Here is a 57,671-nt window from a genome sequence, read left to right as displayed (position 1 = left end):
TCGACGCTAGAAGCCGCAGCCCCGGCGTGGATCGCCGCATCCGATGCATTGGAAAAATTGTCTGAGCAATCGGAGCGCGAGCTGTACGATAGTCAGGCGGTGATGGATGCCATGCAGCTGACGCTGGACAAAGAGCGCGCAGCCTCTGCGACTCGCGATAAGCTGGCAGTACGAAAACAACAAATCGAACTGGATATCGAGCGCCTAGCACAGCCGGGTGGTAGTGATGATTCCCGTTTGCGTGCACTGGCAGATACCTTGGGCGGCAGCCTGCTGTCGGAAATCTACGACGATATTACCTTGGCCGATGCTCCCTATTTCAGTGCCATGTATGGTCCTTCGCGTCACGCTATCGTGGTGCCGGATCTCAAAGGTATCAAAGAAAAATTGGTTGCGCTGGATGACTGCCCGGACGACCTGTACATCATTGAGGGGGATGCAGACTCTTTCGACGACAGCGGTTTTGATGTCGACGAGATGGAAGGGGCGGTATGTGTTCACCTTAACGATCGCCAGCTACGTTATTCTCGCTTCCCGAAAGTACCGCTATTTGGCCGTGCCGCACGTGAGCAGCGCCTTGAGCACTTGCGTGAAGAGCGTGAACAGTTGGTGGAAGACCATGCTAAGGTTGCATTCGATTCACAGAAACTGCAACGCTTGTACCAGAGCTTCAACAGCTTTGTGGCAACCCATATGGGCGTGGCGTTTGATGATGATCCGGAAGCCGGCCTGAAAGTTGCGCGTGACAAGCGTAATCAGGTAAGCCGCCAGCTGACCGATTCGCAAGCACAGGAGCAGCAGCAACGCAGCCAGCTATCGGCTGCCCGTGAAGCGTTGGGCCTGTTGGGGAAAATCAACCCACTGGTTAGCCTGCTGGAAGATGATACTTTGCAGGCTCGCTTTGATGAAGTGCAGCAGCAGCTGTCACAGCTTGATGAGGCCCGCCACTACCTAGACCGTCACGGTAAAGCAATTGCCGAGCTGGAATCCTTGGTGACCGCCCTGGATGCAGACCCGCAGCAGTTTGGCGCATTGCAGATCAGCTATGATGACGCTGACAAGCAGCTGCAAGCGTTAAAAGCCAAGATCTTCGCTGTGGCTGATTTGGCTGAACGACGTCACCACTTTGGGTACGCCGATTCAATCGATATGCTCAATAAGAGCTCCGAGCTTAACGAGCAACTGAAAGCCAAACTGGCATCGGCTGAGCGTGAGCGTAACCGTTGCCGTGACGCCCTGAAGCAGGCTCGCTCGCAGGCTAACCAGTATAACCAGCTAATGGCTTCGCTGAAGAGTTCTCATCAGGCAAAACTGGAAACAGTGCAGGAATTTGAGCGCGAGCTTCAGGAGCTAGGTGTTCGTGCCGATGTTGAAGCCGAAGAGCGTGCACGCCTTCGCCGAGATGAACTGAACGAGCGTCTGCATACTTCTCGTACCCGTCGTAGTCAGCTGGAAAAAGGCATTACGTCTGTTGAGCTGGAGATGAAAGGATTGGTGAAGCGCCTGCGTAAAGTAGGCAAAGAATACCAAGAGATCCGTAAACTGGTAGTGACTGCAAAAGCGGGCTGGTGTGCCGTATTGCGTTTGGCTCGTGAAAGCGATGTTGAACGTCGACTGCACCGTCGTGAAATGGCTTATATGTCGGCTGACGAACTGCGTTCACTATCGGATAAATCTCTGGGTGCGCTTCGTTTGGCGGTGGCTGATAACGAAAACCTACGCGATGCGCTGCGAGCATCGGAAGATGTCTCTCGTCCAGAGCGAAAGGTACTGTTTTACATTGCCGTATACCAGCATCTGCGCGAGCGTATCCGTCACGACATCATTCGCACCGACGATCCGGTTGAAGCGATTGAAGAAATGGAAGTTGAGCTGGCGCGTCTGAGTGAAGAACTAACGGCCCGTGAACAACGTCTGGCACTTAGCTCAGACTCCGTAGCAAACATTATTCGCAAGACCATCCAGCGCGAGCAGAACCGTATCCGTATGCTGAACCAAGGCCTGCAGAACATCGGCTTTGGTCAGGTCAAGGGTGTGCGCCTGAACGTGAAGGTACGCGATACTCACGAGCAGCTATTGGAAGGCCTGGCTGATCAGCAGGACCAGCACCAAGACTTGTTCGGCAATCACCGCTTGTCATTCTCTGAAGCGATTGCCAAGTTGTTCCAGCGCCTGAATCCGCATATTGATGTCGGCCAGCGCTCACCCCAGATCATGGGTGAAGAACTACTGGATTACCGTAATTACCTTGAGCTGAGCATTGAAGTTAACCGTGGCACGGATGGCTGGCTACAGGCTGAGTCGGGTGCGTTGTCAACTGGTGAAGCTATTGGTACTGGTCAGGCCATCTTGCTGATGGTTGTACAAAGCTGGGAAGAAGAGTCTCGTCGCTTGCGTGGTAAAGATATCATTCCATGTCGCTTGCTGTTCCTCGATGAGGCCGCACGACTGGATGGCAAGTCGATTGCGACTCTGTTCGAACTGTGTGATCGCCTGGATATGCAGTTATTGATCGCTGCACCGGAGAATATCAGCCCAGAGAAAGGAACCACCTACAAATTGGTGCGTAAGATCTTCAAAGATCGCGAGCACGTTCATGTGGTCGGTCTACGTGGCTTTGGTCAGGAGTCGAAATCTCCCGCTAATATCCAAACCATGCTGGAGTTAGATCCGGTGTAACCGCGAGCAAGCTGTTTCCTATTTACTAAAGCCGGTCGTTAGACCGGTTTTTTTCGTCTTGAACATAAGAACTTTTTCTCATTAATTAATTACCTCAACGATAAATTTTTTGCCCTCCCATATCCGCCTAAAATTTTAACTGTCAGATTCGGCCACTTGCCAGCTTGATTAAAACAGGGCTTTGCTAGCTGCCTCGTTTTGATCAGGTATGGTGCACAAATACATAACCAAACACTAAGCGGCCAGCATATTGGTTTGGTACAGGCCAGATTTTATTTTGTCGTAGGGGTGATGACATGAAAAAAATAATACTACCAGTGCTCGCCACGCTCATTGTGGCCGGGTGTAGTGATTCAGATGGGGCAGCGTCAACGTCAGCAAACAATGACGCAGCAGCCAATCAGGATGACGGTTCTTCAGTGCCAATTTCTGTGGATGTTTCTATACCACCCACAGAAGTACCAAAGGGGGCGGATGATCTTCAGGCATGTGTTGCAATTGATGCGGTGCAGGTAACGGATTTAGCTGGGACTATCGTGGAATGGACGACCAAGAGTATGACTGATCCTTACGGGGTCAATTCAACACAATGTATCCCGGCTGATTCTGATATTCCGGTTGATAACGATGGTTATCCGAAGTTTATCGTTATCGACTTGTACGATGTAACGGGAATTGATCTGGTCAACTTAATTTCAGAGCAACTGTTACCTGTGGGTGAGTACACCAGTATGGCTCTTTCCATCTTGCAAGGTAGCTACGGTGACTTCCTTGATACACCGTACTCTTATGTCGGCAATCCAGTCGACAAGATGAAGATGGATATTGTTGATGATCTAACGTTTGATGGTTTAGATATTAACATTGATGTGCCGACTACTTTTACTATGACGTTTGACCTCAAGAGTATGATTCAGCTCATTGAGCAAGCCTATTACCTCAAGAATGAAGGTTTCAAGGTGGTAGACAATATCACAGCAGGAACCTTGTTTGGTGATATCGATGTGTCATCGTGTAGCACTTCGGTAAAAGATGCGTATGTTTATCTTTATGACGCTGACTCTCCTGAATATGGTGATTTAGGTTCGGATTATCCACCGGTAAAAACGGCTAAGGTCAGTGACGACAACGGTTATGAAATGAAGTATGTGCCGGAAGGGAACTACGATGTGGTGCTGGTGTGTGATGCGCTGTTTGATTTACCGAATCAAATCGATCTGGATCTTGACCTTGATGGCGAATCAACGAAATATGAAAACCAGTACATCAAAGCCGGTGACGAGCATTATCGTAACCTGTAATTGATGTAAGTATCTATATAAAAAGCATAATATGAATAACAGCCAGACAATGTCTGGCTGTTTCATTTATAGGGCAATAAAGCCCGAGCCCCCGCATATTATTCTGCTATCAAGCTTTTATTCAGCTTATATCCGTATCTTGTAGCCTATAGAAATCGGATCTATATCTCATTTTTGGTTTTTGACTATATTTTTTTGTCAGCGTTAAGTTGCTGACAAAAGTAATATTAACCCCGTATGTCACCCTTTCTGGTCTCAATAGTCCTCTTTTTTGTGGTTGTTTTTTGACCGCTACTTCTTTAAATTCCTTACCCATAAACCGCAAACGCTTTGAAAGAGACTGAGATATGCCAGCTACCAAGACCCTGAAAAACGTTGTATTCGGTGCCATTTTCGGCCTAGTTGCGTTCGGTGCAACGACAGCCCACGCTTCTATTACCACTTCTCCAGAGCACCACCTGCTATCAACCCTGAACTATGTTGAGCTTGAAGCTGAGCAGGGTGATAAGAATATGCAGCTATTTTTAGGGCGCGCGTACCTTGAAGGCAGCAATGGTCTAAAAGCGGACCCGCTAAAAGGCATGTATTGGTTGGAAAAAGCAGCAGTAGATATGCCAGAAGTCAAAACCTTGATTGGCGATTTGTTTAAGAAAGGTGAAGTGTTGCCTCGTGATAATGAGCAGGCTTTGCATTGGTACTCGGCAGCTGCCAATGAAGGTGATGTACCTGCGATGGTTGAGCTTGGTATGTACTATGCGTCAGGCGCAACAGGATCAACAGATTGTGCAAATGCGATTAAGTGGTTTAACGAAGCGGCAAATGGTGGTTCGTTGGAATCAAAGCGAAACTTAGTTTGGTTGTATGCAACATGTTCGGATGAGCGTATGCGTGACGGTGACCGTGCATTGAAATTGGCCAAACAAGTATTGAGCCGTAATGGTACAGGTGATGCGGGTGACTACGATAATCTTGCTGCTGCCTATGCCGCCTGCGGTGAATTCCGCCGCGCGATTGAAGCCCAGCAAACGGCAATCGGTAAACTGCAAGAGCCAGAAGGCCAGCGTTATGCAAAGTTCGAACAGCGTTTGAAGCTGTATCAACAAAATCAGACTATCTACAGCGCTTCACTGTAATAAGCTGAAAAATATAGAACAAAAATAAAAAAAAGGTGCCAAGTGGCACCTTTTTTTGTGCTTGTTTTTACCCTCATCACTAATCCTTCATTTTCATTACCAATCACGGGTCCAGTTTCAATCCTTAACTATACTTACTGAAATTAGCTCTTAAGGATTAGGTATAGCCTTACTTAAGAGACAGATAAAAAGAATGGTAGAAGGAAAAAAGCAATGAGCAACCCTGAACCCGTCAGTGACAAAGAGAAAGCCAAATATGAATGGCGCTCTTTTTTGTTTATCACCATTTTTTTGTTTCCCATATTAGCTGTTGCCATTGTTGGTGGTTACGGCTTTATCGTGTGGGCGATGCAAGTGTTTTTCGTAGGACCTCCAGGTCACGGGTAATGTCGATTGCCGAGATATGAACGCCAGGGCAATGAGCAAAGGGTGATATAGGTAAACACTATGATGAGTGCTTTGAAAAAACTGTGGGCGACATTTTGGCGTCCAGCAGTGCATATTAGTTTGGGCGTATTGACCCTTGGTGGGTTTATCGCCGGGATCATTTTTTGGGGGGGCTTTAACACCGCCCTCGAGATGACCAATACGGAGAAATTTTGTATTAGCTGCCATGAGATGCGTGACAATGTTTATGAGGAATTGCAGCAAACGGTACACTGGTCAAATCACTCCGGCGTGAGGGCAACCTGCCCAGACTGCCATGTTCCTCATAATTGGACCGACAAAATCGCCCGTAAAATGCAAGCCAGTAAAGAGGTATACGGTGCGATTTTCGGAACGATCAATACCCGTGAAAAATTTTTGGAAAAGCGTCTAGAACTTGCCAACCACGAGTGGGAGCGTTTTGCATCTAACGGGTCTCTGGAATGTAAAAACTGCCACGACTACGACAGCATGAAATGGGATGAGATGTCGGATCTTGCTCGTACCCAGATGCAGCAAGCGGCTGAGCGGGATCAAAGCTGTATTGACTGTCACAAAGGGATAGCCCATGAGCTACCTGGAAATATGAATCTTTCAGGTGGCATGGTTCAGCAGTTGGTCCAGAAAGCCAGCAATACTTCTTTTAAAGAAGGGGAAAATTACTTCAGTGTTCGCTACCTGCCTATGTACGAAGATGAAGCGCTTACCATCGATGGCGGTGAGCTTAATCCTGCTTCCGAAGTGAAGGTCGTGCAGGTCAAAGACAATGTGGTTCAGGTTGAAATTGCCGGTTGGCGTAAAACCAAGGGCTTTGGCCGGGTGATTAATGAGGATTTCGGTCTGAATATCCCGACGGCGGCATTAAGTAAAGATGCGGCACTGAGTGACACCTTGGTCGAGAAATTTGAAGAGAAAGAAGATGATTTGACTGGCTTGGGTTGGCAGCGGGTAACGGTGAAACTGTGGATGCCAAAAGAGTCATTGATGGATGATGTGGAACCGATTTGGGATGAAGCGAGACCTGCCTATAACAACAACTGTAGTACTTGCCATACTCAACCAGCAGAAAATCACTTCGATGCGAATACATGGCCGGGTATGTTCAACGGTATGTTGGCATTCGTCAATCTGGACCGTGATAGTGAAGCTCTAGTGCTGAAATACCTACAGAAACACTCATCAGATTTTTCTGATGCCGGCCATTAAAAGAAGCGAAGCGAGGTAAGAACATGTCTCTGAGTCGACGTCAATTTTTATCAGGGCTGGTAACAACGAGTGCTGTTGGTGTTATCGGTCCAAGTTTACTCACCTCTGTTGCCCGCGCTGCCGAAGAGGTGTCGTCACCGTATTCGGCGGACGGGGTATGGAAAACGACCGGGTCTCATTGGGGGGCTTTTCGCGCCAAGATCTATAACGGCAAGGTTACTGAGATCAAGCCGTTAGAGCGGGACAAGTACCCGACTGATATGATCAATGGGGTCAAAGGTATTATCTATAATCCTTCCCGAGTCCGTTATCCTATGATCCGCCTCGACTGGCTGAAGAAGCACAAGTACAGCGGTGATACCCGGGGTAATAACCGTTTTGTTCGGGTTACTTGGGATGAAGCGCTAGATATCTTCTACAACGAGTTAGAACGGATCCAAAAGGACTACGGACCTTGGGCGCTGCATGCCGGCATGACTGGCTGGCGTCAAACCGGACAGTTCCATAGCTGTGGTAACCATATGCAACGTGCCGTGGGTATGCACGGTAACTTCATGACTAAGGTGGGGGATTACTCGACCGGTGCCGGTCAGACCATTATGCCTTATGTGCTAGGTTCAACCGAGGTCTATGCCCAAGGTACTTCTTGGCCTGATATTCTGGCCAACAGTAAAACGGTCGTGTTATGGGCCAATGATCCAATCAAGAATACCCAAGTGGGCTGGCAGTGCGAGACCCACGATTCCTATATGTATTACGAGCAACTCAAAGACAAGATTGCCAAGGGGGAGATCAAAGTGATCTCGGTGGATCCGGTGAAGTCGAAAAGCCAAAACTACTTTGAGTGCGATCAGCTTTATGTCAATCCCCAAACCGATGTGCCATTCATGTTGGCTATCGCCCACACCTTGTATAAAGAAGACTTGTACGATAAAGAATTCATCGACACCTATGCCTTGGGCTTCGATGAATTTATCCCTTATGTATTGGGTGAATCGAAAGACAATGTAGAGAAAACCCCGGAATGGGCGGAGCCTATCTGTGGTGTGAAAGCCGATGATATCCGTGAGTTTGCCCGTTTGCTGGCCAGTGACCGTACCCAGTTGATCTTTGGTTGGGCGGTGCAGCGTCAGCAACACGGTGAGCAGCCATATTGGATGGGTGCGGTGATCGCTACCATGCTGGGTCAGATCGGCTTGCCGGGTGGTGGTATTTCCTATTCTCACCACTACAGTGGGGTGGGGATCCCACCTACGGGGGCTGCAGGCCCTGGTGGTTTCCCGCGTAATGTGGATGAAGGTAAAAAGCCGAAATGGGATAACAACGACTTCAAGGGCTACAGCCGGACTATTCCTGTTGCCCGTTGGATTGATGCGATTCTCGAACCTGGTAAGGAAATTAATTATAACGGTGCGAAGGTCATCCTACCCGATACCAAAATGCTGGTGGTCAGTGGTTGTAACCCTTGGCACCACCACCAAGATCGCAACCGGATGAAAACCGCGTTCCAGAAGCTGCAAACCGTTGTGACTATCGATTTTGCTTGGACGGCGACGTGCCGCTTCTCGGATATCGTGCTGCCTGCCTGTACTCAGTTTGAACGCAATGATATCGACTTGTACGGGGCGTATTCGGGCACCGGTATATTGGCGATGCACAAACTGGTGGATCCGCTTTATCAATCACGAACTGATTTCGATATCTTTACTGATTTCTGCCGACGCTTTGGCCGCAACAAGGAATACACTCGCGGTATGGATGAGATGGAGTGGGTACGCTCGCTTTACGATGAATGCCGTGAAGCCAACAAGGCCAACTTTGAAATGCCGGAGTTCGATCAGTTCTGGGAAGTCGGGCAAGCGGGTTGGGTTGATTTTGGTGAGGGTAAGAACTTCGTCCGTCATGCTGACTTTCGTGAAGATCCGGAAATCAATCCGTTGGGAACACCGTCAGGGTTTATTGAAATCTACAGCCGCAAGATTGCCAGCTATAACTACGAACACTGCCAAGGGCATCCGATGTGGTTTGAAAAAGCTGAGCGCTCGCACGGCGGGCCGGGATCTGATAAGCATCCTCTCTGGCTACAGTCCTGCCACCCTGACAAGCGGTTGCACTCACAGATGTGTGAATCAGACGAATATCGCGCAACTTATACGGTACAAGATCGCGAGCCGGTCTATATCAGTCCGGAAGACGCTAAAGCCCGGGGGATCAGCGATGGTGATTTGGTCAGGGTGTTTAACGACCGCGGCCAGCTGTTAGCTGGTGCGGTGGTATCCCCTGATTACCCACCCGGCGTGATCCGTATTCATGAAGGGGCTTGGTATGGGCCGCTTAATGAGAAGCTAGGTGCCATTGATACGTACGGTGATCCGAATACCTTGACTATGGATGTGGGCTCATCCGAACTGGCTCAGGCAACTAGCGCTAATACCGTGGTGGCGGACATCGAAAAATTCAAAGGAGAAGTACCGCCGGTTACCGCATTCGGTGGGCCGATCGTTGAGTCTTGATCGAGCATTGGCATAATAGAAGAGAAGGCCACCATTACCGGTGGCTTTTTTCTGAGATGTCATACAGCACTCATCGTTAAATATTCCGTATAATTAGTCTATTGATATGCCAGATAGCTGTAAGTTGTAGATAGACATGAAGCCATACAGACCCAATGATTACACCGTCCAAGTAAAAACAGCACCCGATTACACGGTAGCAGAGAATACTTTCAACGCGGCAGGCGGTGAAGAAGGGATAAGGACCCTGGTTGAATCATTTTATCGTCATATGGATACGTTACCGCAGGCAAAGAAAGTGCGTCAGATGCACGGTGACGACCTAGCGGAGTCCATCGACAAGCTGACGACTTTCCTTGTTGGTTGGCTCGGTGGTCCTTCGCGCTATGAAGAGAAGTTTGGGATGATGAACCTACCGGGCGCACATCGCCATTTGGCGATTGGTGTCGCAGAGAAAGAAATATGGTTGCATTGCATGCAAAAAGCACTCGACGAACAGGGGTATGACGAACTGTTCATCCGCCATATCATGGTTCAGTTGTCATTCCCTGCCGAAATGTGCCGGAATCGCAATTAAGTTTTACTGCTACAGATCATCAATGATGATATAGGTGGCATGGACTGGGCCATGGACCCCGACAACCTTGATAAGCTCAATATCGGCGGTAGAACTGGGTCCGGAGATAAAGTTCACGCATGAGGGTAGCCTTTCCCCTTGCTGGGCTTTTTTGTACAGCTCAGCGGTTGCTTGGGTCAAGCGGGCCACCAGTGCACTTTTGGGGACGACAAAGACCGAGGCTTCAGGAAGTAGACTAATCGCCCGGCCTTGTGCCGGTTGGCTATACAGCACCATGGTGCCAGATTCTGCCAGCGCTTGCTCGGCATAAACGATCCCCACTTTTGCCCGTTCGGCTATCTTGATATTTGGTCCATAACCCAGCTGGGTATTCCATACATGGACACTATGAACGTCACTATCAAGTTGTTCGGGATCAAACAGTTCGAGCAATCTCGGATCAGCGGACACCAAGGTTTCGCTAGGGGTTTTGGACGGGCTGGCTGCGGTTTCATCATTACAGTAATCGGCACACACCTGACGCAGTGATTCGCTTAAGCCGTCTTTGGTGGTGACCAGAGCATGGGCTCCCAGTGCCTTGCGGGTGTAGTCGATCAGGATGTGTTTGAGTTCATCACTGCTTTTTCCCGCCATGACCTCGTGGTGGCACGTATAGAGCAGGGACGGGCGCTTCACCGGTTTGATTTGTCGTGGACGCCCCAGTTTGGCGGCGATGTTATCGAGAAAGTGCTCGCGGTTGATGATATCGCTCATGTTCAAGACTCCGGGGTTAATTGTCTGTTTTTAAAACTAGCTGCGGAACGGTTGGCCGTCAGGTTGCGGGAGAGCCCTTGCCCAGCGAACACAGCGCAGGAATATCTTTGAACTCCGATCCCAATATATGAGAGCGACCAATATCGACGATGACTAAATGGAACTCTTCCGGGTCGTCGAGGGGTTCGTCTTCGCGCGGACCAGTTTATCCAGGTTGGTATCAGTGCTTCAGGCTGAAAAAAGAAATTTAATTACTGAATGAAAATCCGTATTCTATCGGGCCTCTGGCGTGACAGAAGGCCAAAAGGTGCTTGCCAGTTGCTGTGTTATAACTTGGGTGTTGGGAATAGTATGGAATTTTCTTGGGAAATTATTGGGGCCCTGTTTGTGGTTGCTAGCCTTGCGGGCTTTATTGATGCTATCGCTGGCGGTGGAGGTATGCTTACCGTGCCAGCATTATTAGCTGCAGGGATCCCTCCGGCTCAAGCATTGGCAACCAATAAACTGCAAAGTTCATTCGGCAGCTTCTCTGCCACCTTGTATTTTGTCCGTAACGGCTTGGTTAATCTCAACGATATGCGTTTGGCAATAGTGTGTACGTTTGTTGGCTCTGCGGCAGGGGCATTGCTTGTCCAGTATATGGATGCCGGAACGTTAACTCAGGTGATTCCGGGCCTTCTCGTGGCGATTGCACTCTACTTCCTATTTGCCCCAGACGCGGGTGACGGGGGCGGAACCCCTAAGCTAAGTCAAGCGGGGTTTGCCTTGACGGTGGGGACTGGCATCGGCTTCTACGATGGCTTTTTTGGCCCGGGAACCGGTTCATTGTTTGCTGTCTGTTTTGTCGTGATCGCTCAGTTGGGGATTGTTGAAGCGACCGCAAAAACCAAGGTACTTAACTTTACGTCTAATTTTGCAGCGCTACTGTTTTTTATTTTTGCGGGTTTACCCATTTGGGAAATCGGCTTGGTGATGGCGCTGGGTGGCTTTATTGGCGCAAGGTTGGGAGCGAAAGTGGTGGTTACCAAAGGGCGGAAGTTGATCCGCCCTTTAGTGGTAATGGTATCGATGGTCATGGCCGTTAAGCTGCTGGTCGAGCAAAACCCGAAATGGGTCGATGCTATTATTTCTTTTGTTTAGTTGTGTATATAGAGGTTATCAGGCAACGAGTTCGGCAGAGTCGGCTGTTGCCCAATCAATACATGCTTTTGCCAAGATATTGAGTGAGTCCAGACATTTTTCTGGCTGGTGAAAGCCCGTTTCTGCAAGAGCGACCGGGATTTCAGTACACCCCAAGAGCACGGCATCAGCGCCTTGTTCAAGTAGGGCATCAAAGACCGGTTTCATTAAGCGGTGACCCTGTTCGACATCACCGGCTTTTACGGCATAGATCCCTGCCATCACTGCTTGTTGCTGGTCTTGATCTGGTGCAATGGCCGCAATTTGTTTTTGCGCTAGTTTGGTTTGGTACATTCGGGTCGTCATGGTCGCCGTGGTGGCCAGAATACCGACTTTTTGGTAGCCACGCTGTTGGGCTTCAGTAACAACACTGTCAAGAATGCTGATCATGTGTACCCGGCTGGTATTACTCAGTCGGGGATACCAGTAGTGCGCGGTATTACAAGGCATGACGATGCATTCGGCCCCTGCTTGTTCGAGTTGTTCCATACCTTGTTTCAGTACTTGATAGGGATCGTCGCCGTTACTGAGCAGAAAAGCGGTACGGTCGGGGATCTGAGGATTATTACTAACCAGCATAGGGATATGTTGTTGATCACTGCTAGCGGGTGTCTGCGCGATAATTTTTTGCATGAACTCGACAGTGGCGAGTGGCCCCATTCCGCCCAATATACCTAATTTCCTGCTCATTTTATTGTTCCTACACTATTTTTCACTGAGTTCACTATAGGGGAGCGCTGTCGCGCTGAGAAATGCCGTTGCTGAGCCTGTCATGCAAAATCAGTATGGCTATGAGCCAAAACTGTGATCCCAATAGCTTGAAATATTTCTGTGTGTGTACTGGGTTTCGCTATACTGCCGTTGCTTCTGGTTAGGGAAGAGCGGGTTGAACTGTTATGAATATTGAAAGTAAGTGGTTAGAAGATTTTTTGGCGTTAGCCGAGGTGAGAAACTTCTCGCTGGCAGCAGAAAAGCGTAATGTAACCCAGCCTGCATTTAGCCGCCGGATCAAAGCGCTAGAGCAAACGGTCGGTGCAGAGTTGATTGATCGTAGTAAGACGCCGGTAGCGCTTACACCCAGTGGCCGATTGTTCCGAATGACAGCCAGAACCTTGATCAATCAGATTATGGACGGCGTGGGTCAACTTTCAGACTTGTCAAAATTGGGGGGAAACAATGTCCGTGTTGCGGCTGCCCATTCATTGGCAACCAGCCTCGTTCCGTCTATTCAATTGGAACTACTCGCAGGCAAACATAAGCCGGTGTTGAGTGTCGAAGCGATCGATGTCGATGAGGCGATAGAAGAGCTGCAAGAGGGAGGGTGTGACCTATTGCTTGCGTTCGATGATGAATTGCTGCGTTTGCCGCCATACCAGTCTTTGCAAATTGGCCAAGCAGAACTACTACCGGTATGTGCTTGCGATAGTGCGGGCAAACCGCTTTATAGAATTGCCACTAATAAGGAAGTGCCTTGGCTGGCGTACAGCCCGAGCTCTTACATGGGGCGTCAAGTCGAGGCAGTCCGGGATCAGGTCAACTTGCAACCCGTATTCCTGTCATCAATGACAGACTTGTTGAAGTCATTGGTACTGCAAGGATTAGGTATAGCATGGCTGCCGGATTACGCCATAAAGCACGAGCTTGAAAGTGGGAAGGTCGCTATTGTTGGCGATGACTCACTTCGACTTCCCATCACCTATTACGCTTACCGTTACCAAGCCCGTTTGCACCCAGCTGGGGAGCAAGTATGGCAAGCATTGCGTCAACATGCTGATTTGAAACTGAGTTAGCTGCATGAACGGGTCATAGTGAATCAGGCCAACCTATTCCAAACTGGAATGGGTTGTCGTCCGACGTTTCGCTATTCCGAAGTGGATGTGAGTGGTACTTTCCTGCACTCAAAGCTAAACGAAGAGAAGTGAGTAAATGGAATTGTCATTGGAAGTATTGGGTCTGCTGTTTCTTGTAGCAGGACTGGCGGGTTTTATTGATGCCATTGCAGGAGGGGGGGGACTGTTAACGGTACCTGCTTTGCTCGCTGCGGGAGTACCGCCAACACAAGCATTGGCAACCAATAAGTTACAGGGATCATTTGGCAGTTTCTCAGCGTCGCTGTACTTCGTTCGTAATGGGTTGGTTAGTCTGCGTGAAATGCGCAATGCGATAGTGTTCACCTTCATCGGAGCAGCTGTCGGCGCTGAGTTAGTCCAGCGCATTGATGCAGGGTTATTAACGCAACTGCTCCCTATCTTGCTGGTGTGTATTTCTTTGTATTTTTTGTTCGCACCGCAGGTCGGGCAGGGAGGCGGTACGCCGAAATTGTCGGAGAATGTTTTTGCTCTGACCGTGGGTACCAGTATTGGCTTTTACGATGGCTTTTTTGGTCCTGGGGCGGGTGCACTGTACACCATCTGTTTTGTTGCTATCGCTCAGTTTGGTCTGGTAGAAGCGACCGCGCGAACTAAAATTCTGAACTTCACCTCGAATTTTGCAGCTTTGCTGTTTTTTATTTTTGCCGGTCTGCCTGTTTGGGAAATCGGGATTATCATGGCCGTTGGTGGCTTTATCGGGGCGAGAATGGGCGCTAAAGTTGTCATATCTAAGGGACGTAAGTTGATCAGGCCGATGGTGGTGATCACCTCAATGTGTATGGCGGCTAAATTGCTAGTCGAACAGAATCCGCAATGGTTTCAATAAGTCGGCGGATCCGAGTGGATTGGAAACTCGTTTGGCGATAGCAAAGCTGGGCCGGACGGGTTAATTCATCAAGAAAAGGGAAGTGGTGGCAGTGGTGAGGCGCTATTTTAAGGGTTCTAACAATTGAAATTGGCACCAATGCGGCTGCGACACCGCCCAATGCAAGTTGGGCGGCAGCGGTATAGGAGTCCATTTCCATTAGCGGAGCAACTCCCGCTTTTTGCAATGTACTGACTTGGTTGGCATTAGCCGGATTTTTTAAGTCATTAACCAATAACTGATTGGGCTGTTGCTCAAGCGGTTGGTGACTGACAACAGAAAATGGTTCGTCAAACAAATGGGTCACAGCCAACCCGTGTTGCGGTGGTAGGTGACCGGCGCAGAAGCCGACAGCGGCATCCCCAGACTGTACTTTCTCGACAATGACCGGGGTATGGTGAGTGCTTATGGCAAGGTAAGGATCTTGTTGGATGTATTTACCCATAAAAGGGGCCAAATAACCGGCAACCAAAGTTTCCGAGCAAGCGATGTGAATAAGGGTGTGATCATCTACATCGAGTTGATCAAAAATCTGCCCTTTCAATGCCTTGAAACCCGGCTCTACAGCCGTGATCAACTGAAGGGCATCGGCCGTTAGCTTTATACGCCGCCCATCAGGTTCAATAAGCTTCTTACCGATCCGCTTTTCCAGTTTGGCAATACGTTTGCTGACGGCGCTTTGGCTTAGGTACAAACGGCTTCCTGCCTTACTCATGGTACCTTCTTGGGCCAGTACCAGTAGCGTTTCTATACCTTCAAGTAACAATTGAAAATCCTATGCCGCACAGTCGCGTTTATCGTTCTGTTTCTTGCTTAGTAATGCTACCAACTTCTAGCATGGCTGCAACATCAAGGTGTTCGGCATTCATCATTGATGAAATACGTTGTACAGAAGATAGCAGTAATGATTGTTCCCATTCTTCTAGGCGATGGAAACGGGCAACGAAATCTTCTTGCAGCGGTTGCGGTGCTTTTGCTAGCAATTCTTTTCCTTCCTCGGTGAGGTAGGCATGGACTTTACGCTTGTCCAGTTTGCTGCGCTCACGGACCACCAAGTTACGCTTTTCCAATCGGTCCAGAATAGTGGTTGCCGTTGCTTGACTCATATTGGTGTTATTGGAAAGTTGACGGATAGTCACTTCGCCGGAGTCGCGTATCGCACGCATCAACACCAGCTGTGGGCCTGTTAAACCAGCCAGTTTGTTCAATTTGCGGGAATGCAGATCGATCGCTCGGATGATTTGTCGTAGGGCAATCAAGACCTCTTCGTGCTTATCCATTTTACTCTCCTAATTAGTGCTCGGCGAAATTACATCAAACGGGCGAAAGTTGGAAGCCTTACTTTTCATAATGTTGTCTCGATCTGATTTGTGATTGGATATAGATGCAATGTATCGCTTAATAAAAACAATTTACATTCAGTTACAAACTTGGTTATTATTTCCGTAATAATAATAGTTATCACTTACATTGTTGTTTGTGGTTATAAAACAGCTTTCACATGGATGAAAAATATAATGAAGACTCAATTTCCTCGTAACTTAATTATGGCTACATTTTTGGTAACGCCAGCGATGGTTAGCGCCACGACGGTTTCCAAACAAGACGTTGTATCCCACTATGCTGATCTTGCCCACAGTGTATACAGTGACTCGCTAACGACAGCACAAGGCTTGGATAAAGCCATTGATACGTTTATTGCTTCCCCTTCACAACAAACACTCGAGAAAGCACGATTGGCTTGGAAAGCATCTCGCGTGCCTTACCAGCAATCTGAGGTGTTTCGCTTTGGTAACTCTGTCGTTGATGACTGGGAAGGCCAGCTTAACGCGTGGCCGCTTGATGAGGGCTTGATTGATTATGTGGCTGATGATTACCAGTATGAACTCGGTAACGAAGGTGCCAAGGCTAACATTGTGGCCAGCAGGTCTGTTCAAGTCGGTAATCAACAACTTGATACCGCTAAGATCACGCCAGCGTTATTGGCTGACCTCAACGAAATTGGTGGCTCGGAAGCAAACGTGGCTACTGGCTATCATGCGATCGAGTTTTTGTTGTGGGGCCAAGATCTGAATGGCACCAACCCAGGGGCCGGTCAGCGTCAGTTCACTGACTTTGCCTACGGTGATGCATGTACCAATGGTAACTGTGAGCGCCGCCGAGAATACCTCAAAGCGGCATCGGTTCTGCTGCAAAATGATTTGAGCTGGATGACCCAGCAGTGGTCTCCGGAAGTTAACGATAATTACCGTGCAGAGTTGCTGGCTGATTCAGCGGATAACGGCTTGCGCAAGATGCTATTTGGTATGGGCTCGCTTTCGCTGGGTGAATTGGCCGGTGAGCGGATGAAAGTGGCTCTGGAAGCAAACTCCACCGAAGATGAGCATGATTGCTTCTCGGACAATACCCACAACTCTCATTATTACAACGAGCAGGGTATTTACAACGTTTATACCGGCACCTACAAGCGTGTGAACGGTACCCTGGTATCAGGTCCGAGCATCCATGACCTCGTCGCTAATAAAGACAAAGCCGCGGCAGAGGCTATTCAGGCTGAGTTCGATCGTGCCCGTAGTCAGGTTTACACCTTGGTTGAATCTGCAGAGAAACAAAACCAAGCGTTTGATCAACTTATCGCTGCAGGTAACCAGGCGGGTAACGCGTTGGTGAACGAATCTATCATGGCATTGGTTAAGCAGACTGAGAGCATCGAGCAAGCAGCGTCAATTATCGGGGTAAGCAACCTTAACCCTGATACGGCTGATCACCAGTTCTAATGTGAAAACGCATATCACGATAGACAAAGGGCTCGGATGAGCCCTTTCGTCATCATAATAATTATACTTTGAGCGATGAAAATGACGTTGTCTTTTAATTTATTTGCAGCGGGAGTGCTGCTCTCAACCGTATTTTCTTTTTCTGTGTTTGCCCAAACGAAAGATAACTCTCTGTCAGCAGAAGATATTCTGGCGATGAAGTCGGGCGGTGAAACGACGGTTAGAAAAAGCGGTAGCAATGCTTTTTCCCTACCAGCGGCCAACTTGCCCCTTTCTAAGCGGTTAGATTTCAGTGTCGGCAACAGTTTTTTTCGAAACCCCTGGGTACAAGCGCCGGCAACAACCGATGCCCGTGATGGTTTAGGCCCACTATTCAATACTAATGGTTGCCAGAATTGCCATATCAAAGATGGCCGAGGTCATCCGCCTCAAGATGGCGATACCAACGCGGTGTCGATGCTGGTTCGTTTGAGTATTCCAGCTCAAACCGCCGAACAAAAGCAGGCCATTATTAAAAATGGGGTGATCCCCGATCCGATTTATGGTGGTCAGTTACAGGACTTTTCACTATCCGGCGCCAAGCCTGAAGGGCAAATTCAACTGGCCTATCAGGCTGTACCGGTAACAATGGCTGGTGGCGAGGTTATTACCTTGCGTCAGCCGCAATTATCGATTACCGATTTGCAGTATGGCCCAATGCACCCACAGGTGATGATGTCAGCACGGGTGGCACCTCCTATGATTGGTCTTGGTTTGCTTGAGCTTATCCCCGAGCAGACTTTAGAGCAGATTGCCAAAGAGCAACGAGCTGAAGCAAAAGGTATTTCGGGCAAACTCAATCGAGTATGGGATGTTGAAGCGCAGGCATTTGCTGCGGGACGCTTTGGTTGGAAAGCCGGACAGCCAAGCCTGATGCAGCAAAATGCGGCGGCGTTCAATGGCGATCTTGGCCTGACAAGCGAACTGTTTCCGGTCGAGAATTGTTCCTTGCTGCAATCGGTATGTGATGAACTGCCTAATGGTGGTAAGCCAGAAGTGAGCCGCAATGTCCTGACATTTGTTGAGTTCTACTCTCGTCATTTAGCCGTTCCTGCTCGTCGCAATGTCAATGACCCACAGGTGATCAAAGGTGAAGCGCTGTTTGCCGAGGTAGGGTGCCAAAGCTGTCATGTCACTCAAATCAAAACAGCGAAGACGACCGTTTCCCCTGCATTGTCGGAGCAGTTAATCAACCCTTATACCGATTTGTTGCTCCATGATATGGGGGAGGGGTTGGCAGACAACCGCGGCGAATACCTTGCCAATGGTCAAGAGTGGCGTACGGCACCGCTATGGGGGTTAGGTTATACCCAGGAAGTTAACGGTCATACCAACTTGCTGCATGATGGCCGCGCCCGCAATGTGATGGAAGCGATTCTTTGGCACGGTGGTGAAGCCCAGCAAAGCCGTGATCAGGTTGTCGCACTCTCCAAGCCTGACCGAGAGGCATTAGTCGCCTTTCTCCATTCATTATAAGGAGATAGAAGTATGAATAATGGTGCTTTTGCATTAGCGTTCTTGTCGACAGCACTGTTGGTTGGGTGTAACAGCGATACCAACAAGACAAGTCAAACCATTCACCAGCAACACCTCGCCGCCGCCAATCAGTTTTCAGCAGCGGCGAGTAGGCTGAACACCTCGATGGCCGCACTGTGCCAGAAAGACAGTACCGCATCGTTGGAAACAGTACAGCTGGCTTGGGCTCACACCATGCAGAGCTGGATGCCGTTTCAAGGTAGAGAGAAAGGCAGTGAAGCGGCACTGGCACTCAGTTGGCAAATTCAATTTTGGCCAGATAAGAAAAATACCACCGGACGTAAGCTTAGCCAGTTATTGAAACAGGATAACGTGTGGACTGTTGATGATCTTACCAGCCAAAGTGTTGCTGTTCAGGGGCTGGGGGCTGTCGAATGGTTTTTGTATGACAACCCGCAAGCATTACAGTCAGAGAAAGGCTGCCAGTTAGCTGAGGCGGTGACTACTCATGTCAATCAGAGCGGGAATACATTGGTTAGCGCATGGCAAGAAAACCCATGGCAAACCATGACGCCTGAGCTGGCATTAGGGGAGTACCTTGGGGCGCTGAACAATCAGCTTGATTACAGCATTAAGAAGCTGCAGCGGCCAATGGGTAAGCCCGGTACTCCTAAGCCCTATCAGGCTGAGTCATGGCGCTCTGGCACGTCGATGATGAACCTAAAGACCAATGTAACCGCTATGCAGCAACTATATCTTGCTGATGGGTACGGTCTGGATCAGCTGTTACGTCACAAAGGCTATGCAGAAACAGCTGATCGTCTCGTTGACCAATTTACCAATTTGCTGGCCACTTGGCCGAAAGAGCCGTCGATGACTAGCATGCTTAAAAGTCGTGAGGGTTACCGTCAGCTGATCGCCATTTTTAATGGACTGGAGTATATCCAGCTAACGCTGCAAGACGAGGTCGCTCCTGAGTTGGGTATCGTGGTGGGGTTCAATGCAACCGATGGTGACTGATAAAACGCGGCGCCGGCTATTACTTGGTGCATTGGGCAGTGTCGCCCTTCGGCCTTTGTCTGCCATCGTGGCTGGAGGTGCTTTGGGCGGGTGTAGTCGTACGATCTCTAATGGTATTGCAGTAAGCTCCGTCAATGATGGGAAAGCCGCAATTGTCGGCTGTAGCCGCCAAACAGATGGTCGCTACAGTGTGGTGGTTGCGAGTGATGATGGTGCGCCGCTCTATCAAGTACCGTTGCCTGATCGCGGCCATGGGGTGGCATTGCAATCTAACGGGCCCTTGGCGGCGGCATTTAGTCGTCGGCCGGGCAGCTATTTACAGATCTTCGATTATCGTCAAGGTCGGGCTTGGCCGCTTTACGTTGCCCCTGCCAATCGTCATTTTTATGGCCATGGCGTGTTTTCCCCTGATGGTCAGTACCTCTACGCCACTGAAGGGGGGCGTCAAACCAGTCAAGGTATCATTGGTGTCTATGAGGTGGGTAGTTTAGCGTCGGGGCGACTTGAAAAGGTAGAAGAGTTCAGTGGGTTCGGGATCGGGCCGCACGAAGTGGTACTGGCTGATACCCACACATTGGCCATTGGCGTCGGTGGTGTTCATACTCGTGGCCGGACACCACTGAATCTAGATACCATGCAACCCGCGCTTGTCTACCTTGATAGAACAACCGGGGAAATCGTCGATAAGGCTGTATTGGCCGATAAGCAGTTAAGTATTCGTCATTTGAGTGTGACCGATACCGGCGGGATTGCCTGCGGGCAACAATATCGAGGTCTTCCTGAAGAGGCTGCTCCGCTCGTGGCGCTCCATCGAAAAGGGGAGGGGGAAACGCTTAAACCTCTGTTGGCCGAGGAAGAGCAGTGGCTGCGTTTCAACCACTATATTGCCAGTATTGCGAGTCTGGATGGTTACCTATTGGTAACGTCTCCCCGCGGTAATTGTTATGGGATTTGGCATGAAGCCAGCCGTGAGCTGATTGAGCTGCGCCCTTTGGTTGATGCCTCTGGAGTCGGCGTCAAGGGCGGGAAATGGTTAGTTGGCTCGGGCGCAGGAAAAGTTTTATCGATTAATCCTCCTAAGGCGGTAACCATGGTGCAAAGTCCGGTGATATGGGATAACCACTGGAATATTATCTGAAATGAAAGGGGCGGTAATTTAACTGCATAAGTACAATTGGTAGATTGTTGCCCTATTAATAGCAAAATATGTCAAATATCCTGACAGTTGTCAGGATTTGAAACATTACCAACTGGTAATGACGGCTAAATTTAGTCCGTTATAGATCAAACTTGCCATAATTATGATAACGGCAATGAGGAGTCAGTTGGTAATGTTAACGCTCAGTCGTGTGGGGCTTGTCCTAATGTGTGTCTTCTCTCAGGTGAACCATGCTGAGGAAGAGGCCTGGCCGGTACAGCCATTATCTGCAAGAGATCAGCTGGAGCAACAGTTTTCAGATGATATCCTGCAGCAGAAGAAAGCCCGTCAATGGGTACATGAAGTTGCTAACGATATAGCGGCCATTCGCTATATTGATGAACTGGCAGATCTGTACCAGAGTATTGGCTTTGTTCCGCTGTGGCAGGATACCTTTACTGCCAGTGATTTCGAGCAGCAGCTACGCATGGTGGTGCTGTCGAATATCAGTAGTGATTTCAACCGCCGCTACTCACTTCTCCAGCATTACAAACAAGCAAACGACTGGCGCCAGTATGACTTGCTGGCTACCGATACTCTGTTTGCCTACATGAGTTATGTCGAGGGGATCCCATCTTATGGTAAAGGGTGGTTATTTGGTGCAGGGGTCGATCCCCAGTTACCAATGCCATCTGAAGCGACCTTATCCCGGTTGTACAACGCAATTGATACCGAGCGATTGCGCTTTTATATCAATACTCTCAAGCCAGACGATGAAAACTACACCCGTTTATTATTGGCTATTGATGCTCTCGAGCCATCAGCCAATGATAACTGGCCTGGGTTCTATCAACCGGGGATCATCCGGCTTGGCACTCGGTTGAAAAACCCGGAATCGCTTATCACAGTATTGGAGAAGTTGGGCGATTTGCGTGACTTCGAAGCTGACCAGATCCGTGCAGCAGGGGTGCGAACCTATAACGTAGACCTAGCCAATGCAGTGAAGAGTTTCCAGCGCCGCCACGGGCTGAAAGTCGATGGGGCAATTGGCCCGCAAACACGTCAATGGTTGGCGATATCACCCAAGTCCCGTATTCGTGTTCTAGCCCTTAATGCCCAGCGTACCCGGTTATGGCCTTCGGACGCTTCGTCACTGCTGGTGGTCAATATTCCTAATTACGAGTTAAGCCTGTGGCTGAATGATAGGCATGTGCTCGACAGTAAAGTCATAGTAGGTAGACCTAGTCGCCGGACTCCGTTGATGACTACCAATGTTTCGTCTGTGGTGTTCAATCCATACTGGAATGTGCCGATGTCGATCATGCGCAAGGATATCCTGCCCAAGGCACGAAGAGACAGAGGGTACCTGCACCGTAATGGCTTTGCCGTGATAAGAAGCTGGCAGAGCTCAGAGCAAATTCCTATCCATACCATTGACTGGCGTATCGTTAATGCTAAATCCTTCCCATACCGGTTACGGCAAAAGCCGGGTAATAGAAATGCACTGGGTCGGTTTAAATTCAACATGCCAAACGACCAAGCAATCTACCTGCATGATACCCCAGCCAAAAGCTTGTTCGCCAAAGAGTCCAGGGCATTCAGTTCCGGCTGTGTCAGGGTAGAGCAGGCTGGCAACTTGGCAATGATTTTACTCAATCATTCTGGCGTGACGGAGCAGCGAGTGAATCAGCTCAAGGCACGTACGAAAACCAAGACAGTTGGCTTGTCCAATAAGGTGAAAATACAGGTGATCTATCAAACTGCGTGGGTTGATAATGATGGCTTGGTAAATTATCGCAACGATGTTTACGACTATGACAAGTTTATCGCCATGTCGCAAAACCAAGAATTATTTACATCTATTTACACTGAATAAAATGCTTTCGTGTCAATAATTAGGCGGCCTTTGGGTGAGAAGTCGCCGTTTTTTTGTCATTCCAAGGTTTGACTGAACAATATCTGAACGTTATCTTGCTTCTCCATTAAGGGAGCCCGGTTGGGGTTGCGTGACAAAGCCTGAAAAAGGCAAGAAGTTAGTTGTTGTTGAGTTATGTCTGAAATTGATTACAAGCGCCGTCAGTTACTGGCTGCTGGTGGAGTAGCGCTTGGGGCATGTTTATTGCCAAGTTGGGCGATAGCAAGTCCGTATAAAGCAGGGAGTGCTCGCCAGATATCGTTGCACAATATCCATACCAGTGAAGATCTCGAAACGGAGTACTTCAATGGTAAGCTGTATGTCAAAGAAGAATTACAGAAAATTAACCATATTTGTCGAGATTTCAGGCGTAATGAAGTTGCGCATATGGATCGCCGTTTATTTGATGCGATCACCGAAATCCAAGCTGGTCTAGGCCACAAAGGGCAGGTACGGATCATTTCAGGCTACCGTTCGCCAGCGACCAATAAAGCGCTGCGGAAAAATGGCGGTGTTGCGACAAAGAGCTATCATATGAAAGGTCAGGCCATCGACTTCAATCTGGAAGGTGTCTCTCTGTCACGGATCCGTAATGCCGCACTTGAAATGCGCCTCGGTGGTGTAGGATATTATCCTCGTAGCGGATTCGTCCATATTGATACGGGTCCTGTGCGTCGCTGGAATGGGTAATTAGCCTGTCAGCATACGCTTGGAAGCAAACCGAATAATTACAAAGCCGACACTGCCTCCCTCTCTTGGTAGTTGTCGGCTTTGCTGTCTCTGTACTCCCATTTTTGCTCTACTGAATACCGCAATTTGAAGTCACTTATGTATATGCTATCCTGCGGCAAGAACTGAAACCGCTAGGGAAAATCAATGAGTCTTCAATTTGAAATTGTGCCGGTCACCCCATTTCAGCAAAACTGCTCCATCATCTGGTGTGATGAAACCAAAGAAGCAGCAATGGTTGATCCGGGGGGTGATATCCACCTTCTTAAGGAAAAAGCACAGCAATTAGGGCTGACCGTTACCAAACTGATCTTGACTCATGGTCACCTTGACCACGTTGGTGGCACAGCCCCACTGGCGAAAGAGCTGGATATTCCGGTGATTGGTCCGCATAAGGAAGACGCATTTTGGCTACAGGGCTTACCTCGTCAAAGTGAAATGTTTGGCTTTCCGCTAACCGAAGCGTTTGAACCTGATCAGTGGCTGGAAGAAGGCGACACCGTAACAGTGGGTAACCAGACGCTCTCTGTGCTGCATACGCCAGGCCACACACCTGGTCACGTGGTGCTTTTCAGCAATGATGCAAACGTGGCGTTTGTCGGTGATGTGCTGTTCAATGGGGGTATTGGCCGTACTGACTTCCCGAAAGGTGATTACCAAACTCTGATTGACTCAATTAAGGGTAAGCTGTGGCCATTGGGTAATGAGGTAACCTTTGTTCCAGGTCACGGTCCGATCTCGACCTTTGGCCGTGAGCGTGCATCAAACCCATTCGTTGCCGACGAAATGCCGCTGTACTAAAGCATTCATTCCACAGCCCAGATTTATCTGGGCTGTCCTCCTCTATCTCCTCGTGATTTTTGCGACTACCTTCATGTTTCTCTCTTTCTTCGGCTGGAACTAGGAAATGGTTATTGCCTTGAGCCTGCTTATCAAGCCACGCTCTATTTGTCTCCCTACAATGCCTGCCAATTAATTGGGCTGCTGCTATTGCCTTTCCTCAAGCACAGGCGACACGGAACGTACGACATCATAATTCAGCTTGCTGCTAGATACCGCCTCGCCAAACCAGCGAAGTCGGCCGCAGGGCGGTCTAAGAAGTCTTCGGAGATAAAGAAATCATAGCCAATGAGCTCACGGTTATAATGCATTCGGTTGGCCAGCATGGCTTGTAAGCCCTTTAGCACCTTACCCGATTGGGTGAGGTAGTGTTTATCGTCAAACAGGATGTCTTCGATCTCAAAGCGTGGGTTATCAATTCCTTTGTGGGCCATGATTAACAGGATCCGTTGATCGATGAGGAGCTTGGTGGCGACCCGAGGACAAATAGCCGCGATAAACTCTTCATAGTCTTTGAGCTTAACGCCCACCCAAGGAATAGGCTGGTGCCAGCCGTCTTTGGCAATACTGGCTTGGGAGATAGTGTCGATATTTTTCCAGCGAGCCAGCCAACCACCGCAAGGGCTGTGAAATTGGATATGCATATATGTCAGGGTGAAAGACAGCTCTGGGCCTAGTGAGTACTTGTACCCAATGAGCATCGTAATGCATGCGCCGATCAATAAAATGGCGACAACTGGTGGAGCTACGGAAGGGAATACCAGACCTATGAGCGTGGCAACAACGAACCCTGCAATGCCTGCAATAAACAGGTTCGCTTGAGAGGGAGTAATGCCTGTGGTGATATACCGTGTTTTCAAACTGTCACGCATGGACAATGCCTAATTGTTTTTATCAATTTAAGTATTGCCGAACTGGCAAAAACGATCACTTAAGTTGTGATTTTATTCAATACACCATTAATTGCATATGGTTTTTTATCCAGATTTTTGGCGAAGATGCAGAATTATCCCTGCATAGTTTGATAACATCTTTTTATTTCGGGGTTTTTCCTGTCAGATCTAAACATCAAAAATGAGAGCTTGTCGCCTGTTTTTGAGTTAAATCACCTTTTGTTGCGGATGAAATAACCGTTTGCTGGTATTTCTCTGACATCCTTGGTATAACACGCGCTTACTTTTTCCCGCTGGAAGTATCGGCCTGTTATGTTTTCAGGTTGATGAATGGTGGTGACTGAAAGTAGTGCAACGGAGTAGGAAATTTAATGAGAATCTCTCACAAACGTAAAGTTCAGCTGAAACTACAAAAACGCCTTAAAGGTCTTGTTGTTGAAGCAAAACCAGCAGCAGTTAAGTCTGTTGTGAAAAAAGCACCAACTGCAGAAACAGTAAAAGCTGCTCCAGCGGCGAAACCTGTTGTTGAAGAGCAGAAGCCAGTTGAAGCAGCAGCACCCGTTGCTGTAAAAGTGTCTTTGACTCCAAAACAGCAGCAAGTGCTAGATATTGTTGTTAAGAACGCTGAAGGTATCAATCCGAAAGGTATTGGTCTTGAAGCGGGCCAAGAAGACACCAAAGCGGCTTCTTGGGCCACTGGTGCACTGAAAAAACTGACCGAAGAAGGTTTGGTTGAGCGCATCCAACTGGCAGGCAACAAGGTGCTTTACAAAGCACTTTAATTTCATAATGACGAAGCGCGCTGCTTAAAGCTGGGCGTCTCTTGACTGTTTTGAAATTGCAGCCAGGCCCGTTCCTGATTTTGTCAGGGGCGGGTATAACCCTCTTCATTCTTTGTTATATTTCCCCGTTCAAACCGCCATCCTGCAACATTTGTAATTCTGTCTCAATAATGCGCTAATGTATCCTTCAATGATAAACATGTTGCATTATCCTGTCGTTATGTCTCATCTCTGCTATAACTTATTATAAATAGACACCTATCAGTAACGTCTTGGTTTTCAAGATGTGTTATACGGAGGCGAGTTTATGACAATGATAAGTGCTAGAGAGTTCGCCGACTGGTTACGCGTTCGTTTCGCTAGCGATGAGCAAGGCGTGAGTTTAACAAGGGGTGATATTAACCAACTGACGGGCCGCCAGAGTTTTTCGCTAGGATTTGTCAACGACATCCACTATGAACTCATGCAACATGGTATGGCATTTGTCACTGATACATCGCGAGAGACTTTTTATTTGGTTCCTGTGTCGAACAAACCATGGCGCGAACAGTTGGAGCACCAATACGAACGAGAGCTGTTCTGCAATGTGCTACCGTTAGACAAGTCTGGCTAATCGATATTGCGCAATATCAGTATCAAAAACGGGCGCAAAAGCGCCCGTTTATAGTCTTAGCATTTGAAGTAATGGCTGAGGTTAAAGAACCGCGGCAATACCTTTACATAACGGCTGCATATTGGCTTTGGTCATCCCGGCGACACTGATACGGCCAGAGCCAACGATATAAATACCGAATTCGTCTTTCAGGCGGTTCACTTGGTCTTTATTCAGACCAGAGAAAGAGAACATACCGTTCTGGCGTTCAATAAAGCTGAAGTCAGCGTCGACACCGAAATCTTTCAGAGTCTGAACAAACAGCGTGCGCATTTCTTGAATGCGATCGCGCATGTCAGCCACCTCAATTTCCCACTCAGCGCGTAGAGCTGTATCGTTCAAAATTTCGGTAACAATCGCGGCACCGTGTGCTGGCGGATTGGAGTAGATCACGCGAGCAATACTCTTAACTTGGCTAAATGCTGTCGTTGCTTCAGCACTGTTTTTCGCTACGAGAGTAAACGCACCGACACGTTCGTTGTACAGACCGAAGTTTTTCGAGAATGAGCTGGCGATAAGAAGTTCTTCACACAGGTCTGCAAAAATACGAAGCCCTTGAGCGTCTTCTTCCACTCCTTTGGCAAAGCCTTGGTAGGCAAAGTCAAACATAGGTAGTAGCTGCTTCTCTTTGCACAAATCAGCCAATTGTTGCCATTGTGGTGCTTGCGGGTCAATACCCGTTGGGTTGTGACAGCAACCATGAAGTAGCACGATATCGCCAGGTGCGGCATTGGCTAGATCAGCTAGCGCTGCGTCAAAGTCCATGTCTTTGCTTTGTGCATCGTAGTAGCTGTACTGCACAGTCTCAAGACCAGCAGCGGTGAATACACCGTTATGGTTAGCCCACGTTGGGTTACTGATCCAAACTTTTACATCGCCAAGCTGGCGTTTGATAAACTCAGCGGCTAGGCGAAGAGCACCCGTACCACCAGGGGCTTGTGCTGTCTGTGCACGCTTGGATGAAATTATTGGCGAATCGGCACCGAACAACAATTGCTGTACAGCCAGACCGTATTCCGCCGTGCCAGGAATACTGAGGTAAGACTTGGTGGTTTCTTTTTCTAGCAAAATCGCTTCCGCTTTCTTGACGGTGGCTAGAACCGGTGTGTTACCTGATTCATTTTTATAGATACCTACACCAAGGTTGATTTTTTCAGGGCGGGTGTCTTTTTTAAATTCTTCAGTTAAACCAAGAATTGGATCGGCGGGTGCAGCAGAAATTTTCTCAAACATTGTCAATCATCCATGCTGGTAATAGTAAAAGATTAATATGTTCTTTATACCTTTTATCACCGGCGGTTGACAAGAAATTGTAACATCTTGGCCAAATAAAATGTGACAGCAGTGAATTGTTACTAGTTTTCACTAACATTAGAACAAAATGGCCAAAGTCTCATCAATGTTGTTTGCAAGAAAATTACAACAAAAAACAAGAAAGTACTGGTTTTTTGTGCGTCAAGTCTCATGTAATTTGTATAAATTTTATCTAAAAACGTAATTTTATTATAAAGCCAATGCAAAAGTGTGATCCTATGTGAAACTGATCACAGTTGGTAGGGGTGGGGTTGTCATAGCATTGCTTCCCGATGGAAATCGGTCAAATGTGATGATCATGGTCTGAATTAGCGATGTAAACATAGAAAAATCCTGTTTTCAGTTTGATTAGTTCAGAAACATACTAATATACCTAAGTTATCTCTAAGTCTCTTATTTTGAGGTCACTTGGGTTTGAATATATAAACGATCATTTGTTTTGTCCGATTGTTGTAAATCTGCTGCTGTTTCAATGAGTTTTGTAGCAGGCATTATCGGGGAACACTTAATGGAAAAGCCACGCCTTACGTTTTGGCAGATATGGAATATGAGCTTCGGCTTTATGGGAATTCAATTTGGCTTCGGCTTACAAAATGCCAATGTCAGTCGAATTTTTGAAACTCTGGGAGCAAGCATTGATCAAATCCCGATCCTTTGGATTGCAGCACCGTTAACCGGATTGCTCGTCCAGCCAATTATTGGTTACTTCAGTGACCGCACCTGGACGGTACTTGGCCGCCGTCGTCCTTATTTTCTTTGCGGGGCTATCGCGTCCTCATTGGCATTGATTATCATGCCTTATTCGCCGTATTTGTGGGTGGCCGCAGGTATGCTGTGGATCTTGGATGCGTCCATTAATATCTCAATGGAGCCGTTCCGTGCCTTGGTAGCAGATAACTTGCCTTCTGAGCAGCGCACACAAGGCTTTGCTGTCCAAACGTTCTTTATTGGTGTTGGCTCGGTGGTCGCATCCGCCATGCCTTACTTGCTTAGCAATGTTTTCAACGTGGCTAATACGGCACCGGCGGGGGTAGTGCCACCCTCAGTGAAGATCTCATTCTTGTGCGGTGCCTTGGTATTTGTGGCATCGATTCTTTGGACGGTGCTCAGAACCAAGGAATACTCACCGAAAGAACTAGCGGCATTTCACGGTGAGGTCTCTGAGCCGGAAGAAGAGAAGGCCAGCCTGAAAGCGATTGCGGCTGATATCAAATCGATGCCAAAGACCATGATGCAACTGGCTGTGGTACAGTTTTTCTCTTGGTTCGCGCTGTTTGCTATGTGGATTTACACCACCTCGGCGGTGACCTCGCAAATTTTCGGGACCACTGATACTAGCTCGACCCTGTATAACGAAGGGGCTGACTGGGTCGGCTTGTGTTTTGCCACCTATAATGGGATATCAGCACTGGCTGCCTTTGCCCTGCCTTGGCTGGCACAGCGTACCAGCCGTAAGTTTGTTCACAGCCTGTCGCTGATCATTGGCGGCCTGAGCCTTGCGTCTATCTCTCTTATCGACAACCCTGCAATGTTGATGGTTAACATGGTCGGTATTGGTTTAGCTTGGGCAAGTATTCTTTGTATGCCATATGCTATTCTTGCCGGTGCATTGCCCGCGCACAAGATGGGCTTCTATATGGGGGTGTTCAACTTCTTTATTGTACTGCCACAGATCTTGGCCGCCGGTATTCTGGGCTTCTTCACCCGCTGGGCGTTTGATGGTAATACGATGATGGCGATTGTTCTGGGTGGGGTATCAATGATATTCGCTGGGCTTGTCGTCTGTATTGTGAAAGATGAAGATGAGCCCAACCAGGTTGAGCAAGGTGCATCGGAAAAAGCTGTTACTGCTTAAATTCAAACCGTGAAGTGATGGAAAGGCCAGCAGCTTGCTGGCCTTTCTATTTCGATATGATGAGTCATTTGTCAGTAGCCACTTAGCTAGCTAAATTGAGCCGGCCTTTTTTCCAAAAAGGCACTGACCGCCTCCTTGGCCTCTTCACTCCTTATCCTTTTTATTAGCTCGACGTTTTCGTTTTCTATTGTTCGCAGCAGGCGTTCTTTATCTTGTTGTCCGAGCATGCTTTTACTTATTTGCATTGCTTTGGGAGGAAGTTGAGCAATTTGCTCAGCACATTGCAGAGCGGCGTCATCTGGCGTGTTGCTGATTTGGTTGACAAAGCCCAGTGTCAACGCCTCTTCGGCGGTCATCGGTGCACCCAGCAATAGCATTTCTTTGGCTTTTCTTGGGCCGACCAGTTTGGAAAACTCGGTGCTCGAAGCCATTTCTGGACAAAGTCCCAATTGTACAAACGGTGTTTTGAATACGGCGGATGGTGAGCAATACACAACATCGACAAACTGCAACATGGTGGTTCCGATACCTATTGCAGGGCCTGAAACAGAGGCAACGATCGGTGTTTCGCACTCTACCAGTGATTTCATAAACCGCTCGCCATGAAAGTCTGCCATGCCTTGTGAAATAGCCACAAAGTCCTGCATATCATTGCCTCCACAAAAGATGTCCGATAATCCTCGCAATACAATTACACGAGTCTCTGAGGAATTGTTACCCTGTATAATGGTATCTGCCAAGGTGTGATACATGGCTTGATTAAGAGAATTTTTGGCCTCTGGGCGAGTAAGTTGAATATCCAGAATCGGCCCGTTGTGTGTAAGTTGAATATCCATTTCAGCTTTCCTTGAGTGGTAGGAGGAGTCGTATGATTCAATTAATCATGGACAAAGTTCAGCGGGATGCCAACCTACAGCGCAAAAAGTGAGATCGAACGAGGGAAGGCAGAGCTCAATCAAGAGCTATAGTTAATCGAACGGCGTGGAGTGGTTAGGAGGTGTTTATGTTTTGTCCTAGGAGGATACTGAAGCAATTAACACACTATAACCGTGTGTATGCGTGTTCTATCCATGGTCCTTGGACTCGTTGGTCAATGAGTCCGGTATAGCCATGCTGACTCGCCAAAGGAAGCGTGCCAGCAGTTACTTGCTCTGGTCGACGAAGGCAACTAGATAATAAAGGTATCGAGATACAGTTGCTCAACCTCTTTCCTTGCCCATTCAGTACGACGCAAGAACTTCAGGCTCGACTTGATACTCGGGTCGCTGTTGAAACAACGTATTTTGACGATTTTACCAAGTTCTTCCCAGCCATAATGGTCGACGAGCTCTTGCACGATGTTTTGCAGGGTTAGGCCGTGTAATGGGTTGTTTGGTTGGTGCTGGTTCATTGAGTCTGCTTCATGGTTTGATCTGGGAATGGCACTATACCAGCTTGGGTTGCACGATTGAATCTTCAGCGATTAATATCTGTTAGACTATAGAAGAACTTCGCAGCGAGCCATATTGGCAAGGCTGCATTATTTTTAGGATTTATTGTGCTCAATAACGATATCTTGCGACGTATCCGCTACACCTTTGACTTCAACGACTCAGCGATGATCAATATTTTTGCTGCAGCGGAACACGAGGTGACACGTGAGCAAGTTAGTGATTGGTTGAAAAAAGAAGACGATCCTGCATTTAAAAAATGCACAGATCGTGAGTTAGCTATCTTTCTAAATGGTTTGATCAATGAAAAACGTGGCAAAAAAGAAGGCCCACAGGCTGAGCCAGAGTCGCGTCTGACCAATAACATGATCTTCATGAAACTGCGTATTGCGCTGAACTACAAAGCGGAAGATATTCTTGAAATCATGGAGAGTACTGATTTCAATCTGAGCAAGCATGAACTTAGCGCTTTCTTCAGAAAGCCGGACAATAAGCATTACCGTGAGTGTAAAGATCAAATCCTGCGCAACTTTTTGCTTGGTGTGCAGAATAAATTCCGCCCGGAAGCGGCAGAGTAATTCTGATATTAAATCTATCGACGAGTTTGATTAAACCTGATTTGGTTAAGCTTTGAACGATGAAAGAAAGGCTGCCAGTGAGCAGCCTTTTTTATGTTTGTTAGCTGGTTTGCTCATCTAGGCTAATATCACCGTCATGCTGATTTAGCAGCATTTTCTGAACATTGAAGCCGCACAGCATCAAGATCAGGCACCAGTTCAAGAAAGGCAGTGTCCCTTTTTCTAAACTTTCAGAAAGCTGTGCTGGTTTCCATTGAAAAGTGTCGCAAAGGCTTTCAATTGTGATCCCTGTAAAGGTGTTGTCGCCGATTACACGCTTGAACTCTTTTTCCGATGGCATTTCAAAAGCGCTCTTGCTTTTAAATGCGGTTGGTTTGAACGCACGCATCACTTTTCTGGCATCGACTTCAAGAGGCTGACCATTGTTTTGAATATTTGGTCGGCCAACCAGAGCGGCGAGGAAACACCAGCAAGGGTAAGGGATATCCGACAGATTCTCAGGTTCACGCTTGTAGCGAGACATCCAAGCAGAGAGCTTTTTCTCTGGTAGACCCGTTAATTGCGCAAGGGTTGCGCCATCGTAACCATACTCTTTAAGCAGGTTGATAATTTCAGCCACCTCGGAAACGAAGGGTTTTTTCCATTGGTTGGCAGGGGCTAGGGTGACATCTCTGATCATAGTAGGCTCATTGGGTATCTGGCTGTAGCTTGATAGGTTCAAGCGGATTGGCATAAGCTTATGCGAAGCCAATAACTAAGTCTATTGGCTCGTGCCTCCTTGGTATCATTAACCCCATATTTGCTGTTTTCACCAGCAGGTATACCAACCTACATAAATAGTTGATCAGTCTTGCAGGTTAAAATCGCTGTTCTCTGCGTTAGATATTTTGTAATTAGAGCCACTAGTTACTGCAATCTCTGCCTTGATAACAACGATTTTTCCAGTGCAAATACTTGATCAACGACTTATCCAGATTGGTATTAGGTATGTGAAGAAGCTGGGTGAGGGGCTTTGTTCCGGCGACGTTGAAATAACATCAAGGGTAAATACAGCACAGCGTTGAGCCCAAAAGCAATGACCACACAGATAGCAATACTTTCTATATCAACCGGAATACCTGGCTTGAAATGGATTAATACCCGCTGAAGTTCGTTGCCCCTTAATGGGTTAAACATATAAAGCGCTTTTTCGATTAAGTGGCCTTTTGAAAGGGTGGCCATCGCCTGTTCAAGTAACTGGTGCTGTTGGAGAACGTTACGCTTTTGTTCTGCATCGACCCGGACAATAGAGCTCTTTTCCTGTAACAGTGCATTGATCAGACTCTCGGCACTGTCAAAGCCGTGTTGGCGAGCATTGTCTTCATAGCGACTAACTTGCTGCTTGTTAGCATCATAAAAGCCGGAAAGGTACTGCAGGTAATGATCGGCCAGCATGGGGATTTGCAATGTTGCTACCAAGAGCCCACCGAAAATGAGCCTATCAAATATCCGTTTAAACATGTGTACTCCTTGCTGCAAATTGCTCTGAAATTATACCAATCGGCTGTAGTGAGAAAAGCAGCCAAGCCATTGAATATTATTTATAGCGTATTACGACGTATCGATGTTCGGTGGTTGTTAAAAGTGCAGGGGAGAGTATGTGGGATTTTACGAGGCGGAAAACAAACAGGACGAGCATAAAGCTCGCCCTGTGGGGTATGTTTACCTATATCGAAATAGGCTTAGCTTCTCTTCTAACGCTAAGTTAGAAGTTAGCAGAGCGTGGTGCACGTGGGAATGGGATCACATCACGGATGTTAGCCATACCTGTCACGTAAGTGACTAGACGCTCGAAGCCCAGACCGAAACCAGCGTGTGGCACAGTGCCGTAACGGCGCAGATCGCGGTACCAGTTCATGTGCTCAGGGTCGATGTTCATTTCAACCATGCGCTTGTCTAGAAGCTCTAGGCGCTCTTCACGCTGGGAACCACCGATGATCTCACCGATACCCGGTGCAAGAACGTCCATTGCAGCAACTGTTTTGCCATCTTCGTTCATACGCATGTAGAACGCTTTGATGTCTTTCGGGTAGTTCTTAACAACAACCGGTGCCTTGAAGTGTTCTTCAGCTAGGTAGCGTTCGTGCTCAGAAGACATGTCGATGCCCCACTCAACGTCGAACTCGAAGTCACGGCCAGAATCTTTTAGGATCTGGATAGCGTCGGTGTAGTCAACTTGTGCGAAGTCAGACTCAACGAAGTTTTCTAGGCGAGAGATTGCTTCTTTGTTGATGCGTTGAGCGAAGAACTCAAGGTCATCACGGCGCTCTTCAAGAACAGCTTTGAATACATACTTCAGCATGTCTTCTGCAAGCTTTGCTGCATCATCAAGATCTGCGAATGCAACTTCCGGCTCAACCATCCAGAACTCAGCCAGGTGACGGCTTGTGTTCGAGTTTTCAGCACGGAACGTTGGGCCGAATGTGTAAACCTTGCTTAGGGCACAAGCGTATGCTTCAGCGTTCAACTGGCCAGAAACCGTCAGGAAGGTTTCTTTACCAAAGAAGTCTTTGTCGAAGTCTACTTCACCAGCGTCTGTCATTGGTGTGTTCACCAAATCCAGCGTTGAAACGCGGAACATTTCACCAGCACCTTCTGCATCAGATGCAGTGATCAGTGGTGCAGACATCCAGAAGAAGCCTTGCTCGTGGTAAAAACGGTGGATAGCCTGAGATAGGCAGTTACGAACACGTGCAACCGCACCGATTACGTTGGTGCGAGGGCGAAGGTGAGCCACTTCACGAAGGTATTCGATAGAGTGACGAGTTTTCGCCATTGGGTAAGTCTCAGCGTCTTCAACCCAGCCAACCACTTTTACTTCAGTTGCTGCTAGTTCGAAATCTTGACCTTTAGCTGGTGATTCAACAATCTTACCTGTGACCTCAACAGAGCAACCAGTTGTCAGCTTAAGCACTTCTTCCTGGTAATTATTTAACTCATTAGGGACCACGGCCTGAATCGGGTCGAAACAAGAGCCGTCATAAATGGCAAGGAAAGAGATTCCAGCTTTGGAATCACGACGTGAACGGATCCAGCCGCGAACAGTGACTTCACTGTCAACCGCTAGCTTACCGCTAAGTACGTCTGTTACAGGCGCGTAAGTCATGTGTAAATTATTCTCCGTTAAGGCACTTTATTAGTGTACTGCTGGGTATTTTACCCCAATACACAGTCCAAGGAGTCCATATTACCTGTCTTACGTTTAGCATCAACCCTTGTTATTGCTTGAAAGGGTAAATTGATGCAGTAATCGCTCTAATTGTTCTGCTAAGTGTTCAATATTTACACTAATTGCTTTTGATGCCTGGGCATGAGTAGCGGTATCTTCTGCGTGTTGGGTGTCAGTAATGGTCGGGATATTACTGGAGGCTTGATGGGGGCGGGGAGGAAATATTTCGCACAATAAGGTTGATTGAGCGTGAATTATGCAAGGCGGTGATTTGCCTTGCATAATATTTCGTTAGCACACGGAGATCTTCGACTTGTAAGTCGATGTTATGCCGGAGCAAAAAATTGTGCTGCTGTAATACCGTAATAAACTTTATCATCAAACCCTTGTTCGAGTTTGTAATAGTCCTTTTGGCACCCTTCACGTTGGTAGCCACACTTTTCCAGCGTTTTGTACGAACCAACATTTGCCCCGTAGCAGTCTGCACTGATCTTATGGCTACCGAATACGGTGAAGCCAAGTTCCGTCATTAGCTGGCAGGCACTGGTCGCGATGCCTTGTCCCCAAGAGTGAGCCGGTAGTTGGTAACCGACTTCATAGTTGCCCTCACAGAACATCACTTGGGTGATAGCTGCCATGCCCATGTACCGACCCTGCTGATCGCGAATGATGAAGATCGGGTTGTCAGGCCATTCCCCGTTGGCCATGGCTTCTTGGGTATTTTCAATAATGGGTGTGAAGAATCCTTGGTACAAACTCTCATCTGCGGGAGCAAAAAATAGGTATTGGTTTACCTTCTCATCGCCAAGCATGGTGATGATATCGCTCAAGTCCGATGGCTGGATAAGCCGGATGGTCAATGCCTGGTGAAACGCCACTGACTCGCCTTGTTTTAATTTTGAATAAAATCCTGAATTTTCATTTAAATTTGACATGATTACCTCGTTTTCAGGTGGCCATAATAGCGAACCTGATTGGGTAGTAATTGGATTTTTGCGACAAAAAGATAAATAACACCAACCTACATAAATATTTGATCAGTCTTGCAGGTTAAAATCGCTGTTCTCTGCGTTAGATATTTTGTAATTAGAGCGACTAGTTACTGCAATATCTGCCTGGATAACAACGATTGTTCCAGGGCAAATACTTGATCAACGACTTATCCAGATTGGTATAAAAGGGCTGTGGGTTATTCAAAATCACCATAGATGTCGATAGTCAGATCTCGGTTTTCCAGGTAATGGGAAGGTGTACGCTTGAGCTGTTGTTTTAGTTGTCTGATCAGGTGGGACTGGTCGCTAAAGCCAAACTGTTGGGAAAATGCGGTCCAATCGATATCTCCCTGTTTATTGTAGAGAGCTAAAATCATTTGCTCCAGCTTCATCATTAGCTGGTATTTCTTGATGCTTAACCCCGTGACTTGCCGAAAGCTACGCTCCAGAGTACGTCTAGAACACGCGCATTGCTTTGCTAGATGATTAATATCTAAATTGTTCTCAGTCAATTGGTTTTGAGCAGCATTGCTGTGATCCGAACCGCTTTGTTGTTGCTCTAAAAGTGCAATGGTCTTTTGTGTGACGGTGAAGGGCTTATCGATATTATTGGTCAAACTCAATGTTTCAATTTGGTGATTAACACAATCGATGATGTTTTGCTTCGTGTTGCATTGCCATAAAACATTTTGAAAGTGGCTATCAAACATGGGGGGCAGCCAGTCAAACCAGCCACATTGATTAATTAGCCCTTCGGTCGCTTTATTCAGAAGATAGAGCCCTTCGGGGCGAAAGGTAATACCAATGCGCTTGAGCGGCGCGTTATCAACCAGCGTAAGTAGTTGTTCACTGGCTGCAAGCAGGTGGCTCCCGTGACCGGCAATCTGCTCATCACCTTTTTGATAGCAATAGCCTTGGTCCTCCGGAGTAAAGAGAAGGTGCGCCCTAGGATTAGGAATGAGCTGTGGTAGTTGCTCAATAATGTCATCTTGTTCTAATTCTAGATACCAGATCTGGTGGATTAGCCATTCATAGCCTTTAAGTGGCTGCTTCCAAGTGATCATTCACACTACCTTTTCATTGACGCACCGATTTTCTCTTTCTCGAATATTCTAATTCATCCACTGTCAAAATTCGTTGATTTCGAGCTTTGGACATAAAAAGCCCCCCAATAATTGGTGTCCAACTATTGGGGGTCAGTTCTCTTCTCGGGCTTTTTGTTCGTGGTATCGCTAAATTATGGAGCTGTATCCTCAGGGTTATCCAGATAGGCACAAGTCTGGCCATCGTTAAGGATGGTTCCCCCTGGAGGGCCTGCTGGTTCTTCCTCTACTGGTGGCTCTTCTCCCTCAGCAGGTGGTGTGGGCGGTGGCGGCTCAACAGGCACAACATCAGGCACTTGGCTCGCATCGATCAAGGTGACGATGTCACTCCAGATCTCTCCTTCATCACTGCCATAGTTCAAAGTCTCATCGGTTTCCCAGCGGGTCTGGTGGTTAAAGGCTTTGACCGCCAATTTCAAACCGTCGGTATCGGTGATTTGGATCCGTTCGTTCATCGAGCCGTCTACGGCTTCATAGTACAGAGTTCCGTCGTCTTCTATTTTCCAGCGAATGGCGAAGTTGAAACCACAGCCACTTCCATCAACATAACTTCCCTCGAAAAAATCACCATCAAAGTCATCGCTTAATTTTAGGTAACGAGCGGTATTTTCATTACTGTGATTTCCAGTATCACCTCCACTGTCACTAGCAAAAGTCAGGGCTTTATCATCGCTGTTGTTACCAGTCTGGCCAACCAACAGCGCTTCAGTGAAAACAGGGTCGCGACCAAACCAGATTTGTTTACATTGCTGAACTTGGTTGTTGTAGTTGCTTAAGCTTTCCTTGACCGTTGGTGTCGTGGTTTCTGGATCCCAACCGGAGTCACCATCAAGGCATGCCGCTAATGAATCAGGTGCATACTCACGGGCCATCAAGCTGGAAATTTGTGCTTCTTGCCCCTGTTGGCTGAATACCTTAATCGCGAGTAGGTTTTGCTGGTAGTCGTAATTTGTCAGAGACCAGAAATCGAATTCGTCTTCGAGGTTGGTGTTACCAACAAGCTTTAAGTAACCGTCTTCCGTCAGTGACCATGCACGTGATCCGGATTCTTCGTTGGTATTGCGGTAGTGATCCCAGCTGTTGTCACCACGGAGAATGTGGGCGCTGATTTCCCCATCATCACTGATTTGTACCAAGGTCTTATCGACCAAATCATTAACAGATTGAGTGGTGAACCGTTCATCACCGCCACACTCGGTAACCGCATTGAGAAATAGCCCCTCATTGGCTAACTCAGTGTTCCCGAAAGCACACTCGCCAAAGGGTGGCAAGTTATCGCGGGTTGCAGCCGCAAAGATCTGTGCTTTGGCGTCATTGTCGAATCCTGAGAAGTTAAACTCTGCTAATTCAAGAAGTACTTCACCTATATTGACAAAGCCTCGGTCCTCAACAAGGAATAGGTTACGACCATTGAAGGCGTAGTCATCGGAGAGCTGTCTAACAATATCGGGGATATCAAAACGTATAACAGATTTGCCAGCTATAGTGGTTGGCGCCCATACACTGGTATCTTGGATTGTCCATTCGTTAGCAGCAATGCGGCTCCAGTAGCGGACGGTGAAGAAATCATCGTCGATAAATTCTGCTACGATATTGTCACTGAGTTTGAAGCCATTGACTTGTTCGATGGTTATTCCAACATCAAACAAAGAGGTTTTGATATCTTCCAAACTGGTATAGGCGGCTTCTGGTGTTAGGATAGGAGAAACCCGGCAGGTATCTTGATCGTTGGTATTATCGCACAATAAATAAGTTTCGCTTTCTGGTCGCCATGTGAAATAGAAGCCAGAAGAGCCTTCAGTAAAGGTTGTGTCATCGGGTATATAGCGGGTCAGGTAATGGTTGTCCTTGCTGGAAAGAAAGTCGTGCATTTTCTTGCCAGATAGTGAGTAAACCTTGGCTTCCAAGGTGACGCCTCTTTCATCAGAGAGGTTAAGGGCGGCATCTGTCAGTAGGGCATTACGGTCGGTAGCAAATTGTACCTTGAGGTACTCAAACAGCCCCATCCAGCCTTGATCTGTTAATACTTGAGATTTGACATCTTCGGTGCCAAAGCTCGTTGAATTACTCAGGTAGGTGAACATTTCGGTGAGGGTGATATCGTCACTGCCCCTTTTATCCCAATTGTACTCAGTGACGGTGGTTTCGTTGCCGTCATAAGACGTGTTGTCGGCAAAAATCCCTTTACCGTCGTTACCTTCCGTTGTGCTTATTTCCCAGTAACCATCATTTAAGATAGCCAGTATATTGGCGATGGCTGCTGACTGTTCGGTAAAGAATCGCTCCAGCCTGCCTTCGGTCATGGTTTGCACTATGGTGAGGCTCATAAGATCTTTGAGTGATAGACCTTGAACGCCGATTTTAGGGAAGAGCGTGTCACGAATATCAATGGCGATCTTGTTGATGTCTTCAAGGGCGAGGGCGACAGCCCCTTGCGCACCAGATTCAAATACATCATTGAATACTCCCCAGTTTTCGTCTGCAGCCACACGCTGAGCTAGAGCATAGTAGGTGAGCGATAATTCTAGGGATACAGCGAGTCGTTCGGCGGCCAGTGGTGTCATAAATAAGCCATCTGGTAAATTTTCACCGAGCGTAAACTCAGGTACACCGTCGAGGTCAACTAATAGCACCGCATTGATTCTGGCTCGGGTTCCAGCATCAAGCTCGTAGATCCCGTCGCCTTTTGCTTCGAGCCGGGTAATTTCAATTGATTCAAAGACTTTACCTTTGTCATCTAGCCATACAGCGGCAAAGTTCTGTTCGGTAAGGTCTTTCACAGCATTGGCATAAGCCGGCTGAATAAAAGAAAAACGTTGTTGGTTGGCAAGAAGCATACCATCAGGAGCATCGACAGACACCGTGAAGGTTGTCGAAACAGGCACTGGAGTACCCGCGGCAGGCTCGGTTGTGTCACTGCCGCCTCCGCAGGCCGCAAGCAGCAGACTGCTGATAAACAGCAGGGTATATCCCATATAACTGCGCATATTAAATTCCCCAAGAGGTCATGAATCTTTTGTTGGTATTTGTTTTCTGCTGAGTATAGATAGGACAAAAAGGTGCAAAGTTAAGAAAGAAGATGGGTCTCGGATATAGGGCGGCTGTCCTGAAAATAAGACTGCCGCTCAAGGTCTGCTGAAATGCGAGGAAGTGTCAGGTTAGTTATGCAATAGCCAAATACTTGTGGGTTTGGATCGATAGGCGCCAGTTGCGTTTGATACAGGTATCGATGCACAACTCTGTCGCTCTTGGCTTCTGGCTAATCGGCTGCAGTGCGATTTCAACCTCGGTTTTGAGTTGCTTGCCGGCAAGCAACTCATCAAGTTGTTCGATATCTTTTTGGGTACCGACTGGGTGCTTGATCTCATCGGCTCGCCCAAGCGCACTCGCAAGTACTGGCAGCTTGGCCTTCATGTTAATCTTTGGAGACACGGTAACCCAGGTGTTTGGTGTTGCCTGTATTTCGGATGTGCCGCTGGTTTCAATCTGGCAACGGAAGCCGACCTGTTCCAGCGCGGTGGTTAGTGGCAGTAAGTCATAGATACAAGGCTCACCACCAGTAATAACTACGTGCTTGGCGGTGTATTGTTGCTCAGTGAGCAAATTAACGATGCCTTGAGCATCTAGCTCTGTCCAAATAGGTGAATCACCTGTCTTAGCCATGACGTCGACGACAGAGCCGTGATCTTGAGGTTCGGCGCTCCAAGTTTGTTTGGTGTCACACCAGGCACAGCCGACAGGGCAGATTTGGAGCCTGACAAAAATGGCTGGCACACCAGTAAATACGCCTTCGCCTTGGATAGTTTCAAAGACTTCGTTAATTTTGTACACCGTTAACCTCATGGTGGGGGATTTTTGCGACCGGCGATTATCGCAAAATTGCAGCAGGCTGTCTTTAAATAGGTTAATTTTTGCAGTTAAAAAAAAGGAAATATTTTTGCGGTATAATGAGAGCCAGGGCAAGAATTGCGGTGTTTTTCATGATTCGATGTGACCATTGTCACGTACTCAACATAATCGGCTTCACAATTACTTCGCAAAGTAAAAAAATTAAAATGTAATATTAAACAATGACAGATTTTATCGGGAGTTTAGGCATGTATGTCGCTCAGCCAGGTCATATTGACCATATCAAAAGAAATAATGCCGGCAGCGTTTACAAGCTTATTGACTTGTTTGGCCCAATCTCCCGCATTGAGCTTTCCAAACGTAGCCAATTAGCGCCTGCAAGTATAACAAAAATCACTCGTGAATTGATTGAAGCTCACCTGATCAAAGAAACGGCGATCCAAGAGTCGTCCAGTCGAGGCCGGCCTGCTGTAGGCTTGGTGCCGTCCAATGAAGGTTGGCAGTTTATGTCTCTTCGTTTAGGACGGGGTTACCTAACTATTGCGCTACATGAGTTGGGAGGAGATATCTTGGTTGAAGAGCGTCAAGATATAGATGTACTTCATCAAGATGAAGTAATGAAAAAGCTCATCGCTGAAATTCATACCTTTTTCGCCAACCATGTGAGTGAACTTGATCGCATTACTGCTATCGCGGTGACCTTACCGGGGTTGGTTAACTCTTCGACCGGTACAATTATTCAGATGCCGCATTATGATGTTCATAACCTTGAACTCGGGCCAGCGATACATCAAGCGACGGGGTTACCAGTATTTATCGGTAATGACACCCGCTCGTGGGCACTTGCTGAGAAATTGTTTGGTAATTCGCGTGATGTCGCCAATTCCATTTTGGTTTCTATTCATCACGGCGTAGGTGCAGGGATTGTACTTGATAATGTGGTATTGAAAGGAAGGATCGGTAATGTCGGCGAACTTGGCCATATTCAAATTAAGCCTTACGGTAAACGCTGTTACTGCGGTAACCATGGCTGTTTGGAAACGGTAGCGAGCCTGAAGGCCGTTATCGAGCAAGTTGAGCAGCGTTTGCGTGAGGGCCACCCTTCATCACTGCACGGCAAGACTCTGACAATTGAACGTATCTGTGATGCTGCGATGGCAGGAGATACTTTGGCAAGGCAGGTGATAGTTGAATTGGGGCATCATTTAGGGCAGGCCATTGCCATTATGGTGAATTTGTTTAACCCGGAGAAGATCCTTCTCGGCGGTGAATTCAACCGGGCAAAAGATATTCTTTATCCGGCGATTATGGAGTGCGTCCGTAATCAGTCATTACCAGTTTACAATCGTGATTTAGTTATCGAGCAAAGCTCGTTTTATACCCAGGCGACCATGCCAGGTGCGGCTTTAGTCAAACAGGCGATGTACGATGGTCACTTATTGATGAAGTTGATTGAAGGTTAACGGCTTCGACGCGAAGTCATCATGTCTTTGTAAAACTTTCACATCCACAGACATGAGCTTGCATATTATTATTGCCTAACACTCTCTTTTAAGTTGATCGTCAATGACATTGTGCAGAAACGAAAGTGCTGCACGGTGGTCATTGCGACTCATAAACCACTGCTTCTGGTTGGTTTCCAGAGGCAACAATTCAAGCCAGCGTTGGCACACCCAAGTCATGTCATTGTAATCCGGCAACGGATAATTCTCTGCATGTTCGGGGTATTCTTCAAATAGTGCTTTTAAGCTATTGGATATGTCTCGGTCAACGAATTTAATTTGACTTGGCGTCCAGTTGGACATTGATGTGACATCGCCAAACCGCAATCCGTCTTCCTCTTGCCAATGCTTATTGATTACGAATTTTTCCACACCTCTAATGGTAATGCCCAGTAGGCCATCAGGGAGTTTTTCGAAATCCGTTATGATCACTCGGGTTCCGAAATGGCACAGAGAGTCTCCATCTTTCATACAGAGGCCGAAACCGTTGCCGTCACCCATAGCTAGTTTGACTAACCGGGTATAGCGAGGTTCGACAATCCTCAGTTTACTTATCCCACCAGGTAGTAGGTATATCTGTAACGGAAATAGTGGTAATTGCATAGTTCTAGCCTTACTGACGTTATTCATTATAAATACGAGCCAACCATAAGTTGGGATTGCTATAACGTTCAGGAAAAGTATAAGCAGACAATCATTAGAAGTTGTCTGCTTTTCGATACTACTTAAGTGCTAGCTTGATCGCCGAAGTGAGTTGGCTAAGTTGTTGTTGGTTAATGATAAATGGAGGCATTATGTAGACAAGTGTGCCAAAAGGGCGAATCCAGACGCCACTGTCTACAAACGTTTCCTGAATCTTGGCCATATCGACAGGCTCATAAAGCTCAACAACACCGATAGCCCCCAGCCAACGAACAGTCTTGACTTTGGCCAGTTTTTCAATCTCTGGCAACGACTCAGATAATTGTTTTTCAATGTTTTTTACTTGATCATGCCAATGGCCTTGGGCGAGGATATCCAAGCTGGCGTTGGCGACCGCACAGGCCAGCGGGTTACCCATGAATGTTGGTCCGTGCATGAAACACCCGGCTTCTCCGCTGCATACCGTATTTGCGACATGGGTACTGGCGAGGGTGGCGGAAAGTGTCATGTAGCCTCCGGTTAATGCCTTGCCAACACACATAATGTCGGGACTGATACCGGCATGTTCACAAGCAAATAATTTTCCTGTACGCCCAAAACCGGTCGCAATTTCGTCAGCGATAAGCAAGATCCCGTATTTGTCGCATAATTGACGTACCCGCTTGAGGAAGGTTGGATGATAGATCCGCATCCCACCCGCGCCCTGAACGATAGGCTCGATAATGACGGCAGCAACCTCCTTCTGATGTCGTTCTAGTTGATAGCGGAAATCGTCAATATCCGATTCTTGCCATGGTTCGAAAAACCCACATTTCGGTGATTGGACAAAAATATGCTCAGGCAAGAATCCTTTGTACAGGCTGTGCATAGAGTTGTCAGGGTCGGTGACTGACATCGCGGCAAAGGTGTCACCATGGTAGCCGTGCTTGACGGTGAGGAATTTCGGCCGGCGTTCACCTTTGGCATGCCAATATTGCAACGCCATCTTTAGGGACACTTCCACCGCGACAGAACCAGAGTCAGCCAGAAAAACATGCTGGAGAGGCTCCGGTGTGATCTCAACCAGTTTGCGGCAGAGCTCCACTGCAGGCTGGTGAGTAATGCCACCAAACATAACGTGTGACATCTTGTCGAGCTGGGCTTTGGCTGCTTCTGTCAGAGTTGGGTGGTTATAGCCATGGATTGTTGACCACCATGACGACATCCCGTCAATAATTTCCCTGCCGTCCTCAAGTTGCAAATATACCCCATTGGCACTGATCACCGGATAGCATGGCAGTGGGGTGAGTGTTGACGTGTATGGGTGCCAGACATGCTGCTGGTCAAATTCCAAATCGACCTTGTTGTTTGCTTTTTGCACAGTTGTAAACCTTGCTCCTTGTTGATGGTTGACAGTCTACCGTCTCGAAGTAGACTAGCCAAGTAACAAGAAGCAATGAATGCATAACTCCAGTGGCAGCGATAAGGGGTTGCTGGACACATAATAAGAGGTGATTACACGTGGAAGTACGTCACGACTGGACAGTCGAGGAAGTTCAAGCGCTATTTGACCAGCCATTTATGGATTTGGTGTTTGCCGCGCAGCAGGTACACCGTCATTACCACGATCCCAATAGGGTGCAGGTGAGTACCCTGCTGTCCATTAAGACGGGCGCTTGCCCGGAAGATTGCAAGTACTGTCCACAAAGTGCGCATTACCGCACCGATGTTGATCGCGAGCGACTGCTAGAAGTTGAGCGGGTGCTCGATGCGGCGGAAAAGGCAAAAACTTCCGGGGCAACGCGTTTCTGTATGGGGGCGGCATGGAAAAATCCGAAAGAACGCGATATGCCTTACCTGCTCGATATGGTACGCGGGGTGAAATCGATGGGGCTCGAAACCTGTATGACGCTCGGTATGATCACCGGTGATCAAGCTAGCGAGCTGGCTGAAGCCGGTTTGGACTACTACAACCACAACCTTGATACCTCGCCGGAATTCTACGGCAATATCATTACCACCCGTACTTACCAAGATCGCCTTGATACTTTAAGCCATGTGCGTGAAGCGGGGATGAAAATTTGTTCTGGCGGGATTATCGGTATGGGGGAAAGCTCCCGAGACCGAGCGGGGTTATTGGTTGAGCTTGCCAATTTACCGACCCACCCAGAGAGCGTACCGATCAACATGCTGGTTAAGGTTAAGGGCACGCCGCTAGAGTCTGTTGATGACGTTGACCCGTTCGACTTTGTTCGTATCATCGCGGTTGCCCGTATCATTATGCCTCAGTCGGCTGTTCGTTTATCGGCAGGCCGTGAGGACATGAACGAGCAAATGCAGGCGCTGTGTTTTATGGCCGGTGCTAATTCGGTGTTCTATGGCTGCAAATTATTAACGACACCAAATCCAGGTGAAGACAAAGACATGCAACTGTTCGCCAAGCTGGGTATTAATCGCCAGGAACAAAGTGCCAAACCTGATGAAATACAGGCACAGGAACTATTGGGACAGGTTGCTCAGCGGGTTGCAGCGCGACCAACTAAGGATGATCTGTTCTACGATGCATCGGTTTAACCAGCGGATAACGTCAGCCCTTGAAGAGCGACAGGCACAAGGGCTGTACCGAAAACTGAATTGCTTAGGGCGCGGACAGGCAATGTCAGTGCAGCATGAAGGTCAATCGTTGCTAAATTTTTCAAGCAACGACTATCTAGGTCTAGCACAAGACCCTGAACTGGTTAGTGCTTGGCAAGACGGCCTATCTCGCTTCGGTGCAGGGAGTGGTGCGAGTCCACTGGTTACGGGCTTCCAATCTCCCCACCAGAACTTACAGGCACAGCTCTCGGAGTGGCTGGGTTATGAACATGCATTGCTGTTCAGCAGTGGTTTCAGTGCCAACCAAGCGCTACTGTTTGCCTTGCTGCAAGAGGGTGATCACCTGCTGCAGGACAAGCTCACTCATGCATCTCTCATTGAGGCGGGAATGCTGTCACCAGCAACGATGCGGCGCTTTGCCCATAACGATCCTTCATCCTTGTCTCGCTTGGTCTCTCGCCTTGGTGAACACGCTCCCAAACTAGTGGTAACTGAGGGAGTATTTAGTATGGACGGGGATCTCTCGCCACTCAGTGATATCGCAAGTGTTTGCCAGCAAAGCCAGAGCATGCTGGTGGTTGATGATGCTCATGGTTGTGGAGTACTTGGGGAGTCAGGCCGTGGCAGTTGTGATCACGCTGGCATCAAGCCGGATATTTTAGTCGTGACCTTTGGTAAGGCTTTTGGTCTCCAAGGAGCTGCCATATTGTGTAGCCAAACGATGGCAGAATATCTTGTGCAGTTTGCCCGTCATTTTGTTTATTCAACCGCGATACCACCCGCCCAAGCTCATGCACTATCTAAGGCGTGCGATATCATTCAGCGTGACGAATGGCGCCGTGAGAGACTCACCGCACTTGGAGAAACCTTGTCGGAACACTTATCACCTGATGTAGAGATGCTCGAAACCCAAACGCCGATTAAACCCTTAATGGTGGGCAGTAGCGAGCGAGCGGTAAACGTTGCAGAAAAATTGCGACAGCGGGGACTGTGGGTCAGTGCTATCCGGCCGCCGACAGTCCCTGCTAGTGCCGCAAGGTTGCGGGTAACTTTGACCGCTGCCCACCAAGACGCAGATATTCGTTTGTTGGCACAGGCTATCAATGAGGTATGGCATGAAGAGTAATACAGAAACGGCAGTCCCTGTTCTGAATGATGCTGTTGTTACCGATAAGCAAGCCATCGCCGATGCATTTGGCAAGGCCGCGAAACATTATGATCAATCAGCGGCTTTTCAACGTCAGGTTGGTCATCATTTATTGGCTAAACTACCCGTTCTTAATGTCGCGGGTAGCCAAGTTCTTGATCTAGGTTGCGGGACTGGTTATTTCAGTCAGCAATTGCAACAGCGAGGTATGCAAGTTTGCGCGACAGATCTGTCTAGCCTGATGCTTGAGCAAGCCAGGTTGCGCTGTGGTGAGGGGATTAGCTACGTAGAAGGTGATGCGGAATGCTTGCCATTGCCGGACAATCAGTTTGACTTTGCTTTCACTAGCTTGGCCTTGCAGTGGTGTGATGATCTGTCTGTACCGCTTCGTGAACTGCGACGCGTGGTAAAGCCTGGGGGGAAAATCGTGTTTTCCACCTTGACCGAAGGCTCCCTGCACGAGCTTGTTCATGCATGGGAGCAGGTTGATCAATATCAACATGTAAACCAGTTTCTTTCGCAAAAGGCCATAAAACTTGCGCTGGCGCAAGCGGGGTGTACAGAGGTTGACCTAGAATTCGAGCCAATCACCATGTATTACCGTTCGGCAGTTGACCTTATGAAAGATTTGAAAGGTATAGGGGCAACACATATTCATCAGGGGCGAAAAGCAGGCTTGGCCAGTCGAAAGACATTTAAGGCATTAGAGAGCGCTTATGATGAGTTTCGACATGAGGATAACCAGCTGCCGGCAACATACCAAGTCTGTTTTGGAGTAATTATTAATGACTAACGCTTTCTTTGTAACAGGTACAGATACTGAAGTCGGTAAAACTGTAGCCTCTCGCGCCATTCTTCATGCTGCAGCTAGCGCGAATATCAAGATGGCGGGTTATAAGCCGGTCGCATCCGGAAGTGCACTGACAGCCAGTGGTATGCGTAATTCAGATGCCTTGTATATTCAAGACGCATCGGTTGTTGAGTTAGAGTACGATGAAGTTAACCCATACGCTTTTGAAGCTGCCATTTCTCCGCATTTGGCCGCTGAACAAGAAAAGCGTGTTATTGAGTTTGATGTTCTTTCGCAAGGGCTAGATAGCCTAAAGCATAAATCCGAGGCAGTGCTGGTAGAAGGCGCAGGTGGCTGGCGTGTCCCTGTTTCTTGGAATGACTACCTGTCGACTTGGGTTAAGCAGGAAAAGCTGCCTGTTATCTTGGTTGTTGGGGTGAAGCTTGGCTGTTTGAGCCACGCTATTCTAACGGCTGAAGCGATTCAAAATGATGGCTTGGAAGTGGTTGGCTGGGTAGCAAACCGTATTAATCCAGGTACAGAGAATTACGCGGACATCATCCGCATGTTGGAAGAAAACCTACCGGGTAAAAAATTGGGTGAAATCCCCTATATGCCGGGCATCAAAAAGCGTAACCTGTCGAGCTACGTAGACTTGTCACCGCTTGGTCTTTAACCGTTGCGGTATTCGCGTGATAATAAACCTGCCAACTGGCAGGTTTTTTTTTGCGTATTGACCGATAGTAAATAATACGATGAACCGGTAGGTTTCTTGCGAAAATTCCGTCTAGGAATTTTCCCCAATATTATTTTGGAACGTAAGGACATCAAAATGGACGGTTAAAGCAAATTGATCCAACAGTAGCGCAAGCAAAATGAACAGGGGAACGTTTTAATCAGTGGTTGGCGGTATAGCGTACCCGTGTGCTGTATATGGTCTCGAAGGAAGCACTGCCTGTGTTTGCTTGCTCGTTGAATAACAGTTTATTTGCGCTCTGGTTCTCAATATGTATGAAAAAACCTCTCTTTTCAGAGAGGTTTTTGGTGAATCTGGTTATAAGCAGAAGTGCTTAATTATTGCCAGTCAGGCCAATAAGCGCTTCTTGAGTATCAGTAAGCTTTTTGTTGTTTCCGTCTAGCCCCAGCTCTTTGCGTGCTTCATCTGCAGACAGACCAAGATGACAGCGTAAGATGTCAATCGCTACCTGGTAGTTTTCGTGATCGGCCATCATTCCTCCTTGATAATTGAATACCATGCATCATCACTAACGAAATACGACAATAGAATATCCTAGTCTTAGATACAATAAGACCAAAGTCTAAACTAATCTGGTCTTACCACTTCTCTGTGTTTCATCTTTGCCGTTGGTCTGCCAATTACGTTGTGGTGTATTCATTTGATCAATGAGTACGTTTCCTATGTTAAGCCCCAATTAAAGCTGAATCTATTATCATAAGGAAGATTGTTTAATAGTATTGGGTTGTTTAATAACAAAAATGAAACGTAACAATTTTTCACTTTCACTTGTTTTCTGTTTCAACGACCATACTATACATATCAATAACAAATGGATGATGCCTCCGTTGCCCTAATCATGGGGATAACAGGGGAACAGCACCTTCTTTTCTGGAGAAAGAGTATTTTATGAAGCGTATTGCATTGTTTTTGGCAACTAACCTAGCTGTAATGCTGGTTTTCAGCGTTGTCTTGAACGTCGTTTATGCGGTGACAGGCATGCAACCGGGTAGCCTTTCAGGGCTATTGGTGATGGCTGCCTTGTTTGGTTTTGGTGGTTCATTGATTTCACTGTTCATGTCGAAGTCAATGGCTCTGCGCTCTGTGGGCGGGATGGTTATCGAACATCCGCGTAATGAGACTGAACACTGGTTGATGGAAACCGTTGCCCGTCAGGCACAACAGTCAGGTATCGGTATGCCAACGGTCGCTGTTTACGACTCTGCCGATATCAACGCCTTTGCCACTGGCGCAAAGCGTGATGATTCGCTGGTGGCAGTGTCGACAGGTTTGTTGCATAACATGACCCGTGACGAAGCCGAAGCAGTATTAGCACATGAAGTTAGCCACATCTCAAATGGTGACATGGTAACCATGACCCTTATGCAAGGTGTGGTGAACACCTTCGTTATCTTTGTATCTCGTTTGGTGGCTGGCGCGATTAGTGGTGTCAATAACAGCGACGAAGAAGGTGGTGGCGGTAGCTACATGACCTACTTCATTGTCTCTTCTATCATGGAAGTTCTGTTCGGTTTCTTGGCGAGCATCCTGACTATGTGGTACAGCCGTCACCGTGAGTTCAAGGCCGATGCAGGTTCTGCACACCTAGTGGGTAAAGAGAAGATGATTGCTGCACTTGAGCGTCTGAAGATGAGCCACGAGCCTCAGCTTGAAGGTTCGATGATGGCTTTTGGTATCAACGGTAAGAAGTCACTCTCTGAGCTGTTCATGACGCACCCACCATTGGACAAGCGTATTGATGCGCTGCGTCGTGGTGAGCACCTGTAAGTAAATTAAAAGCAACCAATGACTGTTGCTTCAATGATAAAAAAGCCTCCGGTTTCTGACCGGGGGCTTTTTATTTGCTGATAGGCTTTTACAATCGTTATGCGACAGCGGGCTGGCGAACAATTGGCTTGTCGTTGATCGGAATATGCAGAAGCGCGGCAATGAGGGCAAACGCAACGGTTGACCACCAGATTGGCTCATAGCTGCCGTAGTAATCGTAGATGCGACCACCGAACCATGCACCAAGGAAACTACCGACTTGGTGGGTGAAGAAAACCAATCCGTATAGTGTGGATAGGTAACGCGGGCCAAAGATCTGGCGAACCAAGCCAGAGGTTAGTGGCACGGTACCTAGCCAGCAAAAACCAATAGCACCTCCGAAGATCGCAGCCGTATCTGTTGTTACAGGTAAAGTAACAAAGGCTGCAATAACCAAGGTACGCATAATGTACAGGGTAGACATCACATAACGCTTGTTGAATTTGTCACCCATCACTCCCCAGAAGTAGCTACCGAAGATATTGAAAATACCTACATAGGCCAGTGCCATGGCGGCAGTGGAGCCCGGTAACCCTTTATCTGCTAGATAGCTTGGCAGGTGAGTCGCAATGAACATAACGTGGAAGCCACACACGAAAAAGCCCATATGAATGAGCCAGTATCCACGGTGGCTAAAAGCTTCTTTTAACGCTTCTTTCAGTGTTTGCTTCTGCTCTGATGGTGCCGTTGATGCTGTGCTTTGTTTGTTGGCTTTCATGAAGAATGAGAACGCCATCATCAGCGCACACAGCATGGCGAACACTTGTAGGGCGGTTTGCCAATCGAATTCACTTAGCATGTATTGGGCTCCCGGGATCACCGCGAACATACCGAAAGAGCCAGCTGCGGTAGTCAGACCGAAGGCTTTAGCTGTATGCTCAGCGGGGACTACACGCGCAACGGCACCCAGTACGATAACGTAACTAGTCGCACTTAAGCCAAGGCCAACCAATGCGCCGAGGGAGACAAATAACCAGCTTGGTTCAACTGCAAGAGAGGTGAGGTACAAACCTAAACCATAGGCAATGGCACCGGTCCAGATCACTTTTTGCGCGCCCCACCGGTCGGCAGCCATGCCGACAAACGGCTGGAACACACCAAAGAGTAGATTTTGAACTGCGATAGCCAGACTAAAAAACTCACGGCCAGTATCAAAATGCATAGAAATCGGCATCATGAAGATACCAAAAGACTGCCTGATCCCTAGGCTGATAATTAGTGTTCCAATGCCCATCCACACAAGCAGTGGAAAGCGAAAAATACTCATTGTTAAAGTCCAGTCAAAGTGTGGTCATTTGAGTTTTGCTGATGGCAACCGCCGCTCATGGCATGCTCAGCCAACGAGTCCAACAATGGCTGGCAGTGGTGAACCGCGATCAAGGTCAGAGTAAGCAGCAGTACCATACGCATTAATTGGGCTGTGAGTGATTGTGAAAACATCAGTGCCTCAAGTGCAAAAAAGAGCGGGGATGGTAGTGGAATTCAACCTATGACACAAATGAGAAAATAACAAAGATACTATGCATAATATGCATGCAGCACTGACCCAGAGCCTTACTGGGTTGTGAGGTTGATGTTCTTGTTTCAACAGGACAAACTGTAACACGGCTTAGTGATGATAATGGGTTGAGCTTATTTACTTGGATGAGGCCTTAGTCGGTAAATGGTACCAGAGTCGGCCGAGAAATATAGCCAGCCCTGCTCGTCTAACACCAGTGCTCTGATCCGCTCGTCCAATTCTTCAAGTAATCGCTCTTCATTTTCTAGTTTTCCAGTGTCAGTAACGCTCACCCGGTTTAAATGGCGCAGTTTCAGTGCGCCACTAAATAGGTGACCTTGCCAGTTGGGAAATGCGGTACCTCTGTATAGCAGTAGGCTACCCGGAGCGATGGAGGGGATATATACCTTGAGTGGTGAGATGATGCCGTCTTTCTCGGTGCCTTCCCCGACAGCAATTGGCCCCCAGTATTCTTTGCCATGCGAAATCTTGGGCCAACCATAGTTTGCGCCGGCAGTGATTAAATTGATTTCGTCTCCGCCACGAGGTCCGTGTTCATTGGACCACAGGCGATGGGTTAGCGGATCGAACTGCAACCCCTGTGGATTGCGGTGGCCGTAGCTCCATATTTCCGGTAAGGCGTTGGCGGTATTGACAAAAGGATTGTCTTTAGGCACAGAGCCATCGAGGTTGAGCCTCAGGATGCTGCCGGCATGGGTAGAGAGATCTTGCCCGTTAGGCCGGTGTGCCCGATCACCGATAGAAAAAAAGACGTGTTCCTCGTCATCGAAAGCGATACGGCTACCGAAGTGACGAGAAGCATCGCTGAGTGATTGAGTGAACAATAAATCTTGCCACTGTGTTAACCGGCGACCCTCTAGTTGAGCACGGGCGAGGGTCGTTGCCGCCTCTCCGCCCTTGGCCTTGCTATAGGTAAAATAATACCAAGTTTGAGCAGCATTGTTGTCATTAACGATCGTCAGTTTCGCGACATCTAACAGCCCACCTTGGCCGTATTGGCTGATAGCGGGTTGTCCAGAAACATCTTGTATTGTGCCGTTGGCTGGATCAAGGAGGCGAACAGTGCCGTCGCGGTAGGTGATCAGTAATTGATTGTTGGGGGTGAATACCATACCCCATGGCACACCATCGGTTTGTGCGATTTTTTCGACGACGTAGTTCATCCCTTGACTACTGCCTTGAAGTGCAACAGCTGGGGCCGAAATAACCTTGGGTGCCGATGTTAAGCCGATACCGCATAGCAGCGTGATGAATACAGAGTTTACCGTGGCAGATAAAGTATGACCTGAAATCATGAAGGCTCCTTCCTCTATTCATTAGGGTACAAGTAGTGTAGCAGTTTGGTTCAGGTGTCTCCGGTCAGAGGGATGATTTGTCTCGCAATGATCGTAGCCAGTTGCCTTAGCCCGCGTTGCCAGGTGTCGTCTTCGCGAAAGTTGGCAAAGCTTAAGCGTAGGCAATGGGCATAGCGCTTGTTGGTGCTGAACATGCTGCCAGGTAATACGCTGATCCCTTGTTTTAGTGTTTCTTGGTAGATGGCTTGGCTGTTTACCTCTTCGGGTAAGATGAGCCAGCATAGGAACCCACCAACTGGCTGAGTAAGATGATATTGTCCCTGTAGTTGCGGATAGTGATCCAAGGCTTTGGTTAGTTGCCGAGAAAATAGCTTTTGTTTTTTAGCATAGCTGCGACGAATTTTTCCAAGATGCTGACGGTATTTTCCCCCTTCAAGGAATTGGGCTACGGCAGAGTGGATTAGGTTGGGGCTGCCCATGTTGTCAGTCAGTAGTCTTTTTTCAATCACAGTTTGGTATTGTCCGGCAATGACCCAGCCGATACGAAGACGGGAGTCCAGGGTTTTCGATAAAGAGTTGCAATAGATCACCCGATTATCTTGGTCGAGGGTTTTCAGTGGCAGGGGACGTTGCTGATAGGCTAGCCCACCAAAGACATCATCTTCGATGATCGGGATCCCACTGGTTATAGCAAGAAAGCGAAGCCTATCAGCCGTCGACATCACATACCCGGTGGGGTTGTTGAAACTGGGGTTAATCAAGATAGCTTTGACTGACCATTCTTTAAGAGCTTGCTCTAGGGCATCAAGGTGGATCCCCGTTACTGGGCTAGCTGGAATTTCGATCACTCTCAGGCCAAGAGATTCCAACAACATCAAGTTACCAAAGTAACTGGCAGATTCGACTAAAACAATATCACCAGTAGAGGTGATAGCTTGCAAGCTCAGGCTGATTGCTTGCTGGGCACCGTGGGTTACCAGCAATGATTGTTTGGAGGTGGTAATACCCAGCTCTCGGTTTATTCCTACTAATTGTTTCAATAACAAATCGTTGCCGGGGGGGAGCTGGTAGTGACTGGGGATATGGCGTTGATAGCGACTATGACGGCCAATCTCAGCATACAGGCTATTGATGGCAGGGAAGTCTGTATCAGGATGAGCTGAGCCCATCGGCAGTACCTCACGGGATATTGGTAGCCCCATAATTTTCTTGCTCAAGGACATTAAATCGACAAAACCGGGTTCTGGTACTGGCTTGAGGCTGGTTGAAGCTATGGCGGGTGTATTGACTCGGTAGCCAGAACGAGCCAGAGCGGTGATTTTCTGGTTGGCCTCAAGTTGCTGGTAGGCACGGATCACCGTGTTTTTGCTTACTGACAGTTGTTGACTCAGATCCCGAATAGACGGCAAGCGCTCTCCGGGTTGAAAATTTTGTTTATCAATGCGCTCTGCAATCCATCGATATACATAGTGGTATTTTGTTTTCAACTGGCTATGGCTGTCATCCATTCATCTGTACCCTAAAAAATACACAAATCTGTCCCTACCAAGTTTTTTGTACCCCTATAAAGTAAAAGCTATTGAGGGAAAAAGAAAGTGAGAGGGTCATGATGACGCGTTTTATCCCATTTTTGTTTGTTGTGCTTTGGAGTTCCGGCTTTATTGGCGCAAGGTTGGGTTTACCCTATGCTGAGCCGGCGACATTCTTGCTGTTGAGGATGGTGGCGAATATCACCGTGTTCTTGTTGCTGGTTGTTACTCTCAGAGCCCGAGTCCCCACCGGGAAGGCAATGGCCCACTGCATGGTCGCAGGGTTACTGATCCACGGCTTTTATTTGGGAGGAACCTATTTTGCCATTGGTTTGGGTATGCCTGCAGGGCTGTGTTCGCTGTTGGTCGGGTTGCAGCCGATAGTGACCGCCGTGGTAATGTTTGGTTGTGTCGGAGAGCGTATGCGGGCATCACAGTGGGTTGGACTCGTCATTGGTTTTATCGGGATTAATCTTGTCTTACAAGGCAATATGGCTTGGCACCAGGACGGTAGCCGTGAGATGGCTTATCTCTTCACACTCTTGTCTTTAGTGGGGATCACCTTTGGTACCTTATACCAGAAAAAATTCTGCCAGGGGATAGATATGGTGGGAAGCGCGGTGTGGCAATACAGTGCGGCTGCATTACTGTTCTTACCGGTGGCATTGACGACCGAGACTATGGAAGTTAACTGGACCCCGACATTTGTGTTTGCTTTGAGTTGGTTAGTCTTGGTGTTGTCAGTCGTGGCGATTTTACTGTTGCTGTACATGGTTAAGCATGGTGAGTCATCTAAAGTCGCCTCGACTTTTTATCTCGTGCCGCCAATGACCGCTTTCCAAGCCTGGCTGATTTTTGGTGAAAGTTTTGATGAGTTGGGTGTTGCTGGGTTTGTTTTGGCCGCCGTTGCCGTGTTCCTTGTTACTCGAAAACCGAAATTACCAAAGTCGGAGACATATACAGCATCAGCTAAATCGGCTCCCTAATGTGAAGGAGGCGCAACTTGCCTCTCTATTCCTATGTAGTTAAGTGAATCCAGCTCTATGTATATATGGGGTGGCAGAATATTGAGTGTATGCATGATGTAGAGTAAGGCTCACTCGTTCAGCCTGCATTAATTGAACGTCGTTTAATTGGTTGTCATTATGAAATTAATGTTCGGGGTTGAGGTTGCATGATTATGAATAGTGTAATAACGACAGGTTTGTTAGGTATGGCTCTAGGCTGCTCGTTACTTGTTGTCAGTCTGGAGCAAGATGGACCGCAAGCTGGTGAAGGGAGTCGGAGTCAAAGTTATGCTGCTCAGAGTCAGTCTCAAAGCCCGTCAGTACAAATCCAGCAGGATTACATCGCTGAACTGTACAGGGCACGTGAAAAGCTTAAAATGTTAGGTGAAGAAAATTCTGCACTGTTTTTGTCGATCGAAAATGCCATTGCTATTAATGAAGAATTGTTTGATGACGCTGGCTATTGGCGGGCTCATTACCTGAGCCCTTCTTCGTAGAGAAACGCGTTATGTACTTGTTGGAGCCAATAAATACGGAGAAAAGATCTCCCTTACATTGACTTTTGCTTTGAGTCGAGCAGCCAGAAGGTAAAGCCCACCTAATTTACGGTGGAAGAATATTGCATCCGCAGGTGGGGCGTGCCAGTAATTCTCCTTCATGCTCAGTGCGCTGCCTGCATCTCGAATACGCTTAGCTAAGTCGGTTTGGCCGAAGTCAAACACGCCTTCTGTCATGATCGGTTCGCAGGCTTCCAAGCAAAGATCAATCACGGCACTTTGCTGTGAGGGGGTAATTGGTTGGCTGAAAAAGCCGATTTGTCGTAGCGCATCACTCATACACGTTTTGTCGTGATAAAGGGCGGCGCTAAGCAGTTGTTGGTACCCTTCTGCAACATGGGTGGGGTAGGCACGAGTCGCCCCGAAATCTAACAAAACCAATTGTTGGGTCTGTTCTTTGAATTGGAAATTTGCAAAATTTGGATCGGTTTGTACCAGTTTGAATTCAAACATTTCTTTGAACAGCAATTCGAAAGCAAGCTCCACGACTTGGTCACGGGTATGCTGCGGCTGATCCGCCAGTGACTCCACTGGCAAGCCGTCGACAAATTGCATGGCAAGGATGTTTTCAGTCGTCAACTGATCGAAAACAGAGGGGACGAGGTAACGAGAATCATTAGCAAGGTGCTGTTGGTATTGCTTGAGTAATGAGGCCTCGAGTTGATAATCGGCTTCAGCATGAAGCTGCTGTTTTGCCTCTTCTAGCAAATCTTTATAATCGACATCCTTGGGTAATAGACCTGATACCCGTAGTAATGTCGCGACATTATCGACATCACTGTCGATACTTTCTTTTATACCTGGGTACTGGATTTTCAGCGCTATCTTTTCACCATTGAGGTTAGTGGCTGAATGAACCTGACCAATTGAAGCTGCTGCAACGGGGTAGAAAGAGAAGGTTTGGAACCTGTCTTGCCAATCAACCTCCCATTCATCCTGCAGGACTGCGTTGAGTTGGCTGATGGGCATGGCTTTAGCTTCTGCCCGCAAACGGGCGAGCAACTCAGTCAACTCGGGGGGTAGCAGGTCGCCAGCGTCCATAGAAAGTAGCTGCCCCACCTTCATTGCCGCCCCCCGAAGTTGAGCTAATTGCTCTGCGACACGCTTGGCATTGCTTGGGGTAAGTAATAACTCACTGGCTTTGGGGCGGTTTCCCTGGGCGAGTTGTTTAACCCCTTCGGTGACCATGCTGCCAGCAACACGCGTTGCCAATGAACCTAGTTGTCCCAAACGAGAGAGGCGCCCTTTGGGGACTTTTGCGTATTCTCTTGCCGTACCTGGCTTACCTTTGTTAATCATCATCTCCGATTTCATATTGAGCTACCCACGAAACTGAATACATATAATTACGTGCGGTCAAGGCAGTTAGTTCATAGGTAAGCGGGTATTCCTACCCACATTCAGATAACCCTCAATACTTGGTATTGATATAGCTTCTTTATTCCACGGAGCT

The 57,671-nt window shown here is 47.8% G+C and carries 52 protein-coding genes (1 of these 52 running past the window's edge); 29 read left to right on the top strand and 23 right to left on the bottom strand.

The annotated features are described in order from the left end of the window. From mukB to ACVA53_RS05805, 7 genes are all read left to right on the top strand, one after another. Window positions 1-2,679: the 3' portion of a chromosome partition protein MukB gene (gene mukB, locus ACVA53_RS05835; RefSeq protein WP_255040901.1), read on the top strand. The gene continues 1,785 nt to the left of window position 1, outside the view; 2,679 of the gene's 4,464 nt are visible here — the last part of the coding sequence; the start codon falls outside the window, past its left edge; its stop codon occupies window positions 2,677-2,679. 296 nt (window positions 2,680-2,975) lie between these two features. Then, a complete protein-coding gene (locus ACVA53_RS05830; protein ID WP_255040900.1) occupies window positions 2,976-3,980 on the top strand; it encodes a membrane lipoprotein lipid attachment site-containing protein in 1,005 nt (334 codons plus the stop codon). A gap of 347 nt (window positions 3,981-4,327) precedes the next feature. Beyond that, entirely contained in the window at window positions 4,328-5,113 is a 786-nt protein-coding gene (locus ACVA53_RS05825) for a tetratricopeptide repeat protein (protein WP_255040899.1), read from the top strand. Between the two features lie 213 nt (window positions 5,114-5,326). Continuing rightward, window positions 5,327-5,500, top strand: coding sequence for a trimethylamine N-oxide reductase system protein TorE (torE, locus tag ACVA53_RS05820; protein WP_255040898.1), 174 nt, complete (start codon window positions 5,327-5,329; stop codon window positions 5,498-5,500). 60 nt (window positions 5,501-5,560) lie between these two features. Beyond that, window positions 5,561-6,745, top strand: a complete 1,185-nt coding sequence (torC, locus tag ACVA53_RS05815; RefSeq protein WP_255040897.1) for a pentaheme c-type cytochrome TorC — start codon at window positions 5,561-5,563, stop codon at window positions 6,743-6,745. A gap of 23 nt (window positions 6,746-6,768) precedes the next feature. Beyond that, window positions 6,769-9,258 carry a trimethylamine-N-oxide reductase TorA gene (gene torA / locus ACVA53_RS05810; RefSeq protein WP_255040896.1) on the top strand — a complete coding sequence of 830 codons (2,490 nt, stop codon included), beginning with the start codon at window positions 6,769-6,771 and terminating at the stop codon, window positions 9,256-9,258. Between the two features lie 136 nt (window positions 9,259-9,394). Beyond that, window positions 9,395-9,835, top strand: coding sequence for a group II truncated hemoglobin (locus ACVA53_RS05805; protein ID WP_255040895.1), 441 nt, complete (start codon window positions 9,395-9,397; stop codon window positions 9,833-9,835). 9 nt (window positions 9,836-9,844) lie between these two features. Here the strand turns inward: ACVA53_RS05805 and ACVA53_RS05800 are convergent, their stop codons facing one another. Then, window positions 9,845-10,588, bottom strand: a complete 744-nt coding sequence (locus ACVA53_RS05800) for a LutC/YkgG family protein (RefSeq protein WP_255040894.1) — start codon at window positions 10,586-10,588, stop codon at window positions 9,845-9,847. A 351-nt stretch (window positions 10,589-10,939) separates the two neighbouring features. On the opposite strand from ACVA53_RS05800, the gene ACVA53_RS05795 reads away from it, so the two are divergent. Next, window positions 10,940-11,728 (top strand): TSUP family transporter, encoded by a 789-nt coding sequence (locus ACVA53_RS05795; protein ID WP_255040893.1) that lies wholly within the window; start codon window positions 10,940-10,942, stop codon window positions 11,726-11,728. Window positions 11,729-11,746: 18 nt separating this feature from the next. On the opposite strand, the gene ACVA53_RS05790 is transcribed toward ACVA53_RS05795, so the two are convergent. Further along, window positions 11,747-12,457 (bottom strand): aspartate/glutamate racemase family protein, encoded by a 711-nt coding sequence (locus ACVA53_RS05790; RefSeq protein WP_255040892.1) that lies wholly within the window; start codon window positions 12,455-12,457, stop codon window positions 11,747-11,749. Between the two features lie 206 nt (window positions 12,458-12,663). On the opposite strand from ACVA53_RS05790, the gene ACVA53_RS05785 reads away from it, so the two are divergent. Then, complete coding sequence (locus ACVA53_RS05785) at window positions 12,664-13,557, top strand: LysR substrate-binding domain-containing protein (RefSeq protein ID WP_255040891.1); 894 nt, start codon at window positions 12,664-12,666, stop codon at window positions 13,555-13,557. Window positions 13,558-13,693: 136 nt separating this feature from the next. Continuing rightward, window positions 13,694-14,464 (top strand): TSUP family transporter, encoded by a 771-nt coding sequence (locus ACVA53_RS05780; RefSeq protein WP_255040890.1) that lies wholly within the window; start codon window positions 13,694-13,696, stop codon window positions 14,462-14,464. On the opposite strand, the gene ACVA53_RS05775 is transcribed toward ACVA53_RS05780, so the two are convergent. After that, a complete protein-coding gene (locus tag ACVA53_RS05775) occupies window positions 14,424-15,269 on the bottom strand; it encodes a LysR family transcriptional regulator (RefSeq protein WP_255040889.1) in 846 nt (281 codons plus the stop codon). The two genes, ACVA53_RS05780 and ACVA53_RS05775, sit on opposite strands and share 41 nt — an antisense overlap. 28 nt (window positions 15,270-15,297) lie before the next feature. Further along, window positions 15,298-15,783 carry a MarR family winged helix-turn-helix transcriptional regulator gene (locus tag ACVA53_RS05770; protein ID WP_255040888.1) on the bottom strand — a complete coding sequence of 162 codons (486 nt, stop codon included), beginning with the start codon at window positions 15,781-15,783 and terminating at the stop codon, window positions 15,298-15,300. A 237-nt stretch (window positions 15,784-16,020) separates the two neighbouring features. Between ACVA53_RS05770 and ACVA53_RS05765 the strand changes: the two genes are divergently transcribed. The 7 genes from ACVA53_RS05765 to ACVA53_RS05735 all read left to right on the top strand — a co-directional run bounded on the left by ACVA53_RS05765 (window position 16,021) and on the right by ACVA53_RS05735 (window position 24,398). Continuing rightward, complete coding sequence (locus ACVA53_RS05765; protein ID WP_373689540.1) at window positions 16,021-17,280, top strand: imelysin family protein; 1,260 nt, start codon at window positions 16,021-16,023, stop codon at window positions 17,278-17,280. A 75-nt stretch (window positions 17,281-17,355) separates the two neighbouring features. Then, window positions 17,356-18,795: a di-heme oxidoreductase family protein gene (locus ACVA53_RS05760; protein ID WP_255040887.1), complete on the top strand. Its 1,440-nt coding sequence runs from the start codon at window positions 17,356-17,358 to the stop codon at window positions 18,793-18,795. Between the two features lie 12 nt (window positions 18,796-18,807). Beyond that, a complete protein-coding gene (locus ACVA53_RS05755; protein WP_255040886.1) occupies window positions 18,808-19,815 on the top strand; it encodes an imelysin family protein in 1,008 nt (335 codons plus the stop codon). Then, on the top strand, window positions 19,805-20,953 hold the full coding sequence (locus ACVA53_RS05750; RefSeq protein ID WP_255040954.1) for a DUF1513 domain-containing protein: 1,149 nt from the start codon (window positions 19,805-19,807) through the stop codon (window positions 20,951-20,953). The genes ACVA53_RS05755 and ACVA53_RS05750 overlap by 11 nt, the downstream gene beginning before the upstream one ends. A gap of 193 nt (window positions 20,954-21,146) precedes the next feature. Beyond that, a complete protein-coding gene (locus ACVA53_RS05745; RefSeq protein ID WP_255040885.1) occupies window positions 21,147-22,829 on the top strand; it encodes a L,D-transpeptidase family protein in 1,683 nt (560 codons plus the stop codon). Window positions 22,830-23,003: 174 nt separating this feature from the next. Continuing rightward, a complete protein-coding gene (locus ACVA53_RS05740; RefSeq protein WP_255040884.1) occupies window positions 23,004-23,558 on the top strand; it encodes a YcbK family protein in 555 nt (184 codons plus the stop codon). Between the two features lie 186 nt (window positions 23,559-23,744). Then, window positions 23,745-24,398 (top strand): MBL fold metallo-hydrolase, encoded by a 654-nt coding sequence (locus ACVA53_RS05735; RefSeq protein WP_255040883.1) that lies wholly within the window; start codon window positions 23,745-23,747, stop codon window positions 24,396-24,398. 236 nt (window positions 24,399-24,634) lie between these two features. Here ACVA53_RS05735 and ACVA53_RS05730 read toward each other — a convergent pair whose 3' ends face one another. Beyond that, window positions 24,635-25,309, bottom strand: a complete 675-nt coding sequence (locus ACVA53_RS05730; RefSeq protein ID WP_255040882.1) for a DUF2982 domain-containing protein — start codon at window positions 25,307-25,309, stop codon at window positions 24,635-24,637. A 392-nt stretch (window positions 25,310-25,701) separates the two neighbouring features. Between ACVA53_RS05730 and ACVA53_RS05725 the strand changes: the two genes are divergently transcribed. Beyond that, window positions 25,702-26,112, top strand: a complete 411-nt coding sequence (locus ACVA53_RS05725; protein WP_255040881.1) for a MarR family transcriptional regulator — start codon at window positions 25,702-25,704, stop codon at window positions 26,110-26,112. Between the two features lie 307 nt (window positions 26,113-26,419). Next, window positions 26,420-26,725, top strand: coding sequence for a hypothetical protein (locus tag ACVA53_RS05720; protein WP_255040880.1), 306 nt, complete (start codon window positions 26,420-26,422; stop codon window positions 26,723-26,725). Between the two features lie 81 nt (window positions 26,726-26,806). On the opposite strand, the gene ACVA53_RS05715 is transcribed toward ACVA53_RS05720, so the two are convergent. Continuing rightward, complete coding sequence (locus tag ACVA53_RS05715; protein ID WP_255040879.1) at window positions 26,807-27,997, bottom strand: amino acid aminotransferase; 1,191 nt, start codon at window positions 27,995-27,997, stop codon at window positions 26,807-26,809. Window positions 27,998-28,586: 589 nt separating this feature from the next. Between ACVA53_RS05715 and ACVA53_RS05710 the strand changes: the two genes are divergently transcribed. Next, window positions 28,587-29,933 (top strand): MFS transporter, encoded by a 1,347-nt coding sequence (locus ACVA53_RS05710; protein ID WP_255040878.1) that lies wholly within the window; start codon window positions 28,587-28,589, stop codon window positions 29,931-29,933. An 86-nt stretch (window positions 29,934-30,019) separates the two neighbouring features. Here ACVA53_RS05710 and ACVA53_RS05705 read toward each other — a convergent pair whose 3' ends face one another. After that, window positions 30,020-30,769 (bottom strand): enoyl-CoA hydratase-related protein, encoded by a 750-nt coding sequence (locus ACVA53_RS05705; protein ID WP_446504694.1) that lies wholly within the window; start codon window positions 30,767-30,769, stop codon window positions 30,020-30,022. A 332-nt stretch (window positions 30,770-31,101) separates the two neighbouring features. Continuing rightward, window positions 31,102-31,323: a VF530 family protein gene (locus ACVA53_RS05700; protein ID WP_255040876.1), complete on the bottom strand. Its 222-nt coding sequence runs from the start codon at window positions 31,321-31,323 to the stop codon at window positions 31,102-31,104. A 147-nt stretch (window positions 31,324-31,470) separates the two neighbouring features. Here ACVA53_RS05700 and ACVA53_RS05695 point away from each other — a divergent pair, with 147 nt between their 5' ends. Continuing rightward, window positions 31,471-31,941, top strand: coding sequence for a DUF1456 family protein (locus tag ACVA53_RS05695; protein ID WP_255040875.1), 471 nt, complete (start codon window positions 31,471-31,473; stop codon window positions 31,939-31,941). A gap of 100 nt (window positions 31,942-32,041) precedes the next feature. Here ACVA53_RS05695 and ACVA53_RS05690 read toward each other — a convergent pair whose 3' ends face one another. The 7 genes from ACVA53_RS05690 to queE form a co-directional block, all read right to left on the bottom strand. Continuing rightward, entirely contained in the window at window positions 32,042-32,620 is a 579-nt protein-coding gene (locus tag ACVA53_RS05690; protein ID WP_255040874.1) for a hypothetical protein, read from the bottom strand. 302 nt (window positions 32,621-32,922) lie between these two features. Further along, on the bottom strand, window positions 32,923-33,441 hold the full coding sequence (locus ACVA53_RS05685) for a DUF2937 family protein (RefSeq protein WP_255040873.1): 519 nt from the start codon (window positions 33,439-33,441) through the stop codon (window positions 32,923-32,925). Window positions 33,442-33,685: 244 nt separating this feature from the next. After that, on the bottom strand, window positions 33,686-35,086 hold the full coding sequence (asnS, locus tag ACVA53_RS05680) for an asparagine--tRNA ligase (RefSeq protein WP_255040872.1): 1,401 nt from the start codon (window positions 35,084-35,086) through the stop codon (window positions 33,686-33,688). 389 nt (window positions 35,087-35,475) lie between these two features. Next, window positions 35,476-36,084, bottom strand: a complete 609-nt coding sequence (locus tag ACVA53_RS05675; RefSeq protein ID WP_255040871.1) for a GNAT family N-acetyltransferase — start codon at window positions 36,082-36,084, stop codon at window positions 35,476-35,478. Between the two features lie 254 nt (window positions 36,085-36,338). Next, complete coding sequence (locus ACVA53_RS05670) at window positions 36,339-37,205, bottom strand: helix-turn-helix domain-containing protein (RefSeq protein ID WP_255040870.1); 867 nt, start codon at window positions 37,203-37,205, stop codon at window positions 36,339-36,341. A gap of 173 nt (window positions 37,206-37,378) precedes the next feature. Then, window positions 37,379-40,231 (bottom strand): hydrogenase expression protein HypA, encoded by a 2,853-nt coding sequence (locus ACVA53_RS05665; protein ID WP_446504693.1) that lies wholly within the window; start codon window positions 40,229-40,231, stop codon window positions 37,379-37,381. Window positions 40,232-40,406: 175 nt separating this feature from the next. Beyond that, the gene (gene queE / locus ACVA53_RS05660) at window positions 40,407-41,087 is read right to left on the bottom strand and encodes a 7-carboxy-7-deazaguanine synthase QueE (RefSeq protein ID WP_255040868.1); all 681 of its coding nucleotides are present in this window, start codon (window positions 41,085-41,087) and stop codon (window positions 40,407-40,409) included. A 254-nt stretch (window positions 41,088-41,341) separates the two neighbouring features. Between queE and mlc the strand changes: the two genes are divergently transcribed. Next, a complete protein-coding gene (mlc, locus tag ACVA53_RS05655) occupies window positions 41,342-42,556 on the top strand; it encodes a sugar metabolism global transcriptional regulator Mlc (protein WP_255040953.1) in 1,215 nt (404 codons plus the stop codon). A gap of 75 nt (window positions 42,557-42,631) precedes the next feature. Here mlc and ACVA53_RS05650 read toward each other — a convergent pair whose 3' ends face one another. Beyond that, the gene (locus ACVA53_RS05650; RefSeq protein WP_255040867.1) at window positions 42,632-43,198 is read right to left on the bottom strand and encodes an LON peptidase substrate-binding domain-containing protein; all 567 of its coding nucleotides are present in this window, start codon (window positions 43,196-43,198) and stop codon (window positions 42,632-42,634) included. Between the two features lie 118 nt (window positions 43,199-43,316). Beyond that, window positions 43,317-44,597 carry an adenosylmethionine--8-amino-7-oxononanoate transaminase gene (gene bioA, locus ACVA53_RS05645; RefSeq protein WP_446504692.1) on the bottom strand — a complete coding sequence of 427 codons (1,281 nt, stop codon included), beginning with the start codon at window positions 44,595-44,597 and terminating at the stop codon, window positions 43,317-43,319. Window positions 44,598-44,737: 140 nt separating this feature from the next. Here bioA and bioB point away from each other — a divergent pair, with 140 nt between their 5' ends. Genes bioB through bioD form a run of 4 tightly spaced genes read left to right on the top strand, consistent with a single transcriptional unit; the run spans window position 44,738 to window position 48,424 of the window. After that, window positions 44,738-45,790, top strand: coding sequence for a biotin synthase BioB (gene bioB, locus ACVA53_RS05640; RefSeq protein WP_255040865.1), 1,053 nt, complete (start codon window positions 44,738-44,740; stop codon window positions 45,788-45,790). Next, the gene (gene bioF, locus ACVA53_RS05635; protein WP_446504691.1) at window positions 45,777-46,937 is read left to right on the top strand and encodes an 8-amino-7-oxononanoate synthase; all 1,161 of its coding nucleotides are present in this window, start codon (window positions 45,777-45,779) and stop codon (window positions 46,935-46,937) included. Before bioB ends, bioF begins: the two co-directional genes overlap by 14 nt. Next, window positions 46,927-47,751 carry a malonyl-ACP O-methyltransferase BioC gene (bioC, locus tag ACVA53_RS05630; RefSeq protein WP_255040864.1) on the top strand — a complete coding sequence of 275 codons (825 nt, stop codon included), beginning with the start codon at window positions 46,927-46,929 and terminating at the stop codon, window positions 47,749-47,751. The genes bioF and bioC overlap by 11 nt, the downstream gene beginning before the upstream one ends. Next, entirely contained in the window at window positions 47,744-48,424 is a 681-nt protein-coding gene (bioD, locus tag ACVA53_RS05625) for a dethiobiotin synthase (RefSeq protein WP_255040863.1), read from the top strand. Before bioC ends, bioD begins: the two co-directional genes overlap by 8 nt. A 394-nt stretch (window positions 48,425-48,818) precedes the next feature. Here the strand turns inward: bioD and ACVA53_RS05620 are convergent, their stop codons facing one another. Next, entirely contained in the window at window positions 48,819-48,977 is a 159-nt protein-coding gene (locus ACVA53_RS05620) for a hypothetical protein (protein WP_274126094.1), read from the bottom strand. A gap of 416 nt (window positions 48,978-49,393) precedes the next feature. On the opposite strand from ACVA53_RS05620, the gene htpX reads away from it, so the two are divergent. Beyond that, the gene (gene htpX, locus ACVA53_RS05615; RefSeq protein ID WP_255040862.1) at window positions 49,394-50,272 is read left to right on the top strand and encodes a protease HtpX; all 879 of its coding nucleotides are present in this window, start codon (window positions 49,394-49,396) and stop codon (window positions 50,270-50,272) included. 97 nt (window positions 50,273-50,369) lie between these two features. Here htpX and ACVA53_RS05610 read toward each other — a convergent pair whose 3' ends face one another. The 4 genes from ACVA53_RS05610 to ACVA53_RS05595 all read right to left on the bottom strand — a co-directional run bounded on the left by ACVA53_RS05610 (window position 50,370) and on the right by ACVA53_RS05595 (window position 54,633). Next, complete coding sequence (locus ACVA53_RS05610; protein ID WP_255040861.1) at window positions 50,370-51,578, bottom strand: MFS transporter; 1,209 nt, start codon at window positions 51,576-51,578, stop codon at window positions 50,370-50,372. A 2-nt stretch (window positions 51,579-51,580) separates the two neighbouring features. Beyond that, the gene (locus ACVA53_RS05605) at window positions 51,581-51,751 is read right to left on the bottom strand and encodes a hypothetical protein (RefSeq protein ID WP_255040860.1); all 171 of its coding nucleotides are present in this window, start codon (window positions 51,749-51,751) and stop codon (window positions 51,581-51,583) included. Window positions 51,752-51,943: 192 nt separating this feature from the next. Further along, window positions 51,944-53,125, bottom strand: coding sequence for a PQQ-dependent sugar dehydrogenase (locus ACVA53_RS05600; RefSeq protein ID WP_255040859.1), 1,182 nt, complete (start codon window positions 53,123-53,125; stop codon window positions 51,944-51,946). A 50-nt stretch (window positions 53,126-53,175) separates the two neighbouring features. Continuing rightward, complete coding sequence (locus ACVA53_RS05595) at window positions 53,176-54,633, bottom strand: aminotransferase-like domain-containing protein (protein WP_446504690.1); 1,458 nt, start codon at window positions 54,631-54,633, stop codon at window positions 53,176-53,178. A gap of 98 nt (window positions 54,634-54,731) precedes the next feature. Here ACVA53_RS05595 and ACVA53_RS05590 point away from each other — a divergent pair, with 98 nt between their 5' ends. Both ACVA53_RS05590 and ACVA53_RS05585 read left to right on the top strand, forming a co-directional pair. Beyond that, window positions 54,732-55,640, top strand: a complete 909-nt coding sequence (locus tag ACVA53_RS05590) for a DMT family transporter (protein ID WP_446504689.1) — start codon at window positions 54,732-54,734, stop codon at window positions 55,638-55,640. 194 nt (window positions 55,641-55,834) lie between these two features. After that, window positions 55,835-56,158 (top strand): hypothetical protein, encoded by a 324-nt coding sequence (locus ACVA53_RS05585; RefSeq protein WP_255040856.1) that lies wholly within the window; start codon window positions 55,835-55,837, stop codon window positions 56,156-56,158. A gap of 9 nt (window positions 56,159-56,167) precedes the next feature. Here ACVA53_RS05585 and ACVA53_RS05580 read toward each other — a convergent pair whose 3' ends face one another. Continuing rightward, window positions 56,168-57,532, bottom strand: a complete 1,365-nt coding sequence (locus ACVA53_RS05580) for an ABC1 kinase family protein (protein ID WP_446504688.1) — start codon at window positions 57,530-57,532, stop codon at window positions 56,168-56,170. Between the last annotated feature and the right edge of the window lie 139 nt (window positions 57,533-57,671).

This window comes from Photobacterium sp. DNB23_23_1 (assembly GCF_052873815.1).
The sequence above is the reverse complement of the archived record's forward strand: the minus strand, read 5'-3'. Positions and strand labels throughout refer to the sequence as shown.

Excerpts from the sequence above, each read along its gene's own strand:
- ACVA53_RS05735 (WP_255040883.1), top strand. The coding sequence starts at position 23,745 with ATGAGTCTTCAATTTGAAATTGTGCCGGTCACCCCATTTCAGCAAAAC.
- ACVA53_RS05725 (WP_255040881.1), top strand. The coding sequence starts at position 25,702 with ATGAGAATCTCTCACAAACGTAAAGTTCAGCTGAAACTACAAAAACGC.
- ACVA53_RS05755 (WP_255040886.1), top strand. The coding sequence starts at position 18,808 with ATGAATAATGGTGCTTTTGCATTAGCGTTCTTGTCGACAGCACTGTTG.
- asnS (WP_255040872.1), bottom strand. The coding sequence starts at position 35,086 with ATGACTTACGCGCCTGTAACAGACGTACTTAGCGGTAAGCTAGCGGTT.
- ACVA53_RS05760 (WP_255040887.1), top strand. The coding sequence starts at position 17,356 with ATGAAAATGACGTTGTCTTTTAATTTATTTGCAGCGGGAGTGCTGCTC.
- ACVA53_RS05650 (WP_255040867.1), bottom strand. The coding sequence starts at position 43,198 with ATGCAATTACCACTATTTCCGTTACAGATATACCTACTACCTGGTGGG.
- ACVA53_RS05740 (WP_255040884.1), top strand. The coding sequence starts at position 23,004 with ATGTCTGAAATTGATTACAAGCGCCGTCAGTTACTGGCTGCTGGTGGA.
- ACVA53_RS05620 (WP_274126094.1), bottom strand. The coding sequence starts at position 48,977 with ATGGCCGATCACGAAAACTACCAGGTAGCGATTGACATCTTACGCTGT.
- ACVA53_RS05595 (WP_446504690.1), bottom strand. The coding sequence starts at position 54,633 with ATGGATGACAGCCATAGCCAGTTGAAAACAAAATACCACTATGTATAT.
- ACVA53_RS05705 (WP_446504694.1), bottom strand. The coding sequence starts at position 30,769 with ATGGATATTCAACTTACACACAACGGGCCGATTCTGGATATTCAACTT.
- ACVA53_RS05610 (WP_255040861.1), bottom strand. The coding sequence starts at position 51,578 with ATGAGTATTTTTCGCTTTCCACTGCTTGTGTGGATGGGCATTGGAACA.
- ACVA53_RS05730 (WP_255040882.1), bottom strand. The coding sequence starts at position 25,309 with ATGCGTGACAGTTTGAAAACACGGTATATCACCACAGGCATTACTCCC.
- queE (WP_255040868.1), bottom strand. The coding sequence starts at position 41,087 with ATGAGGTTAACGGTGTACAAAATTAACGAAGTCTTTGAAACTATCCAA.
- ACVA53_RS05585 (WP_255040856.1), top strand. The coding sequence starts at position 55,835 with ATGAATAGTGTAATAACGACAGGTTTGTTAGGTATGGCTCTAGGCTGC.
- ACVA53_RS05825 (WP_255040899.1), top strand. The coding sequence starts at position 4,328 with ATGCCAGCTACCAAGACCCTGAAAAACGTTGTATTCGGTGCCATTTTC.
- ACVA53_RS05800 (WP_255040894.1), bottom strand. The coding sequence starts at position 10,588 with ATGAGCGATATCATCAACCGCGAGCACTTTCTCGATAACATCGCCGCC.
- ACVA53_RS05720 (WP_255040880.1), top strand. The coding sequence starts at position 26,420 with ATGACAATGATAAGTGCTAGAGAGTTCGCCGACTGGTTACGCGTTCGT.
- ACVA53_RS05700 (WP_255040876.1), bottom strand. The coding sequence starts at position 31,323 with ATGAACCAGCACCAACCAAACAACCCATTACACGGCCTAACCCTGCAA.
- ACVA53_RS05770 (WP_255040888.1), bottom strand. The coding sequence starts at position 15,783 with ATGGATAAGCACGAAGAGGTCTTGATTGCCCTACGACAAATCATCCGA.
- ACVA53_RS05790 (WP_255040892.1), bottom strand. The coding sequence starts at position 12,457 with ATGAGCAGGAAATTAGGTATATTGGGCGGAATGGGGCCACTCGCCACT.
- ACVA53_RS05830 (WP_255040900.1), top strand. The coding sequence starts at position 2,976 with ATGAAAAAAATAATACTACCAGTGCTCGCCACGCTCATTGTGGCCGGG.
- ACVA53_RS05780 (WP_255040890.1), top strand. The coding sequence starts at position 13,694 with ATGGAATTGTCATTGGAAGTATTGGGTCTGCTGTTTCTTGTAGCAGGA.
- ACVA53_RS05795 (WP_255040893.1), top strand. The coding sequence starts at position 10,940 with ATGGAATTTTCTTGGGAAATTATTGGGGCCCTGTTTGTGGTTGCTAGC.
- ACVA53_RS05670 (WP_255040870.1), bottom strand. The coding sequence starts at position 37,205 with ATGATCACTTGGAAGCAGCCACTTAAAGGCTATGAATGGCTAATCCAC.
- ACVA53_RS05710 (WP_255040878.1), top strand. The coding sequence starts at position 28,587 with ATGGAAAAGCCACGCCTTACGTTTTGGCAGATATGGAATATGAGCTTC.
- ACVA53_RS05590 (WP_446504689.1), top strand. The coding sequence starts at position 54,732 with ATGATGACGCGTTTTATCCCATTTTTGTTTGTTGTGCTTTGGAGTTCC.
- torC (WP_255040897.1), top strand. The coding sequence starts at position 5,561 with ATGATGAGTGCTTTGAAAAAACTGTGGGCGACATTTTGGCGTCCAGCA.
- ACVA53_RS05685 (WP_255040873.1), bottom strand. The coding sequence starts at position 33,441 with ATGTTTAAACGGATATTTGATAGGCTCATTTTCGGTGGGCTCTTGGTA.
- htpX (WP_255040862.1), top strand. The coding sequence starts at position 49,394 with ATGAAGCGTATTGCATTGTTTTTGGCAACTAACCTAGCTGTAATGCTG.
- ACVA53_RS05580 (WP_446504688.1), bottom strand. The coding sequence starts at position 57,532 with ATGAAATCGGAGATGATGATTAACAAAGGTAAGCCAGGTACGGCAAGA.
- torA (WP_255040896.1), top strand. The coding sequence starts at position 6,769 with ATGTCTCTGAGTCGACGTCAATTTTTATCAGGGCTGGTAACAACGAGT.
- ACVA53_RS05665 (WP_446504693.1), bottom strand. The coding sequence starts at position 40,231 with ATGCGCAGTTATATGGGATATACCCTGCTGTTTATCAGCAGTCTGCTG.
- ACVA53_RS05690 (WP_255040874.1), bottom strand. The coding sequence starts at position 32,620 with ATGATCAGAGATGTCACCCTAGCCCCTGCCAACCAATGGAAAAAACCC.
- ACVA53_RS05805 (WP_255040895.1), top strand. The coding sequence starts at position 9,395 with ATGAAGCCATACAGACCCAATGATTACACCGTCCAAGTAAAAACAGCA.
- bioD (WP_255040863.1), top strand. The coding sequence starts at position 47,744 with ATGACTAACGCTTTCTTTGTAACAGGTACAGATACTGAAGTCGGTAAA.
- torE (WP_255040898.1), top strand. The coding sequence starts at position 5,327 with ATGAGCAACCCTGAACCCGTCAGTGACAAAGAGAAAGCCAAATATGAA.
- ACVA53_RS05675 (WP_255040871.1), bottom strand. The coding sequence starts at position 36,084 with ATGTCAAATTTAAATGAAAATTCAGGATTTTATTCAAAATTAAAACAA.
- ACVA53_RS05745 (WP_255040885.1), top strand. The coding sequence starts at position 21,147 with ATGTTAACGCTCAGTCGTGTGGGGCTTGTCCTAATGTGTGTCTTCTCT.
- ACVA53_RS05715 (WP_255040879.1), bottom strand. The coding sequence starts at position 27,997 with ATGTTTGAGAAAATTTCTGCTGCACCCGCCGATCCAATTCTTGGTTTA.
- ACVA53_RS05600 (WP_255040859.1), bottom strand. The coding sequence starts at position 53,125 with ATGATTTCAGGTCATACTTTATCTGCCACGGTAAACTCTGTATTCATC.
- ACVA53_RS05785 (WP_255040891.1), top strand. The coding sequence starts at position 12,664 with ATGAATATTGAAAGTAAGTGGTTAGAAGATTTTTTGGCGTTAGCCGAG.
- bioC (WP_255040864.1), top strand. The coding sequence starts at position 46,927 with ATGAAGAGTAATACAGAAACGGCAGTCCCTGTTCTGAATGATGCTGTT.
- ACVA53_RS05605 (WP_255040860.1), bottom strand. The coding sequence starts at position 51,751 with ATGTTTTCACAATCACTCACAGCCCAATTAATGCGTATGGTACTGCTG.
- bioF (WP_446504691.1), top strand. The coding sequence starts at position 45,777 with ATGCATCGGTTTAACCAGCGGATAACGTCAGCCCTTGAAGAGCGACAG.
- ACVA53_RS05750 (WP_255040954.1), top strand. The coding sequence starts at position 19,805 with ATGGTGACTGATAAAACGCGGCGCCGGCTATTACTTGGTGCATTGGGC.
- ACVA53_RS05765 (WP_373689540.1), top strand. The coding sequence starts at position 16,021 with ATGAAGACTCAATTTCCTCGTAACTTAATTATGGCTACATTTTTGGTA.
- mlc (WP_255040953.1), top strand. The coding sequence starts at position 41,342 with ATGTATGTCGCTCAGCCAGGTCATATTGACCATATCAAAAGAAATAAT.